General features: G+C 47.1%; 54 protein-coding genes (1 of these 54 cut by a window edge). 28 read left to right on the top strand and 26 right to left on the bottom strand.

Annotation, left to right across the window (positions count from 1 at the left end; translation table 11 throughout):
* Positions 1–498, bottom strand: partial view of a TerC/Alx family metal homeostasis membrane protein gene (locus ACHKAR_RS10925; RefSeq protein WP_159582605.1) — the start only. The gene continues 507 nt to the left of window position 1, outside the view; 498 of the gene's 1,005 nt are visible here — the first part of the coding sequence; its start codon is at positions 496–498; its stop codon lies beyond the left edge, outside the window.
* 376 nt (positions 499–874) lie between these two features.
* Here ACHKAR_RS10925 and corA point away from each other — a divergent pair, with 376 nt between their 5' ends.
* On the top strand, positions 875–1,990 hold the full coding sequence (gene corA, locus ACHKAR_RS10920) for a magnesium/cobalt transporter CorA (protein WP_395417453.1): 1,116 nt from the start codon (positions 875–877) through the stop codon (positions 1,988–1,990).
* Here corA and ACHKAR_RS10915 read toward each other — a convergent pair.
* The 3 genes from ACHKAR_RS10915 to gpmI are packed head-to-tail and all read right to left on the bottom strand — an operon-like array spanning position 1,987 to position 5,829.
* Entirely contained in the window at positions 1,987–3,759 is a 1,773-nt protein-coding gene (locus ACHKAR_RS10915) for an ABC transporter ATP-binding protein (RefSeq protein ID WP_395417452.1), read from the bottom strand. The genes corA and ACHKAR_RS10915 overlap by 4 nt on opposite strands.
* Positions 3,756–4,307: a hypothetical protein gene (locus tag ACHKAR_RS10910; RefSeq protein ID WP_159582602.1), complete on the bottom strand. Its 552-nt coding sequence runs from the start codon at positions 4,305–4,307 to the stop codon at positions 3,756–3,758. Before ACHKAR_RS10910 ends, ACHKAR_RS10915 begins: the two co-directional genes overlap by 4 nt.
* Before the next feature lies 1 nt (position 4,308).
* A complete protein-coding gene (gene gpmI / locus ACHKAR_RS10905) occupies positions 4,309–5,829 on the bottom strand; it encodes a 2,3-bisphosphoglycerate-independent phosphoglycerate mutase (RefSeq protein ID WP_395417451.1) in 1,521 nt (506 codons plus the stop codon).
* Positions 5,830–5,927: 98 nt separating this feature from the next.
* Here gpmI and ACHKAR_RS10900 point away from each other — a divergent pair, with 98 nt between their 5' ends.
* From ACHKAR_RS10900 to ACHKAR_RS10865, 8 genes are read left to right on the top strand one after another with little or no spacing between them, the layout of a single operon-like run.
* Positions 5,928–6,314: a DUF4783 domain-containing protein gene (locus ACHKAR_RS10900; RefSeq protein ID WP_159582600.1), complete on the top strand. Its 387-nt coding sequence runs from the start codon at positions 5,928–5,930 to the stop codon at positions 6,312–6,314.
* 51 nt (positions 6,315–6,365) lie between these two features.
* Positions 6,366–7,226 (top strand): carboxylating nicotinate-nucleotide diphosphorylase, encoded by an 861-nt coding sequence (gene nadC / locus ACHKAR_RS10895; protein WP_395417450.1) that lies wholly within the window; start codon positions 6,366–6,368, stop codon positions 7,224–7,226.
* 2 nt (positions 7,227–7,228) lie between these two features.
* Entirely contained in the window at positions 7,229–7,702 is a 474-nt protein-coding gene (locus ACHKAR_RS10890; RefSeq protein WP_159582598.1) for a YcxB family protein, read from the top strand.
* A gap of 2 nt (positions 7,703–7,704) precedes the next feature.
* Entirely contained in the window at positions 7,705–8,178 is a 474-nt protein-coding gene (locus ACHKAR_RS10885; protein ID WP_395417449.1) for a regulatory protein RecX, read from the top strand.
* Positions 8,179–8,234: 56 nt separating this feature from the next.
* A complete protein-coding gene (locus tag ACHKAR_RS10880) occupies positions 8,235–8,672 on the top strand; it encodes a YHS domain-containing (seleno)protein (protein WP_395417448.1) in 438 nt (145 codons plus the stop codon).
* A gap of 14 nt (positions 8,673–8,686) precedes the next feature.
* Positions 8,687–9,196 carry a DinB family protein gene (locus ACHKAR_RS10875; RefSeq protein WP_395417447.1) on the top strand — a complete coding sequence of 170 codons (510 nt, stop codon included), beginning with the start codon at positions 8,687–8,689 and terminating at the stop codon, positions 9,194–9,196.
* Positions 9,196–10,245 (top strand): ATP-grasp domain-containing protein, encoded by a 1,050-nt coding sequence (locus ACHKAR_RS10870; protein WP_395417446.1) that lies wholly within the window; start codon positions 9,196–9,198, stop codon positions 10,243–10,245. The genes ACHKAR_RS10875 and ACHKAR_RS10870 overlap by 1 nt, the downstream gene beginning before the upstream one ends.
* Positions 10,242–10,859, top strand: a complete 618-nt coding sequence (locus ACHKAR_RS10865) for a LysE family transporter (RefSeq protein ID WP_395417445.1) — start codon at positions 10,242–10,244, stop codon at positions 10,857–10,859. Before ACHKAR_RS10870 ends, ACHKAR_RS10865 begins: the two co-directional genes overlap by 4 nt.
* Here the strand turns inward: ACHKAR_RS10865 and ACHKAR_RS10860 are convergent.
* Positions 10,840–12,039 (bottom strand): lipoprotein N-acyltransferase Lnb domain-containing protein, encoded by a 1,200-nt coding sequence (locus tag ACHKAR_RS10860; protein ID WP_395417444.1) that lies wholly within the window; start codon positions 12,037–12,039, stop codon positions 10,840–10,842. The genes ACHKAR_RS10865 and ACHKAR_RS10860 overlap by 20 nt on opposite strands.
* Before the next feature lie 29 nt (positions 12,040–12,068).
* Here ACHKAR_RS10860 and ACHKAR_RS10855 point away from each other — a divergent pair, with 29 nt between their 5' ends.
* Positions 12,069–13,091 (top strand): SPASM domain-containing protein, encoded by a 1,023-nt coding sequence (locus tag ACHKAR_RS10855; protein WP_395417443.1) that lies wholly within the window; start codon positions 12,069–12,071, stop codon positions 13,089–13,091.
* Here ACHKAR_RS10855 and ACHKAR_RS10850 read toward each other — a convergent pair.
* The 10 genes from ACHKAR_RS10850 to ACHKAR_RS10805 form a co-directional block, all read right to left on the bottom strand.
* Complete coding sequence (locus tag ACHKAR_RS10850) at positions 13,088–13,885, bottom strand: inositol monophosphatase family protein (RefSeq protein ID WP_159582590.1); 798 nt, start codon at positions 13,883–13,885, stop codon at positions 13,088–13,090. The two genes, ACHKAR_RS10855 and ACHKAR_RS10850, sit on opposite strands and share 4 nt — an antisense overlap.
* Positions 13,882–14,565: a 16S rRNA (cytidine(1402)-2'-O)-methyltransferase gene (gene rsmI / locus ACHKAR_RS10845; RefSeq protein WP_159582589.1), complete on the bottom strand. Its 684-nt coding sequence runs from the start codon at positions 14,563–14,565 to the stop codon at positions 13,882–13,884. The genes ACHKAR_RS10850 and rsmI overlap by 4 nt, the downstream gene beginning before the upstream one ends.
* A gap of 2 nt (positions 14,566–14,567) precedes the next feature.
* Entirely contained in the window at positions 14,568–14,801 is a 234-nt protein-coding gene (locus ACHKAR_RS10840) for a 4a-hydroxytetrahydrobiopterin dehydratase (RefSeq protein WP_395417442.1), read from the bottom strand.
* Between the two features lie 14 nt (positions 14,802–14,815).
* Entirely contained in the window at positions 14,816–15,076 is a 261-nt protein-coding gene (locus ACHKAR_RS10835) for a DUF493 domain-containing protein (protein ID WP_395417441.1), read from the bottom strand.
* A 49-nt stretch (positions 15,077–15,125) separates the two neighbouring features.
* Positions 15,126–17,276, bottom strand: coding sequence for a peptidylprolyl isomerase (locus tag ACHKAR_RS10830; RefSeq protein WP_395417440.1), 2,151 nt, complete (start codon positions 17,274–17,276; stop codon positions 15,126–15,128).
* A gap of 81 nt (positions 17,277–17,357) precedes the next feature.
* Positions 17,358–18,644, bottom strand: a complete 1,287-nt coding sequence (locus ACHKAR_RS10825; protein WP_159582585.1) for a hemolysin family protein — start codon at positions 18,642–18,644, stop codon at positions 17,358–17,360.
* 184 nt (positions 18,645–18,828) lie between these two features.
* A complete protein-coding gene (gene lptC, locus ACHKAR_RS10820; RefSeq protein ID WP_159582584.1) occupies positions 18,829–19,428 on the bottom strand; it encodes an LPS export ABC transporter periplasmic protein LptC in 600 nt (199 codons plus the stop codon).
* A complete protein-coding gene (locus ACHKAR_RS10815; protein ID WP_159582583.1) occupies positions 19,406–20,716 on the bottom strand; it encodes a tetratricopeptide repeat protein in 1,311 nt (436 codons plus the stop codon). Before ACHKAR_RS10815 ends, lptC begins: the two co-directional genes overlap by 23 nt.
* Positions 20,717–20,727: 11 nt before the next feature.
* The gene (locus ACHKAR_RS10810) at positions 20,728–21,987 is read right to left on the bottom strand and encodes a hypothetical protein (protein WP_159582582.1); all 1,260 of its coding nucleotides are present in this window, start codon (positions 21,985–21,987) and stop codon (positions 20,728–20,730) included.
* Positions 21,984–22,709 carry a type III pantothenate kinase gene (locus ACHKAR_RS10805; RefSeq protein ID WP_395417439.1) on the bottom strand — a complete coding sequence of 242 codons (726 nt, stop codon included), beginning with the start codon at positions 22,707–22,709 and terminating at the stop codon, positions 21,984–21,986. Before ACHKAR_RS10805 ends, ACHKAR_RS10810 begins: the two co-directional genes overlap by 4 nt.
* A gap of 39 nt (positions 22,710–22,748) precedes the next feature.
* Between ACHKAR_RS10805 and ACHKAR_RS10800 the strand changes: the two genes are divergently transcribed.
* From ACHKAR_RS10800 to ACHKAR_RS10790, 3 genes are all read left to right on the top strand, one after another.
* A complete protein-coding gene (locus ACHKAR_RS10800) occupies positions 22,749–23,795 on the top strand; it encodes an anhydro-N-acetylmuramic acid kinase (protein WP_395417438.1) in 1,047 nt (348 codons plus the stop codon).
* A 62-nt stretch (positions 23,796–23,857) separates the two neighbouring features.
* The gene (locus ACHKAR_RS10795; RefSeq protein WP_159582579.1) at positions 23,858–25,090 is read left to right on the top strand and encodes a Glu/Leu/Phe/Val dehydrogenase dimerization domain-containing protein; all 1,233 of its coding nucleotides are present in this window, start codon (positions 23,858–23,860) and stop codon (positions 25,088–25,090) included.
* Positions 25,091–25,156: 66 nt separating this feature from the next.
* Complete coding sequence (locus ACHKAR_RS10790) at positions 25,157–26,650, top strand: sodium:proton antiporter (protein WP_395417437.1); 1,494 nt, start codon at positions 25,157–25,159, stop codon at positions 26,648–26,650.
* Positions 26,651–26,668: 18 nt separating this feature from the next.
* Here ACHKAR_RS10790 and ACHKAR_RS10785 read toward each other — a convergent pair whose 3' ends face one another.
* The 4 genes from ACHKAR_RS10785 to pdhA form a co-directional block, all read right to left on the bottom strand.
* A complete protein-coding gene (locus tag ACHKAR_RS10785; RefSeq protein ID WP_395417436.1) occupies positions 26,669–27,979 on the bottom strand; it encodes an aspartate kinase in 1,311 nt (436 codons plus the stop codon).
* A 15-nt stretch (positions 27,980–27,994) separates the two neighbouring features.
* Positions 27,995–28,474 carry a 6,7-dimethyl-8-ribityllumazine synthase gene (ribH, locus tag ACHKAR_RS10780; protein WP_395417435.1) on the bottom strand — a complete coding sequence of 160 codons (480 nt, stop codon included), beginning with the start codon at positions 28,472–28,474 and terminating at the stop codon, positions 27,995–27,997.
* Positions 28,475–28,541: 67 nt separating this feature from the next.
* Positions 28,542–29,243 (bottom strand): tetratricopeptide repeat protein, encoded by a 702-nt coding sequence (locus tag ACHKAR_RS10775; RefSeq protein ID WP_159582575.1) that lies wholly within the window; start codon positions 29,241–29,243, stop codon positions 28,542–28,544.
* Between the two features lie 54 nt (positions 29,244–29,297).
* Positions 29,298–30,311: a pyruvate dehydrogenase (acetyl-transferring) E1 component subunit alpha gene (gene pdhA, locus ACHKAR_RS10770; protein WP_159582574.1), complete on the bottom strand. Its 1,014-nt coding sequence runs from the start codon at positions 30,309–30,311 to the stop codon at positions 29,298–29,300.
* 93 nt (positions 30,312–30,404) lie between these two features.
* On the opposite strand from pdhA, the gene recF reads away from it, so the two are divergent.
* Both recF and ACHKAR_RS10760 read left to right on the top strand, forming a co-directional pair.
* Positions 30,405–31,505 (top strand): DNA replication/repair protein RecF, encoded by a 1,101-nt coding sequence (gene recF / locus ACHKAR_RS10765; RefSeq protein WP_395417434.1) that lies wholly within the window; start codon positions 30,405–30,407, stop codon positions 31,503–31,505.
* Positions 31,502–31,789 (top strand): DUF721 domain-containing protein, encoded by a 288-nt coding sequence (locus ACHKAR_RS10760; protein ID WP_395417433.1) that lies wholly within the window; start codon positions 31,502–31,504, stop codon positions 31,787–31,789. Before recF ends, ACHKAR_RS10760 begins: the two co-directional genes overlap by 4 nt.
* Here the strand turns inward: ACHKAR_RS10760 and ACHKAR_RS10755 are convergent.
* Together ACHKAR_RS10755 and ACHKAR_RS10750 are read right to left on the bottom strand one after the other, a co-directional pair.
* Complete coding sequence (locus ACHKAR_RS10755; RefSeq protein WP_395417432.1) at positions 31,786–32,574, bottom strand: DUF6048 family protein; 789 nt, start codon at positions 32,572–32,574, stop codon at positions 31,786–31,788. The genes ACHKAR_RS10760 and ACHKAR_RS10755 overlap by 4 nt on opposite strands.
* The gene (locus ACHKAR_RS10750; RefSeq protein WP_395417431.1) at positions 32,574–33,026 is read right to left on the bottom strand and encodes a hypothetical protein; all 453 of its coding nucleotides are present in this window, start codon (positions 33,024–33,026) and stop codon (positions 32,574–32,576) included. The genes ACHKAR_RS10755 and ACHKAR_RS10750 overlap by 1 nt, the downstream gene beginning before the upstream one ends.
* Before the next feature lie 97 nt (positions 33,027–33,123).
* Between ACHKAR_RS10750 and rimO the strand changes: the two genes are divergently transcribed.
* From rimO to ACHKAR_RS10710, 8 genes are all read left to right on the top strand, one after another.
* A complete protein-coding gene (gene rimO / locus ACHKAR_RS10745; protein ID WP_395417469.1) occupies positions 33,124–34,437 on the top strand; it encodes a 30S ribosomal protein S12 methylthiotransferase RimO in 1,314 nt (437 codons plus the stop codon).
* Between the two features lie 3 nt (positions 34,438–34,440).
* Positions 34,441–36,000 carry a bacillithiol biosynthesis cysteine-adding enzyme BshC gene (gene bshC / locus ACHKAR_RS10740; protein WP_395417430.1) on the top strand — a complete coding sequence of 520 codons (1,560 nt, stop codon included), beginning with the start codon at positions 34,441–34,443 and terminating at the stop codon, positions 35,998–36,000.
* Positions 36,001–36,579, top strand: a complete 579-nt coding sequence (locus ACHKAR_RS10735; protein WP_395417429.1) for a 5-formyltetrahydrofolate cyclo-ligase — start codon at positions 36,001–36,003, stop codon at positions 36,577–36,579. It begins immediately after the preceding gene.
* The gene (locus tag ACHKAR_RS10730; RefSeq protein WP_395417428.1) at positions 36,572–37,546 is read left to right on the top strand and encodes a YpdA family putative bacillithiol disulfide reductase; all 975 of its coding nucleotides are present in this window, start codon (positions 36,572–36,574) and stop codon (positions 37,544–37,546) included. The genes ACHKAR_RS10735 and ACHKAR_RS10730 overlap by 8 nt, the downstream gene beginning before the upstream one ends.
* Before the next feature lie 152 nt (positions 37,547–37,698).
* Positions 37,699–40,074 (top strand): TonB-dependent receptor, encoded by a 2,376-nt coding sequence (locus tag ACHKAR_RS10725; protein ID WP_395417427.1) that lies wholly within the window; start codon positions 37,699–37,701, stop codon positions 40,072–40,074.
* A gap of 5 nt (positions 40,075–40,079) precedes the next feature.
* On the top strand, positions 40,080–41,006 hold the full coding sequence (locus tag ACHKAR_RS10720) for a DUF4249 family protein (RefSeq protein ID WP_395417426.1): 927 nt from the start codon (positions 40,080–40,082) through the stop codon (positions 41,004–41,006).
* The gene (locus ACHKAR_RS10715) at positions 41,006–42,247 is read left to right on the top strand and encodes an MFS transporter (RefSeq protein ID WP_395417425.1); all 1,242 of its coding nucleotides are present in this window, start codon (positions 41,006–41,008) and stop codon (positions 42,245–42,247) included. The genes ACHKAR_RS10720 and ACHKAR_RS10715 overlap by 1 nt, the downstream gene beginning before the upstream one ends.
* Positions 42,248–42,306: 59 nt before the next feature.
* Complete coding sequence (locus tag ACHKAR_RS10710; protein WP_395417424.1) at positions 42,307–42,843, top strand: Uma2 family endonuclease; 537 nt, start codon at positions 42,307–42,309, stop codon at positions 42,841–42,843.
* On the opposite strand, the gene mnmD is transcribed toward ACHKAR_RS10710, so the two are convergent.
* Positions 42,840–43,514, bottom strand: a complete 675-nt coding sequence (gene mnmD, locus ACHKAR_RS10705; RefSeq protein ID WP_395417423.1) for a tRNA (5-methylaminomethyl-2-thiouridine)(34)-methyltransferase MnmD — start codon at positions 43,512–43,514, stop codon at positions 42,840–42,842. The two genes, ACHKAR_RS10710 and mnmD, sit on opposite strands and share 4 nt — an antisense overlap.
* 95 nt (positions 43,515–43,609) lie before the next feature.
* On the opposite strand from mnmD, the gene ACHKAR_RS10700 reads away from it, so the two are divergent.
* From ACHKAR_RS10700 to ACHKAR_RS10680, 5 genes are read left to right on the top strand one after another with little or no spacing between them, the layout of a single operon-like run.
* Positions 43,610–44,170 (top strand): hypothetical protein, encoded by a 561-nt coding sequence (locus ACHKAR_RS10700; protein ID WP_395417422.1) that lies wholly within the window; start codon positions 43,610–43,612, stop codon positions 44,168–44,170.
* Positions 44,171–44,189: 19 nt separating this feature from the next.
* Positions 44,190–47,495, top strand: coding sequence for a SusC/RagA family TonB-linked outer membrane protein (locus ACHKAR_RS10695; protein WP_395417421.1), 3,306 nt, complete (start codon positions 44,190–44,192; stop codon positions 47,493–47,495).
* A complete protein-coding gene (locus ACHKAR_RS10690) occupies positions 47,495–48,991 on the top strand; it encodes a RagB/SusD family nutrient uptake outer membrane protein (RefSeq protein WP_395417420.1) in 1,497 nt (498 codons plus the stop codon). The genes ACHKAR_RS10695 and ACHKAR_RS10690 overlap by 1 nt, the downstream gene beginning before the upstream one ends.
* Positions 48,988–49,860 (top strand): substrate import-associated zinc metallohydrolase lipoprotein, encoded by an 873-nt coding sequence (locus ACHKAR_RS10685; protein ID WP_395417419.1) that lies wholly within the window; start codon positions 48,988–48,990, stop codon positions 49,858–49,860. Before ACHKAR_RS10690 ends, ACHKAR_RS10685 begins: the two co-directional genes overlap by 4 nt.
* A 4-nt stretch (positions 49,861–49,864) precedes the next feature.
* Entirely contained in the window at positions 49,865–51,238 is a 1,374-nt protein-coding gene (locus ACHKAR_RS10680; RefSeq protein WP_395417418.1) for a DUF4302 domain-containing protein, read from the top strand.
* 56 nt (positions 51,239–51,294) lie between these two features.
* Here the strand turns inward: ACHKAR_RS10680 and ACHKAR_RS10675 are convergent, their stop codons facing one another.
* Genes ACHKAR_RS10675 through ACHKAR_RS10660 form a run of 4 tightly spaced genes read right to left on the bottom strand, consistent with a single transcriptional unit; the run spans position 51,295 to position 57,598 of the window.
* Positions 51,295–54,435, bottom strand: coding sequence for an efflux RND transporter permease subunit (locus ACHKAR_RS10675; protein ID WP_395417417.1), 3,141 nt, complete (start codon positions 54,433–54,435; stop codon positions 51,295–51,297).
* Between the two features lie 51 nt (positions 54,436–54,486).
* Entirely contained in the window at positions 54,487–55,584 is a 1,098-nt protein-coding gene (locus ACHKAR_RS10670; protein WP_395417416.1) for an efflux RND transporter periplasmic adaptor subunit, read from the bottom strand.
* Between the two features lie 28 nt (positions 55,585–55,612).
* On the bottom strand, positions 55,613–56,944 hold the full coding sequence (locus ACHKAR_RS10665; RefSeq protein WP_395417415.1) for a TolC family protein: 1,332 nt from the start codon (positions 56,942–56,944) through the stop codon (positions 55,613–55,615).
* 30 nt (positions 56,945–56,974) lie between these two features.
* Positions 56,975–57,598 (bottom strand): TetR/AcrR family transcriptional regulator, encoded by a 624-nt coding sequence (locus ACHKAR_RS10660; RefSeq protein ID WP_395417414.1) that lies wholly within the window; start codon positions 57,596–57,598, stop codon positions 56,975–56,977.
* Between the last annotated feature and the right edge of the window lie 73 nt (positions 57,599–57,671).

The raw sequence follows: 57,671 nt of genomic DNA, 5'->3' as shown, positions 1-57,671 counted from the left end.
AGGTTCTATTTCCATATCCCCTTCTTCGCTGAAGATCTTCACCCCTGAGTAGATCAGGAATGCTCCAAAGATGTAAAGTATCCAGTGGAACTGTGCGATGAGGAATGCCCCCACGAATATGAAAATCGCCCGAAATACAATGGCTCCCAGTATCCCCCAAAAAAGGATATTGTGATAATATTCTTCCTTTACATTGAAATACCGGAGAATGAGCAATATCACGAAGATATTGTCAATAGAAAGGGCTTTTTCGGTAACGTACGCCGAGAAAAACTCAAACGAGGCTGTAGGGCCTTCACCGTAGAAGTAGATCACCATGCCATAACACACCGAAACGGCCACCCAGAATAAACTCTGTAGCAGGGCTTCACGTTGTGTTACTTTTTGATGTGCCTTGTGGAAAAATCCCAAATCCACCAAGAGGAACAAGATGATTATGACGCCAAACACTCCAAAGAGCAGGCCTTCATTTTCACCAGAAAATAAGGTTAACAGCATAAGTCACGATATAATATTTTAGGGCGCCCCAAAGCTGGATTTTGGTTTCACAAAGTAAGTAAATATTGCGCAATAAGGCACAATCTCGTTAACAAAGTATCGTTGTCCTCGTTTTTTAGTTAACTTATATAAAATACTCGTTCAATGAAGCCTCTGTAGGTATGATAATAGACATTGTCCTTTGTATACTTCTATATTGTGTATTGCTGGTTTTCATTTTTTGGAAAAACAATCACAACAAAAACAACGATTCGGATGGAGACGATGAGGGTGGCCTGCCAGTAAGTCTCCCGCCTGATATAGATTTGCCTCCGGGAATCTGTCTGCCTGATGACCTACCTAAAAAAAGTATTCCTGAGACCGAAGAAGTTTTTGCATGAACAACCCTTTCAACGACCTGAAGAAATTAAACCCTATCAAATACAGCCCTATCTCTTTCAGCCGAAAAAGACCCAAAACAGGACTGGCTCCAGGTAGTCTCATTTACACAGGAAAGGTACACACCGATCATGTGAATATCCACGTGATCGACTACACCGATGAGCGGATTGATGAAGTAGACATAGAGGACGTCAACGACCTCCAGCAGTACAACAAGCCCAACTCCGTCACCTGGATCAACATACAGGGCCTGCACGATGTAGACATTATTTCCAAAATTGGAGAAATGATGGGACTGCACCCATTAACCCTCGAAGACATCCTGGACACTAACCAGCGACCCAAAGTGGAGGAGTTTGACGAACACCTTTACATCTCTCTGAAAATGATCAACCACCTGGATAACCTCAATAAGATTGACATTGAGCAGGTGAGTCTGGTCATCCACGAAAATTTTGTAATCTGCTTCCAGGAAAAACCCGGTGATGTATTCAATGACATCCGAAGCAGGCTTAAAAACGGAAAGGGCCGCGCCAGAAAGCGTGGAGCTGATTACCTGGCCTATATGCTGTTGGACATCATCATTGACTACTACTATGAAACCCTGGATCAGGTTTGGGCCAGAATAGAGGTATTGGAAAATTTCGTGGTGCGTAGACCTCAGCGCATTCAACTAAAGGATATTCAGCTGCTCAGAAAAGACCTCATCCAACTCCGCAGGTTTATGTATCCGGTGCGCGATGTGGTGCATGCATTATCCAGCAGGAGCTCTTCCTACTTCTCAGACAACACGTTGATGTTCATCCGTGATACTTATGACCATGCCGTGCAGGTGGTAGAAAACCTGGACACCTATCGTGAAATCCTCACCAGTGTAATGGACCTTTATCTTTCTCAGCTCAGCATCAAAATGAACGAGGTAATGAAGGTACTGACCATCATTGCCACCATTTTTATTCCGCTCACCTTCATCGCAGGGATATACGGGATGAACTTTGAGCACATGCCAGAGCTGGGCTGGGCCATCAGCTACCCTGTGGGCTTCTATAGCCTGATAGGTGTGGTCACGCTTGTGATGATCGTCTACATGAAGAGCAGGCGCTGGCTCTAGTTTTGAAGGAGTTGAAGGTCTATAAAATTCTTGTAGGCTCCCTTTTCGGTGAGCAGCTCCGCATGTGTACCTGATTCGATGACCTGCCCATTTTCTAAAACATAGATCTTATCTACTTCACGAATGGTGGCCAGTCGGTGCGCAATGATGATGGTGGTTCGGTCCTTCATCAGGGTATCAAGGGCCTGCTGCACCAGATGCTCAGACTCAGAGTCCAACGAACTGGTTGCCTCATCCAATACAAGGATCGAAGGGTTTTTCAGTACGGCCCGGGCTATGGCAATCCGCTGGCGCTGCCCACCAGACAGCTTGACACCACGCTCTCCTACCAGGGTATCAAAACCCTCCGGAAAAGACTGGGTAAACTCCAGGGCATTCGCCTGACGAGCAGCCTCGGTGATTTCCTGATGGGTGGCCTCAGGTTTACCATATCGGATATTCTCCCCTATGGTGCCCCCAAAAAGAATCACCTCCTGAGGTACGATCCCTATGTGTGCCCGCAGAGCAGTTAAATCTATTTCGTTGATATTTTTACCTGCTATAGAAATGGCTCCCGCAGAAACCCCGTAAAAACGCATGAGTAGCTGCACCATGGTGGACTTACCCGCTCCGCTGTGCCCTACCAGGGCAATTTTCTCCCCTGCTTTGATCTTCAGGTTGATTCCCTTGAGCACCGGTAGCTCATGGCGAGTAGGGTAGCTGAAAGCCACTTCGCTAAATTGGATATCTCCATGCAAATCCACTTCGCTTTTCGGCTGGGATAAGTCCTGCTCCGGATCTTCATTTTGTATTTCCAAAATACGCTCTGAAGCACCCACGGCCTTCTGCACCTGGCCAAACAAATCCCCAATCCCGGCAATGGAAGCACCTATGAATGTGGTGTAGAGCACAAAAGAAAGCAAATCACCCACTGACATATCGCCGGATTGTACCAAGGTGGCACCATACCACATCACCGCCACGATGCCCCCGAAGATCATAAATATGATAAAGGAGATAAACGCAGCTCTGTACCTGGCTACCCGCAAGGCAGTTTTTACTACCCCACCCATAGATTTTCGGTATCTCAGTATTTCAAAAAGCTCTGAAGTAAATGATTTCACCGAACTGATACTTTGGATGGTTTCATCCACGATCACATTGGCTTCTGCCAGCTGATCCTGTGTTTTTTTAGAAAGTTTTCGGATGAATTTTCCAAATACAAAAGCCAGCACCACGATGACTGGGAAAGTAGCCAGCATAAAAATACTGAGCGCTGGAGTGGTGTAAAAAATCAGTCCGATTCCGGCAATCAAAATAATGGTCTGCCTGATGAGTTCGGCCAGGGTGACCGAGAAAGTATTTTGTAACAATGACACATCATTGGAAATCCTACTCACCAACTCTCCTGCCCGGTTCTGATCAAAAAAAGCCATGGGAAGGGTCATCATCCGCTGATACAAGTCCGTGCGAATGTTGGCCATGGCATTTTCCGTCACGATGGCAAACAGGAAAACCCGGAAAAAGGAAACAATGCTTTGAAAGAGCAATACCCCCAACAACAGCAAAGCTGCGGTACCAATATTCTGAATAAACCACTCCTGCTTCCCGGACGCAATATCAATGAGCTTCCCGGCCACAAATGGAAATACCATGAAAAGACTACTGGAAATCACCAGCAGCACCAGCCCCGTAATAAATGGCACCTTGAAGGGCCACATGTAGCTAAATATTCCGCTTAGGTTTTTCAGGCCCTCGCGGTTTAGCTTTTTCCTCTCTTCCTTGCTCATTCGGTTATTTTTCCTGAGATGGTATACTGGATAGTGTCTTTGAGAATCATTTTTTGAAACCCTCTGATCTGATAGGCGCTCAGTTGTCCGTTTTCAAATGTAAGCTCGAGGTTTCTCCTGTGCTGATAGATGGATTTGTCTTCATAGTAGTTGCTCACAATCCGCTCTACCTGCCCGTTGGCCTTGAACACCTCAAAGACTTTCACCGGGGCATCTATGTCGTCCTCCAGCTTGTATTGAATATAGTCAGCATTCGCAGCTGTACCATAGGCACCCACGTAATATGATTTATTCAAATTGAAATCTCTGATGATCACAAACTCCGACTCCCACTCGGCACTGCCAGGCTGTAGTTCCAGAGTTTCCTTCTGATCATCCATGGCTACTTCCTTGCTGAGTAACACCTTTTTTTCAGAAAGCAGCGCCACCTGCCGATCCAATAGGGAGTCCAGATCAAAATAAACCTTTAGTGTCACCGTAGACTGGCGATTTTCACCACAGCCCAATGCCAGGATGAATACTAGTACCGGAAGGAGGAAGTTTCTCATATCAAAGTAATTCCTCACCGGTCATTTCAGCAGGTTTTGGCACACCCATCAACTTCAGAATGGTGGGTGCCAGATCTCCCAGCTTGCCCGGCTTCAAGGTGCCTTTGAAGTCATTGTCTACCAAAATAAAAGGCACCAGATTGGTAGTATGTGCCGTGTTGGGTGATCCGTCCGGGTTGATCATCATGTCCGAATTGCCATGATCCGCGATAATGATACTGGAATACCCGTGCTCAAGCGCCACGTCCACTACTTCACTGGCACAGGCGTCCACCGTTTCGCAGGCTTTCACAGCCGCCTCAAAAACGCCCGTGTGTCCTACCATATCAGGGTTGGCAAAGTTCAAACAAACGAAATCTACCTCCTCCTTCTTCAGCTCAACAATGATTTTATCCTTGATGTCATTGGCGCTCATTTCAGGCTGCAGATCGTACGTGGCCACCTTAGGGGATGGACAGAGCAGTCTGGTCTCGCCTACAAATTCCTTTTCCCGTCCTCCAGAAAAGAAGAAGGTCACGTGCGGGTATTTTTCTGTTTCAGCAATTCGAATCTGCTTTTTTCCATGCGCTTCCAGCACTTCGCCCAGCGTCTGCTTCAGGTTGTCTTTATCAAAAACCACCTTGACACCTTTGAAAGTATCGTCATAGTTTGTCATGGTGAGGTAGTAGAGGTCCAGCGTTTTCATGCCATGATCCGGCAGGTCATTCTGAGTCAATACCTCGGTAATCTCACGTCCTCTGTCAGTTCGGAAATTAAAGCACATGACCACATCGCCATCCGCTATGTGTCCAACAGGCGCACCGTTTTCTGTATGAATAATCGGCTTGATAAACTCATCCGTCACTCCCGCATCATATGACGCCTGAATGGCCGACAGTACATCTTCCGTCTCCACTTCCCCTTTGGCATTCACCATGGCATCATACGCCAGCTTCACCCGTTCCCATCTCTTGTCACGGTCCATGGCAAAATAACGTCCAGTGATGGAAGCGATCTTTCCAGTAGTTTTGGCCATATGCTCTTGCACCTCTTGCATGAAGCCTTTTCCACTTTTGGGGTCACAGTCCCGGCCATCCGTAAAGGCATGTACCAATACGTCCTTGCAACCATTGGCATCCGCTGCCGTCAGGAGCCCTTTGAGGTGGTTGATGTGCGAGTGCACTCCACCGTCAGACACCAACCCTATAAAATGTATTTTCTTTCCTTCTTTCTTAGCATAATCAAAAGCCGCCACCAACTCTTTCTCTTTGGCCAGTGTACCTTCTTCGGCAGCTTTATTGATTTTCACCAGGTCCTGATAGACCACCCTACCAGCACCAATGTTCATATGTCCCACTTCGGAGTTACCCATTTGCCCCTCTGGCAAACCTACAGCCAGGCCTGAAGCCTCCAGCGTGCTGTTTGCGTATTTTCCATATAGACTATCCATAAAAGGAGTCTTGGCTTTGTCAACAGCCGAAACACTCTTATCTGTAGCGATTCCCCAGCCGTCTAGTATAATCAGGATTACTTTTTTATTCATGGCACAAATATAATATCCACAAGCCAAGGGAATCTACCAATTTGGCCTAATCCTGACGGATTAATTAATTGTGGCATAATTTTCGATAACTTTAGGGTATGATAAAAATAGGCTTCTTACTGAGCTCGCTTCTATTTACATTCTTCACCCCCACTCAGGAAGACATTCTGGCGAATATTGCTGTGGCAATGAAAGCTGGTAGTTCGAAAGAGTTGATCAAATTTTGTAATACCAACATTGAGATCAAAGTGGATGGCAAAGCCTCAAACTATAGCATTGCCCAGGCTGAAGTGGTATTGAAGGACTTTTTTCTCAAAAACCCACCGAAAGGGTTTCAGTACATTCATCAAGGATCCTCACCCGAGGGACTGAAGTACACCATCGGCACCTACTCGCTTGAGGAAGGCAGTTATCGTGTGGTGATGGTAGTGAAAAATGTAAAAAATCAGTTCAAAATAGACACCATCAACTTTAGCCGCGAATAATTGGCTTTGAATAGTCGCAGAAAGGGCCAGCTTTCCTAATTTTGCGGTCTTATGTCAGCACCCTATCTCACTGAGCAAAATATTCGGTATTTCATCAAGACGGCTTTGTCTGAAGACATTGGTGATGGGGATCATAGTTCTCTAGGGAGCATCCCTAAAAATCAGGTGAGCCATGCCCGCCTCCTGATCAAGGATCACGGGATCATTGCCGGCCTCACCCTGGCTGAGCGCATCTTTCATTATGTAGACAAGTCCATCAAGATCGATTTCAAGAAAAAAGATGGGGATTTTGTAAGCAATGGGGACATTGGGTTTACTGTGGAGGGCAAGGCGCAGGCCATACTCAGTGCGGAACGGTTGGTACTCAACTGCCTGCAGCGCATGAGTGGCATAGCCACCTACACCCACCGAATGAACCTGCTCATCAGAGGATCACGAGCACGCCTGCTGGACACCCGAAAAACCACTCCCAATTTTCGCCTGCCGGAAAAATGGGCAGTATTAATAGGTGGAGGTGTCAACCATCGGTTTGGTCTGTACGATATGGTGATGCTGAAAGATAACCACATAGACTATGCTGGGGGTGTAAAGGAAGCCATCACGGAAACAGTGGCCTACCTGAAAGCCAACAACCTCGACCTCAAAATAGAAGTGGAGGTACGCAACCTCGAGGAGCTGGAGCAGGTGCTGGAGGTGGGGCACGTTCACCGAGTGCTTCTGGACAACATGCTGCCATCAGCCATTCGTGAGGCTATCCGCATGATCAGAGGCCGGATGGAAACAGAAGCCTCAGGAGGTATTAATGAAAAAAACATTGGAGATATTGCCGAAACCGGGGTGGATTTCATCTCAGTGGGTGCGTTGACTCATTCCTATAAAAGTCTTGACATCAGCTTAAAAGCGATAAAATAATTATGATTGTAAGAACCAAAAAATATCAACTTGCCACAGGCACTTATATAAAAACGGCCCTAGTTTCAGTATTGAAAGAGCAATGGTGGGTAGGGCTCATTTACCTGGCCATCTGTGCAGGCTACCTCTGGATTCCAAACTGGTGGTGGATCATCGGTGCGACCATCGGCCTTGTACTTTATCTGCTTTTCTGGTTGATCCAGTTTGCTGGTGTCACGCAACTGGAGCAGGGCAAGTTCATGTTTCAAAAGCTGTCGTATGAAATCACCAGCCAGCAAATTCTTCTCAAAATCAACCCCAAGCAGGGCATGCCCATGAAATGGGAGCAAATCAAAAGGGTGAAGAAGGGCAAAGATCATTTCGTGTTGTTTGTGAGCAAGGCACAACTCCTCTATTTCCCTTTCAAGATTTTCAACAACGAAAATGAAATCAAGTTCATTGAGACTGTTCTGAAAAGAAAAGGTTTTATCAAATAGGCATGGACCGCAAGGCTTTACTCAAGCAGGCCAAAGCCAAAGCCGCCAAATTCTGCTCCTCCAAAGAGCGTGCGCCCTTTCAGGTATATGAAAAACTCATGGCCTGGGAGCTACGTGAGGACGAAGCGCAGGAGGTTTTGGCAGAACTCACAGAGGAACGTTTCGTAGATGAGCGGCGATTTTGCAAAGCCTTTTGCCATGACAAGTTTGAGTTTAACCATTGGGGGAAAAACCGCATTCAGCAAGAGCTGTATCGCTTCCGCTTGTCTCAGGAGGTGATCACCGAAGGGATGAACTACATAGACCCCGACAGGTACCAAAAGACTCTGGAGGATCTGGCCAGAAAAAAGTGGAACAGTCTGATGGATGAGCTTTGGCCAAAAAAACAAAAAACCATGGCCTATCTGATCGGAAAGGGCTATGAAATAGATCTGGTCATGGAGACGGTTAATCAATTGTCGGTTAGCCAACAATAGGACGTTACACTTTCATTATATTTAATCCTTCCACAGCATGCGGCGTTCTAGTCACTATGATCAAATTTTTTAGCCTCATTACTTTGGTTTTCCTCATGCAGGAGGGCCATCTCAACCTTGACAAACAAGGAGTAGCCATGGAGGGATATGATCCTGTGAGTTATTTTAATGGCAAACCCACAGCCGGTCAAAGTGGATATTCCTATCTGTTTCAGGGAGCCCGGTATTACTTTTCATCCTCAGAAAATCTGGAAATTTTTAAATTAACATCAGAAAAATACGTGCCCCAATATGGCGGCTGGTGTGCGTATGCCATGGGTGAGACCGGAGACAAAGTGAAAATAGACCCAGAAACATTCAGAATCACGGACGGTAAACTCTATCTCTTTTACAACTTCCGGGGTAACAATACCTTGATCCCATGGAAACAAAACGAATTGCCGCTGATGGAAAAAGCCAACAAAAATTGGAACACCAAATACGTTTCTGATTAATTTAGACTTAACATATGCCTATTAATCAATCTGCTATCAACCTGCTGGATCAGGTCAAATACATTGTTCTCCAGATGACCAGCGACCAGTATGTACTACCGATCTCTACCCTGAGCAATGCCACCATTGGTCAGCATGTGCGTCACTTGCTTGAGTTTTTTCTATGCCTTCAGGATGCACAGCTAACCCGCTCCCTAGACTACGATGACCGCAAGCACGATCAGTACCTGCAAACGGATGTGAAGTTGGCACTGGGTGTGACCAATGCACTTCAGAACACTCTTCAACAACAAGACAAGGATTTTCCTATAGCAATGAGGGCCAACTACGACATTGAGGTCGAAAATTCCATTGACATCTCTACCTCATTTTTTCGCGAACTGGCTTACAATATTGAACATGCCATACACCACATGGCGTTGATTAAAATCGGCCTGAGAGAAGCCTTTCCGGAGGTGGATATACCTGAGCATTTTGGCGTGGCCAGTTCTACGGTGCGCTATCAAAAATCTCAAAACACCTGATGCATCGCACGGTCTCTCGATTAAAATCACTCTGGTATAAAGTCACTCATTGGGAATTTTGGCCATTCGCTGTACTCTATTTCCCAGTGAACTTTTACTACCCCTGGCTGGCCTTCAAATGCCGGTCGCTCTTCTTTTTTACAGCCGCCAACCCGAGCATCGATTTTGGGGGAATGCTTGGTGAAAGTAAGTCGGCCATTTTTGACCTCATTCCCGAGAAGTACCTTCCTGCCTATCGGCTCATTGCACCCGGAGATGAGAGCATGGCCAAGGCCTTTGCACATCAAATTGGCTATCCGCTCATTGCCAAACCGGACATAGGGGAGCGTGGCAAACTCGTGGAAAAAATCAATGATGAGCAGGCCCTGGAAAAATACCTGGCCAAATGCCCGGTACCTTTCCTGATGCAAGCATTTGTGTCATTTCCATTAGAGTTGGGGGTATTCTTCGTGAAATACCCCAATACCACAGAGGGGCGCATCACATCGATTGTAGAAAAGGACTTCATGTCAGTGGTGGGAGATGGCCACCATACCGTCAGGCAACTGCTGGACAGTAACCCACGGGCTTTGTTACAGATTGACACAAATCATCCACGCTTTCAGTTGTTGCTGGAGGAGATTCCCGAAAGGGGGAAAGAAGTCACCGTGGAAGGCATCGGCAATCACTGCCGGGGCACCACTTTTTTGAATGCCAATAACCGTATCACGGGTCAACTCAACCGCACTTTTAACACCATTGCCAAAGGCATCAAAGACTTCCATTTTGGGCGATTTGACCTGAGGTGTACCTCGTGGAGTGATCTGGAAGAAGGTAAAAACTTAATGATTCTGGAACTGAACGGCGCAGGCGCAGAACCCGGACACATCTATCAGCCCGGTTACTCCCTATGGAAGGGCTATCGGGCTATATTTTGGCATTTGTCTACCTTGGCAGAAATAAGCCGTGCCAATCGCAAGAAGGGAATCCCCTATTGGACATTTGCGCAAGGCTGGAAAAAAATGAAAACGATCAGAGCGTATAACAGGAAAATAGAAAGCGCATTGTGAGCACTCAGGTCTTCATCATCGCCTTTGTGGTGAGCTATCTCGGGTCCATTCCCCCCGGCACCATCAACATCACCAGCATGCAGCTTTCGGTGCAAAACCACCAGCGTGCGGCTTTCTTTTTTGCTTTAGCCGCGTCCATCACAGAGTTTGCATATGCCGGGGTGACTGTTCGCCTTCAGCTTTTTCTGAGTGAAAAACCCTTCTTTACAGAATACTTCCAGATTATCACAGCACTGGCGATGCTGGCCCTGGGTGTTGCCAATCTCCTCACCAAAACGAATAGTCAATCGCTGCTCTCCAAAACCACAACGCCGAAAGGCCGCAATGGCTTTAAACTCGGGGTTATCCTCGGGGTACTGAATCCGCTAACGATCCCCTTTTGGCTGGCGGTTACCGCCTACCTCCAGAATCATCGACTCATCTCCTTGTCTGGTGTGAACTTCTGGCTGTACCTCAGCGGCATCTCCATCGGTACTTTTGCCCTTCTGCTCACGGTCAACCGGCTAGGTGCCCGATTTACCAACATTGCCGACAATCAGCTCCTGGTACACCGGCTACCAGGCATCATCTTCATCCTGTTAGGATTGTACAACTTTATCGATTGGCTTTTCTGAGCTGCTTCTGAAGGTCTGAATGAATGTAAAATCCTCTGAGCATCATGGTCAGAATCAATGGAATGAGCGCCATATGAAGTGGCTGAGGCAATGCTGACCAGATCACCAGCAAAATCAGATATCCAGCTGAAACCACCAGAAAGTATTTGCTCAAAAATGGCTGAAGTTTCCTGACTCCCAATAAATAGGCAAAAGGAATATGAAGAGGAATGGCCCAAAGTAGGTTGAGATTGTCTTTGGAAAGATGCTCGGTTCCCCACCACAAAAACACCAGCCACCAGCCAATCAAACCTGCCAACGTGAAAACCACCGGATCTAACCATTTCGTGCGCTTCTCCTTCTTAAAATCTCTGTTGGTAATGAAGCCAACTACAAAAAACACAAGCACGAAGAAATTGAAAGGTGTGAAAAACTTGCTCTCCTGCTGCTGCTCCGGAGTGGGTACATACACATTCACCGTTTCGCCGATGAGTGGCACCTCCAAAGAATCCCTCCTGAGGGTAGCGGTAGACAAAGAGGCTTCTATATAATCGGGCAAAAACATATATTCTCGGGGAGTGGCTTCCTTATCAATCTGCATCCCCAGACCAATATCGATGATCCAGTCTCCCCACGGCTGGTCTCCCAGGTAGTCATCCATCAGGTCCCGAATGGTCTTTCCATCTTCCACATAGTCCGCATTGAAAGTGATTTGCTTCGGAAAAACCGCCACCAGCACATCATACATCTTCGTGGCACAGTTGTCGTATACATAGTTGTAATAGTAATCCCTGTTTTCCGGTTTGTAGTTGTTGGTAAGGAAATCCACCATGGCCTGTTTCTCAGCCAGAGTGAGGTTCAGTCGTTGCTCTATGATGTACCGGTTTTCCCTTGCGTAGTGGTTTTTGAAAGGAGTATACCTGGAAAGGCCCAGCTTGTAGAGCATTCTGCCTCGGGCAAAATTCCAATAGAAATTCTCCTGATCGAAATCGAAAACACCATAGTTGAATACCCAGTCGATGTTGCGCTCAGGATCAGAAAAGTGAATGGCACTGTGCCCAAAAGCCGAATACAGTTCTTCCTGGTATGGGCCCAGGGTCATGATGCTGATTTCTGCCTGGTCGGATACTTCTACCTCCCGGCCCTCACTTTTAAAAAAGAACAAAACTAGAATGGAAAAAACCAGGAGTCTCCAATACATATCCGGGGAATGATTCATAAGTTTAAACTATGTATATCAACATCAATGATAGCTTACAATTGGCCTCAAAGCTAACCCTTAAACGGCTAATTAATGCTTTTCATGTGTATACCTCTTTCCGTAAGTCACGGAAAACAGGCACCCCTGACATCAAGGGATTGCCGATCAGCCTCTCTATAGAGCCCACCACGGCGTGCAACCTCCGATGCCCCGAGTGCCCGAGTGGGCTGCGCTCTTTTACACGCCCTACCGGCAAACTTGATCAACAACTCTTCAAAACCATTTTGGACGAAATCGGCGACACACTGGCTTACCTTATCTTCTATTTTCAGGGCGAGCCCTATCTCCATCCTCAGCTTCTGAACATGGTGAAATACGCCACAGACAAAAAAATTTACACCGCCACTTCCACCAACGCTCACTTCCTCACCGACGAGATCGCCAAACAAACCGTGGAATCAGGTCTGGACCGGATGATTATTTCCATAGATGGAGCTACTCAGGAAACCTACGAGGCATACCGCAAAACCGGGGAACTAAATAAGGTACTGGAGGGAACTGAGAACATTCTGAAATGGAAAAAAGCGCTGAAATCCCGTACCCCTTTTGTCGTCTGGCAATTTCTCGTCGTCCGCCCCAATGAACATGAAATTCCGGAAATCAAAAAAATGGGGAAAGCCTATGGCGTGGATCAGGTTGTCTTCAAGACCGCCCAGATCTATGACTATGCCCAGGGGAATGAATTGATCCCTACACAGGACAAATACTCACGATATGCCCCCTTGCCAGATGGTACCTATCGGCTCAAAAACAAACTCCTCAAAGAATGCTGGAAAATGTGGCACTCCTGTGTGATCACATGGGATGGTAAAGTGGTCCCCTGCTGCTTTGATAAGGATGCGCACCATGTATTGGGCAATACCTCTCATCAACCTTTTAAGGATATCTGGCATTCAGATGGCTATGCCTCTTTCAGAAAAACGCTGCTGACTTCAAGGGATGAAATAGAAATTTGCAAGAACTGCACGGAAGGCGGAAAGGTCTGGGCTTAGTCGTTCCAGTGTTTTTGGATCACCCGCAGTAGCTCCCCGTGCACTGGGCCAGCAGCGACCATTTCTCGACCAAATAAGAATTCATTGCCCCCCTGAAAATCAGTAACCGTGCCTCCTGCTTCCTGCACAATGATCACTCCGGCTGCTACATCCCAGGGATTAAGATTGTGTTCAAAAAATGCTTCATACCGCCCGCAGGCCACATAGGCCATGTCCACAGCCGCACTCCCTACCCTTCGGAGACCGTGCGCATTTTTCATGAGCTCGTTCAAGATAGCCAGATAAGCATCCAGCTTTTCAAAATTATGTACTGGAAAGCCCGTGGCAAATAAACTGTCGTCGATGGCGCTGGCCTCTGTGACCGAAATTTTTTGATCATTCAGAAAACAACCACCCTCTTTCCAGGCCACAAAGCACTCATCCCTGTTGATCTCATAAATCACTCCGAGGACCACTTCATGGTCTGCCATCAGTCCTATACTAATGGCGTAGGTTGGCAACCCATGCACGAAATTCGTGGTACCATCCAGGGGATCTATGATCCAGGTATATGCTCTTCTATCCTGAGCGATGGTATTCTCCTCAGTGATGTATCCAGCCTCCGGCAAAATCTCTTTCAGACCCGTAACAAGCTTCCTTTCGGTCTCCTTATCCACATAAGACACCAGATCACTTTTACCCTTCAGCTCCACATGCTCTATGGAGAACGCCGAAGCTTCCTGCCGGATGAATGCGCCCGTATCTCTGGTCAGGCGGGCAACAAGCTGAGCAATATTTTCCAGGTCAATGGTCATTTGGACTTTCCTTCTAATATAAGCACAAACTCCCCTTTGATGGTCTTTGCCTCGAAATAACCGATCACCTCTTCAAGGGTACCGTTGACGGTTTCCTCAAACTTCTTGGTCAGTTCCCTGGATACCGATACTTTCCGATCTGCTCCCATGAATTCAGCAAATTGGCCAAGTGTTTTTATCAATCGATGTGGTGATTCATAGAAGATCATGGAGCGTGGTTCTTCCTTCAGGTATTCCAGGCGGGTTTGTCTACCCTTCTTATGAGGAAGAAACCCCTCAAAAACGAATTTATCAGATGGCAATCCCGACTTGACAAGGGCCGGAACGAAAGCCGTGGCACCTGGCAGGCACTCTACCTTGATTCCCTCATCGGCCGCCGCACGGGCCAGCATGAATCCGGGATCGGAAATTCCAGGGGTACCCGCGTCGGTAATCAACGCAAGAGTTTCTCCAGCCTTTATTCTGGAAATGATTGTTTCTGTTCGCTTGTGCTCATTGAAAGAGTGAAAACTCTCTGTGGGAGTGGTGATACCATAGTGCTTCAGCAGCACCCCGGAAGTACGGGTATCTTCGGCCAGGATTTTATCCACACTCTTTAAAACTTCCACTGCCCTGAAGGTGATGTCCCCGAGGTTTCCGATAGGGGTAGGAACCAGGTATAACCGTGTGGATGACTCCATGTTCAGGCCAGCAAATCGTCAATAGCTTTAGCCAGAGTACGGTCCTTCTCAGTCACCGTATTTCCGGCATCATGGGTGGTGAGCTCAAAAGAAACTTTGTTGTACACATTGGACCAGTTGGGGTGGTGATTCATCTTCTCAGCCACAATAGCCACCTTGGACATGAACCCAAATGCCGACACAAAATCCTTAAACTCGATGGTTCTCGTAAGCTTGTTATCTTGTTCTTTCCACATCTCCTTTTTTGATTTTATAGTGCAAAACAGCCTTCAACCTGATTGGCGGCTATATATACATCCAGTACGGCCTGGCTTGTTTCCAGTTTCGTTTTGGCGGTGATGCTGATGTAATTTTTGCCAGAGCTCTCCTTAAAGGAAACCTCTCCAGGAGGTATCAAATCTAATATCTCGCTCTTCTTGTCCACGGGTACTATAAACTTAAAAGTGTAATACCCTGGGAAATTATGCTGAAGTTCTACTTTCTCTCTGAAAGACTCTACGTCCCAACTCATACCTAAAAGATAAAAAAAAGCCAGTGAATTTCACTGGCTTTAGAAGTCTTTAAAAGAATTTGTATCGATTATCCTCAATCTCCGCGAACTCCTTGATGGCATTGTCAAGTGATTGTGAAACAAACACCGGAGTGAATGAAAGCGGGAAATTGGCAATTACTGTCTTTCTTCCTTGTCTCTCCGTGGCCACCTGAGTTTTGTAAGAAACATACTCATCCAAAGGCTCAGGGGTGCTTTTGGCTGTAGCACTCACTACCAATACTCCATTGGAGGTTTCGAATGGTGCAGTCTTCTCACCCTCATCCAGAGAGAATGCTACGCCCACTGCCTCAGGAGCAAAGCCCACACTTGGGAATGAGTTGCTGTTGAGTGTCAGGTCTGCTGAGCCTGTTCTGGCTTTGTCGCCATATTCAGCTTTCATCCCTTCAAAGTCTGCTGCTGAAAGACCCGCAATTTTATCCTTGATGTATTTGGCCTTTTTCTCATTAAGAACTTTTGTTCTGATTTCATTTTCTACCTGAGCCAAGGTGGCGGTACCTTTTGGCTGTCTGGCGGTCATCACTGCCACCACATACTGGTCATCAAATTCCTTCACATCAGAAACTTTGTTCACAGAAGCCTCATTGTACAACCAAAGCACGATGTTTCGCGCGTCTGTGAGTACTCCCACTCTTGAATCGTTTTTACCAATGGCACTTGCGGAGCGAACACTCAGACCGGCCTCTTTTGCATTTTCTGCTAAAGAAGCTGCATCAGAGCTATTGGCTGACAGTAGGTCCGCCTGTCGGTAAATTTCATTGAGCGTAGCATCACTTTCGAACAGCTCCTTTTCGATGGTAGCCACTTTGTATACCGTCTTGGTTTTAGGCTCGTCTATCTGAATGATGTGATAACCAAAAGAAGTTTCAACCGGATTTGGCAACAGGCCTGTTCCTCTATGAGCAAACACAGCGTCTTTGAACGGTTGCACAAAGTTGCCGTTTTCACCAAACCATCCCAGGTCACCGCCATTGTTGGCGTTGCTCTTATCAGCACTGTTGATGGCAGCCAGCTCCGCAAAGTCAGCTCCCTTTTTCAGTTGACTGATGATGTCATTGGCTTTCCCTCTGGCCTCAGCTTTTGCTGATTCAGAGTTTCCGTCCATCTCTATAAGTATATGTCTCGCTTTCACGAAAGCCTCATCACCTTCTGTAATGTCTGAAAGTTTGCTGATGGCATATTTGTCACCTACCAGCGTTGGCTCGGTTACAGTGCCCACTTCAGCACCTACTAGCCCTACTGGTAGCAAGCCCGGATCGCTGATCGACCTGAACGGACTCAGACCATCAGAATTCATATTGGCAAACGTAGAATCGTTTTGGCTGTTGATCAGACCTTCTCTCAACCTGGTGATTTCTTCCTTTACAAACGCCGAGTCATCAGCTGATGGCTGAATGGGGAATACCACATAATTAAGACTTCTTGACTCTTCGCGCTGGTACTGCTCAGAATTGGCAGACAGGTAGCTTTTCATTTCAGACTCTGAAACGGTAAACAAGCTATCGGCCACACTGAAGAAAGGCACATAGAAGTAATCCACAGACATGTTGGTGCCTTGCGCTTCATACTTACTCTTAGCCTCGGCGGTTGTCACATAGTTGGTGAGCGCCAAAAGGTTTTCATATTTCTTTACCAAACGGTTTGGCTTAAGTCTGTCTTCGAAAGAGAGCCAGGATGCACGCTGCTGAGCAGGTGCGCTGTTGAGCTGCTGTAGGAAGGACACCACGTTCTCCCGGCTAAACTCGCCTGTGTTGGGATCAGAAAAGAACTGCTTGATCTGAGGGTCGATGTTATTTCCCTGAACCATATCCACCACCTCAGAGTTGGTGACGGTGATTCCCAGTTCATCGTACTGTCCTTTGTATGCATAGTCCAAAATCAGCGCATTCCATGCCTGCACGCGGATCGTTTCGATCTCATCCGATGAGGGCTCCCGCTGATTGTTGATTGCAAAAATGTATGAGAGTTCACTAACCTTGGCCTGGAATTGCTCATAAGAAATGTCTTTACCGGCTATTTCTGCAATGGTAGTGTCATTTCCTCCAAGCAAAACGGAGTTGGATTGGAACAGGTCCGTCAGGATGAATGCGAACATAGAGAAAGCCACAAAGCCTACAACGACCTTGCCCATTCTCTTTCTTAAAGTATTAATCAGCGCCATATTTTTCTGTGCGTGTTTTTTTTAAAGACGGCAAAAATAACCACATGTACACTAATTAAAAAATGAATCTAAACCTTTGATTTACAAGGATTCTTCCTTGTCCAGAAGTGTAAGTTTCACTTTGTCAATGCGGTTTTCCTCCATCGTGAAAACTGTGAAATGAAATGGTGGTATTAAAATAGTCTCATTGACTGTGGGGATGTCTTCATGGAATGCCAGGATAAGTCCCCCCAGTGTATCATACTCGCCTACAGGCAGCCCCCATTCGTATTTGTCATTGAGGTAATCTACTTCATGGCGGGCACTTAGAATGAAATTATAATCATCAATTTTTTCCTCAACCAGGTACTCGTCATCATGCTCATCGCGGATTTCTCCAAAAATCTCCTCAATCACATCTTCCATAGTCACTATACCGGAGGTGCCTCCGTATTCGTCCACCACCAGTGCAATGCTCTTTCGCTCCGTGATGAACTGAATGAGTAGCTCATTGGCCAGCATGGTCTCTGGCACGATAATGATGGGGGTAAGTATGTCCTTGATCTTTTCGGGCTTCTTAAACATCTCCACGGAGTGGCAATAGCCAATCACATCATCTATGGACTCCTTATAGACCAAAATCTTGGAATGACCTGTATCAATGAAAGCGCTTCTGAGTTCCTCAATTTTGTCACTCACATCCACGGCCTGAATTTCAGTACGTGGTATCATGCACTCACGTACCCGAATGGTTTTAAACTCTATGGCGTTGTTGAAAATTTTGGCGTCTATCTCGGCATCTTCTTCCTTCTCTATGTTCAGGATGTTTTTCTTCACATAATTATTGAGGTCTGTCAGGCCAAATACCGGCTTGTCCTCAGAATATTCAAACCTCAGGATCTTGGTAATAATGAACCTGGAAATGAAAACGATCAGTAAAACCACCGGATACAGGGCGTAATAAATCAGGGCCATGGGCAGTGCAAACACCGTCAGCATGGTATCCGGATTCAGCATAAACAGGCTTTTCGGAAGGAATTCAGCTGTGATCAGGACAATGAGCGTGGAAATGAGTGACTGCAGGATTAGCACTACTATGTCTTCGGTGAGTGCTTCAGGCAGCACTGTGTACAGCCAGGGCTCAATAAATTTGGCCATCAGAATACCATAGAGGACAATGCTCAGGTTGTTGCCGACCAGCATGGTGGCCAAAAAGGAGGACCTTCTGGTGACAAACTCTGAGAGTACCCGACCAGTGAAGCTTCCTTTCTTGCTCATTACCTCTATGTGCAGCTTGTCCGCTGAAATAAAAGCAATCTCAATACCGGAAAAAAAGGCAGAGAACAAAAGGCATGTTAAAATTCCTAAATAAAGGGAAGGGTCTTCCATTGGTGGTAAAAATACTATTTCTCTTGTTCGCGCCTACTTTTTCTGTAACCGAATAAAAATAACAATCCTAAACTAAGCATAAAAATACCATATGCATGGCCAATTCCTAAAACCATGGTTTCATAGATGCCCATCACGAAAAAAGCCACGGCCAATGAAAACAGAATATAGTCCAGTAGTTTCATTATTCTTCTAGGAGGAGTGTTCCCTGAGGTTTCAAAATCTTATAAGAGGTAAAGTCCTGATCCGCTGTGAGTCCTTCCCCGGTATGAACTTCATCGTCAGATTGAATGGTCACGAATCTGTCGGTGTAAAACTGCTCATCCTTGGGACTCCAGTACAACTCTTCGGTATTCAGCTCATCGCCCTCCTCAATGTTTTTCACTACCACATTACCCTCTGCTCTGTAGAGGTTGTCTTTTGCTGTATAGTAGACATAATCCGCCCGGAAAGTAGAGACCACCTGACCATCATCATCCAGGTACTCAAGGTAGAGCGCCTCGGGCCATTCTCTGTCTCCACCCTCATAGTTGAGTTGCTTGGCAGCCTTAAGTCTTAAAATCACCTTAGCTGAATCGCTCATTTTGGTATTGATGCTGTCCATGATCACCAGTGGGCCATCATACAGTGGCTCATCGATGAGCTCCTTCCGGTTCTGACAAGCGCCCAAAGCCACCAATATCCCTATCAGCGCAATACCCCAAACAAAAAAACGGTCATGGGTTACCACCATGACCGTTTGATCGTATTTTTTAAGTGAATTAATTCGCTGGTCTTCTTTCAATTTGAACTGATTCGTTTATCCAACAATCTACCGTGATCGACTGTCCTTCTTCTTTTCCTTCGCTGAAAATTTCCTCTATAGAAGGAAACTGTGCTTTAGCACTGGTCATTTTCTCACTGTCTCCGGCCTTCTGGTACATCTCATAAGCCGCAATAAAAATCGCTCTGTCTTTTACTTTGCTCTCTCCGGCCTTGCAGTCGTTGAAGCTATTCATATAGAGGTCACCAATGAAAGCATAAGCATCTTTATTGGATGGGTCAAAGGCAAGTGCCTTACGCGCATTGGATCTCGCAGCAGCTTTACCTCCCTGTGAGGCCACTGTTCTTGCCAGGCTCAGGTAAACTTCAGATTTTTTAGTATTATCATCTGTCAGTTCCACAGCCTTTTCATAGTATTTTTTAGCACGGTCCAGATCTCCTTCAGAAGCTGCCTTCACCCCAATGAACTTGGCGATCCCAAAGTTGGGTTCAACTTCATTCACCGCTATGGCTACTTCCATGGCCAAAGGACTGTCTGTACACTTCTGCTGTAGCATCAGACCAAAAATCTTTTTCGCAAGATTGATGTCTTTAGTCTGTTTGAATTTCGGTCCAAGTTTTTCCTGAATGAAATCACAGTCCACATCCACTGTGGCTGTCAGGAGCTTATCCACATAGTCTGCCTGCTTTTCCAGACTGCTGGCTTTGCCGCCTTCTGCTATTTTCACTTCTATGATGTCTTTGATCTTGGTATACTTCTCAAAAACCTCCTCATCGGTGATGGTCCCGCCAGACAATTTGTATCTCCTGATCACATCCATATAGGCCGTGAGGTTGTTGATCAGTACATCATTGCCATTCAGCTCAAAGGCTTTATTAAAAAGGTCGTAAAGTTCTTTGTACTTTGGCTGATCGTCTCTGTAGTATTTGTAAGCCACATAGGCCTTTCGGTTCAGCACATCAGCCTCACTATTGAAATACTTGATTCGCAAGTCGTACATTTCGAGGGCTTTTCCCTGATATTCCAGGGTCTTGGCTTTGTCATCTGTATTGTCAGCAAGCCCTTCATATATTTTGGCCCCGTTGATATAAATGGAAGCATTCAGATCCGGGGTATTCTTCAGTAGCCACGAGTGAGGGCCCAAGGCTGCCTTCCAGTTTTCAGCTCTCACGAAATCTGTGTAGAGCGCATTCTTTTCTTTTGCCTTATCCACTGAGTCGCCCCAGTTCCAGCCTGGTTGAGCGATTGCCATAGTGGCCAACCCAACGATAAATGCTAAACTTAAAAGGTGCTTAGTAATAGAATTCATAAGCTGTTTTTTTAATCGTATCTTCTTTTTACAAACCAGCGGTCATTAATCGTTGCTCCGATCACCACCTGAAAATAATTCTCTTTTATGAGATTGCTATCCGTTGTCCCTCTGGTGCCAAACTTAAAGGCGGCATCCAAACTGGAAAAACCACTCACAGGAAAAGAGGCACCAAAATTAATACCAAAATCATTAATTTCTCTATTATTTACCAGATAAGGTAGCTGCTTCATGTTCATTCCCATGCGATATGTCGTCCGCTTCAGGTAGCTGTTTACACTCTGATAGTCGGGTGTCCATGATACCCCTACAGCCACATTTTGGGTGTTTCTCAGGCTCACGGCCGTTGTTTTTTCATTTGCCGATTTCCAGTTTTGTGTTTTCACATCTACCCCTACCTGAAAAGTATTTAGCAATTCATAAGAAACTCCCAGCCCAAAAGTTTTTGGCAAAGTGAATTCTGTTTTGATGTTTTCTTTTATGATTTGAGTCTGAACCGTGGTGCCGGTGAGTCTCAACCGTTGAAATATCTGGTTTTCTGTGCCCTCCAATGTATTGGAGAGGTCGTAGGTAGCTCCAAAATTGAGAAATTTCTTTTCCTGCAAAATCCACCGGTAAGAAAGGCCAAGTGAAAAGTTGAAATCTGAATAGGCAGTGGACTCCAGGTAGGCAATGGCGTAGTTAGAGCTGAAGTCTTCGCTGAAGATCTGAACTCGTGACTGTCGATCTATTGTGCCAAAAACATAGGATGCCTTCACACCCAGGGCCAGGGATTTGTAGATTCTAAAACCATTGGCCCAAATGAGCTGAGAGAGCCCACCATCTCCCTGAAACTGGGTAATGCCCAAAACACCAGTATCTATGCTATCCTGACTATAAGTATGGTATTTCACAGAGCTCAATGGAAGCAGAGCAAAGCTGGTGGTCCATCGGTTTCTGATCACCGGGAAACTCATGGCCATAAATCGCAGGCTGGCACCACTGTCCTTGTCTTTTCCCACCGTACTTTCATGATTTCTGAAATCCCCGATCAGGCCAACCTGAAAAGAGCTGAAGGTATTGTGAGTGAGCAATGCCGGGTTTTGTAAATTGATGTGCCAGGGTGTAGGCGAACCTATCCCTACCTCGCCCATGCCATAATTATTCGGCATCCCCTGAAAAAGCACCTCTCCCAATCCATTGTTGGAATACGGTGAAGCGATAAATTGTGCCGACGCACCAGCACCTATCAGGAGGGCAAAAACAATGATCCCTGTTTTGTGGAAATTCATTTATTATAGTTCAGTATGGTATTCAAGCCTGTCAGGACCAAATCAAAGTCTGCAAAGATGGGTGCTTTTAGCTTGGATTCAAAGTAGTTAGCATCTCCGCCGGTGAGGATAACGGCCAAATCCTCATATTCTTTCAGGAAAGCTTCAATAAAGCCATCCATTTCATGCACCACTCCGTCAAAAGCTCCCGTGACTAAACACTCCCGAGTGGTTTTTCCCTGAGTTTTTAAAGGAATTTCTTCCCATTCTGCACTCACATCTGGCAGCCGTTTGGTGAAATGTGACATGGCTTTCATCCTCATCTTCAGGCCCGGGGCGATGGCCCCGCCTCGGTATACCCCCGTCTTGTCTACCAAATCATAGGTAATGCAAGTGCCTGCATCAATCACCAGACAGCTTTTCTTGTAAAGATGAAATGCCCCAACTGAAGCTGCTATGCGATCTACTCCGAGTGTTTCGGGAGTTTGGTAATCCAAAGAGATAGGCAGAGGTGTATCTCTGGACAGTATCAGGTGATCCTTCAAAGCGCTTATCCGGCTATGGGCAGAGGGGTCATCCCCTACTGAGCTAAAGATCCAGCGATAGCTGGCTTTGTTATAGTGCTGAAAAACCTCCTCCAGATGATCCGCAGCAAAACGCGAAACCAGCCGCTCCCCTTCGAAAATCGCTGTTTTAATTTTCGAATTTCCAATGTCTACCACTACATTACCTTCGTTTTCCAAAATCCCTGGCTCAAATCAAAAACCCAAAAGTAACTACCCTTGACGGAATATTATGCAATCGGAGTAATGTCGGGTTCGTCTCTGGACGGACTGGATGTATGTTTATGCAGGTTCCTCAGTGAACAGGGCTGGTCATTTGAAATCATTAAGAGTGAAACCATCGGCATTTCTCCGGAAATTACCACACAACTAAAACAGGCAGATCAGTTGACAGGACGGGATCTGGCCCTGCTGGATATCCAATATGGTCGGTGGATTGGAAATGTAATCAACGACTTCCTGAAAGGCCTTTCTCTGCCCATATCTGTGATCGGGGTACATGGACATACTGTATTTCATCTGCCGGGGCAGCAACTTTCGATGCAGATAGGAAATGCTGAGGCCATATGTGTTATCACTCAAGCCCCAACTGCCGGTGGTTTCAGGGGAATGGACGTCTTAATGGGTGGGCAAGGAGCTCCTTTGGTTCCCTTCGGAGAAAATCAACTCCTGCCTGATTATCAGGCCTTCGTAAACCTGGGGGGAATCGCCAATGTCTCTGTGCACACCCACCAAATCAGGGCATGGGATGTAGCCCCCTGCAATCAAATCCTCAATCACTTCGCCAAACAGCTGGGTCATGTGTTTGACAATGGAGGTCACCTGGCCTCCTCAGGACAAATGGATATGCCATATCTAGCATACCTCAGAAGCCTTGAATACTTTCATCTGCCACCGCCAAAGTCGCTAAGTAACCAATGGTCGGCTCAGGTACTTTCAAATGCCCCTGAAAACCCTGCAGATGGGCTGTACACCTATTCTCACTTTCTGGCCGAGCAGCTGGCCAATGACCTGAGTCAGGTTCAGGGCAAAGTGATGCTAACGGGTGGTGGAGCCTACAATGACTTTTTGATTCAACTCCTCAAGGAAAAAGTGTCCCCTGATTTGGAGATTCTCCTGCCCGCTCCCCAGCTCATAGACTTCAAAGAGGCCCTCATTTTTGCCTTTCTGGGACTAATGAGGACCCTTCGCCTACCCAACGTCCTCTCTTCAGTAACTGGCGCTCAGAAAGATACTGTTTCCGGCACCTTACATCTGCCCGGATAGGTACCACGGGTCATTTATTTGTTTAAATTTGGCACCCGATTAAAAACCCCAAAACCCCAAAAATGAAAGATCTACTTAAGAAGTTTGAAAACAAGAAACCCGAAATCGTTTTCGAATGGTCAGACCCCGAAACTGAAGCCGAAGGCTGGGCGGTCATTAATTCCCTCAGAGGTGGAGCCGCTGGTGGTGGCACGCGTATGCGGGTAGGCCTGGATAAGCGCGAAGTGGAGTCGCTGGCTAAAACCATGGAAATTAAGTTTACGGTTTCAGGCCCGCAGATAGGTGGTGCCAAATCGGGCATCAACTTTGACCCCAATGACCCCAGAAAAAATGAAGTCCTGAAAAGGTGGTATAAAGCAGTATACCCACTTCTTAAAAATTACTATGGCACTGGTGGTGACCTTAATGTGGATGAAATCCATGAGGTTATCCCCATCACCGAAGGCTTTGGCCTGTGGCATCCGCAGGAGGGGGTGGTAAACGGCCACTTTAACCCGCCTAAGCCTCAGAAAATTCATATGATCGGCCGCCTGAGACAGGGGGTTTCCAAAATTCTGGAAGATCAAAACTACATTCCTACTTCAGACAAAAAATACACCGTTTCAGATATGATCACCGGGTTTGGAGTAGCTGAATCCGTGCGTCATTACTATCAACTCTGGGGCGGAGACATCACCCAAAAGAAAGCAATCATACAAGGCTGGGGCAACGTAGGCGCCACTGCTGCGTTGTATCTATCTTATTATGGTGCCAAAATTGTGGGCATCATAGACAGAGATGGCGGTATCATCAATGAGAACGGCCTTGGTTTGGAAGAAATCAAGAAGTTATTCTACGACCGCCAGGGTAATAAACTAATTGCTGAGGATCAGCTTTCTTTTGCTGAGTGCAATGAAAAAATCTGGAACATAGGCGGGGAAATTTTCATCCCGGCGGCTGCGTCCAGACTTGTCACTCAGGATCAGGTGGAAGGACTCATTTCACACGGTTTGGAGGTGGTAGCATGCGGAGCAAATGTGCCGTTTAAAGACGATGCCATCTTTTATGGACCCATTGCAGAATATGTAGACGAGCGAGCAGCATTAATTACGGATTTTATATCCAACTGTGGTATGGCCAGAACCTTTGCCTACCTGATGGATCCAAAGAACGATAAAAAAATAACTGATGATGAAATCTTTACTGACATCTCCAAAACAATTGCCACTGCTTTGGATAAAGTTTATCAGCAAAATCCGGGCAAAACAGGTCTTGGGAGAGCAGCATTTGAAATCGCACTGTCCCAACTTATTTAAACCCACGCTTGCTTTTCAGTTGGCAAATGATAATTTTAGGGACGAAGAAAAGACCCAAACGCCTCAATGAATAAATATCTAAAACTTTTCCTATTTGCTTTTGCCATTTCGGGAAGCATAATTGGATATGAGGCGTCAGCATCCGATCTTTCCCAGGATCATCAAGAAGTAAGCAGTGAAGCCACTGACGAGACGGTCAGTGGCGACCATGCGGAAGAAGCTCATCACGGACCGGCAGGCTGGAGTGTGATTCCTTTCGTGGTATTGTTGCTGATGATTGCTACCGGACCCCTGTTTTACGAGCACTTCTGGCATAAAAACTATCCCAAAGTAGCAGTGGCATTAGCTGTGCTAGTGGTGTCGTATTACCTTTTTGGTCTGGGTAACCACCATAGCCCTGTGCATGCGCTGTTTGAGTATGTACAGTTCATTGCGCTGCTCACCGGGCTTTTTGTGGCATCTGGTGGCATCATGATCATTGTGGATAAGAAGGCTGCTCCCCTTACCAATGTTGCGCTGCTGGCCTTTGGAGCCATCATTGCCAACATCATCGGTACTACGGGTGCTTCCATGCTTTTGATCCGTCCTTTCATTCGGCTGAACAAAAACAGAATCAAGTCCTATCACATCATCTTTTTCATCTTTGTCATCAGCAATATTGGTGGTTCACTTACTCCAATTGGTGACCCTCCGCTTTTCCTTGGTTTTTTGAAAGGGATTCCTTTTTTCTGGACGCTCTCTCATAACCTCTTACCTTGGATTTTTGCGGTTATCCTCTTGCTGATTGTATTCTATTTTATGGATAAGGGAAACAAAGCTGATTATTCCTTTGGGGAAGAAATAGCGACACCAACAGGAAAGATTGGCCTTCGGGGATCCCGAAATTTCATCTGGCTGGCGGTTGTTGTGGGGGCAGTTTTTCTGGATCCGAATGTGTTTCCCTGGGTGCCGGGCATTCATTACGAAGGTCAGAAGTTTTCTTACATTCGCGAGATCATCATGCTGGCCGCCGCTTACCTCTCTTACCGATTTGCGGACAAGCAAGCACTTAGCGGTAATGATTTCAGCTTTGAACCCATTCGTGAGGTTGCCTTTATCTTTGTGGGGATTTTCGGCACGATGATGCCTGCTCTGGAGTTGGTGGGCAATTTTGCTAAATCGCCGGAGGGCGCAGCGCTCATTACGCATAACACGCTGTATTGGGGCACCGGTTTACTTTCCGGATTTTTGGATAATGCCCCTACTTATGTCAACTTCCTGACGGCTGGTATGGCGGCTGATGGGGCCAGTATCAACAAAGTGTCTGAGGTCATCGGCTATTCACAGGGTGCGTATGCCAACTCCATCCTGGAGCTCAAGGCGATTTCCATCGCGGCGGTGTTTTTTGGAGCCATGACCTATATCGGCAATGGCCCCAATTTTATGGTAAAATCCATCGCAGAGCAGGTGGGTATCAAAATGCCTTCGTTTTTCGGATACATTCTCCGTTTTTCGATCCCGTTCCTGGTACCTCTGCTGGTAATCGTATGGTTGGTATTCTTTTACTTCGAATGGATCTAACTAAACAACACCGAAGCCTTAAAACAAGGCTTCGTGAAGTTTGATTAGTGCTTCTTTCTTATACTCCTCAGCTACCAGCAGTGAAATATTATTTCGGCTTCCTCCGTATGAGATCATTCTGAGTGGCACTTCATCCAATGCATTGAAAATGGCACTGCCTACCCCTTTGCGTTCAGCAATGAGGTCACCTACAATGCAGATGATCGTCTGATTCTTATCAATCTCTACGGTACCATATTTAGAAATCTCCGCTTTGATCTCTTTGAGAAATTCCGAATTATCAATGGTGAGAGACACGGCTATCTCCGAAGTAGTGATCATGTCTATCGGTGTCTTGTACTTTTCGAAAACCTCGAAGACTTTCTTCAGGAAACCGTAAGCCATCACCATTCGGCTCGATTTGATTTTGATGGCCGTGATGTGGTCCTTGGCGGCAATGGCCTTCACAGCCTCTGGCTCCTGCTCCGCCGAGATCAGCGTGCCATGAGCAGCCGGATCCATGGTGTTTTTAATTCGCACTGGCACCTCGTGCATCTGAGCAGGGACAATACAATGTGGATGCAGCACTTTGGCACCAAAATAAGCCAACTCACTGGCCTCCTCGAAACTTAATCGGGCAATGGGATGAGTGGTCTTGATGATCCGGGGATCATTATTGTGCATCCCGTCGATATCCGTCCAGATCTGGACCTCTTCTGCACCCAAAATGGCACCGATAATGGTTGCAGAATAATCACTACCACCTCTTCTCAGGTTGTCTATTCCACCGGCTGCACTCCGGGCGATATAGCCCTGTGTGATGATGATGTTTTCCTTTTGGCCTGCCAGTAGGTGATCCAACTTGACCTTGGTGGTTTTCAGATCCGGTTCGGCTTCCTTGTCCAGGGTCATAAAATCCTGCGCCATGATCATCTCACAACGCTTACCTGTCATTTTGAGGTAGTCGGTGAAAAACCTTGTGGAAAGTATCTCTCCCTGGGCCACTAACATCTTCGCTACCTGGTCAGAATATTTTTGATGGGCCAGTTGCTCAATGTTGTCAAAAATCTCGTCTACAAAAGCAGTATTTTGGGAAGCAAAGTCTTCCTTTGGAAACAACTTCCTTACAAAATCATAATACTTCTGTCTCAGATCCTGAGCCACGGCGATGGCTTCTTCGCGTTGATCATTGGCACAGAACTCGCCTATGGAAACCAGAATATTGGTAGTACCGGACACCGCAGACAACACCACCATTTTCTTACCAGAAATCCCTGTGATGATCTCCGCAACCTCTTGCATTCTCTCCGGGGAGCCTACTGAGGTCCCGCCAAACTTTAAAACTTTCATCCCTAAAACCTTGATTTATTTAACACTCAACATTTTCACCGCTGTGGCAGCGGCTTCATCTCCTTTATTGCCATGTCGGCCTCCGGCACGGTCCATGGCTTGTTTTTGGGTTTCTGTGGTCAGTACACCGAAGATCACGGGCTTGTCATATTTGAGGCCCACTTCGGTGATACCATTGGCACATGCCTGACAGATAAAATCAAAGTGTCGGGTTTCACCTTGAATGACACAGCCAAGGGTGATCACTGCATCAATATCGTTTCTTTTGGCCATCCACTGAGCTCCCAGACTGAGCTCGAAGCTGCCAGGCACGTTCATACGTTCTATGTGCTCACGGGTAGCGCCCAGTGCTATGAGGGTTTCGAATGCTCCGGAATAGAGGGCCTCGGTGACCTCTTCATTCCACTCCGAAACCACTATACCAAACTTCGCTCCGGAGATATCCCTCATCCCTGAAGTTTTATTGTCGCTGAGATTTTTTAAAGCTGTAGCCATAAAGCAAAAAAAGGGATAAAGCTAGCTGCCTTATCCCTTAGATTTCATGTTTTGAAATTCTAAAATATTAATTGGCAGCCAGTCCCTGTAATCTGGCCTTCTGTTTCTTCGCTTCCTGCACCAATGATGAATTAGGAAACTCATCTACAATCTTGCCATAAGACTTAGCCGCAGCGGCAAAGTCGCCATTGTTTTCCTGTGCGATAGCTGCTTTCTGCAGGTATATCGGAGAATACTGCTCGTTTGATTTATAATTGGCGGCCTTCTGATAAGCGGAGGATGCAGACGAATAATCTTCCAACTCCATATGAGCATCACCCATCAGTGAATACGCTCTGGCCTGTACCAGGTAGTCGCCACTGCTGAAATCCGAAAGATATCGGAGCGCAGAAGAGTAATCTCCCATTTTCAAATAGGTAGCGCCGGCATAAAAGCTGGAAAGATTCGCAGCATCGGTGCCCGAATAGTCTTCGATGATGTCAAGGAAACCGTAGTTGATCCCATCCCCATTGAGCGCTTTGCCCAGGCTATCCGCTTCGAAATAATAAACCGCCTGGAACATTTCTTCCTGAGCTTCCAGATTTTGGTTGGTGATATAGAACCTGTAAATAAGAAATACAGCCACTAAAGCGGCCAACACTCCTCCTACACCAAAAACAAGGGTTTTATTCCTCTTGCTGTTAAAAAATTCTTCAGCCTTGCTCGCCAGTACATCAGGATCTTCCAGGAATTCAATCCCCTCTTCCTTCTTGGTTTTAGTTTTAGCCATTAGTCAATTCGAAATTTTAAGGACGCAAAGATATACTTTTTTATACTTTTTGTATTAATCCATTATAAATGGATAATTATCTTCAGCATACACATCGGTATAAGCCTCAGATGGATCCGGAAATTCGGAGTTTTCTGCAAAATCCACGCATTCCTGCACCCTTTCTTTGATGTTGTTATCGATCTCTTTCAGGTCAGCTTCAGTAGCATATTTCCTTTTGAGGATGACGTCCCGCACTTGCTCGATCGGGTCTTTCTTCTTGTATTCCTCCAGTTCTTCCTTGGTTCGGTACTTGGCAGGATCAGACATGGAGTGTCCTTTATATCGGTAGGTTCTAAACTCGAGGAGCGTTGGGCCATTTCCTTTTCTGGCCCGCTCTGCAGCCTCTGCTACCGCGTGGTGCACAGCTTCTACAGACATAGCGTCCACCGCACTGGATGGCATATCGTAGGCTTCGCCCAGTTTATAGAGTTCGGTTACGTTGGAGGTTCTTTGTACTGAAGTCCCCATGGCGTAGCCATTGTTTTCTATCACAAAAATCACGGGAAGCTTCATGGTCATGGCGATGTTAAGCGCCTCGTGAAACGCTCCCTGACGCACAGCTCCATCTCCCATGAAGGTCATGCAGAGGTTATCTGTACCATTGTATTTTTCAGCAAAAGCGATACCTGCCCCTAGCGGAACCTGAGCACCTACAATACCGTGTCCTCCAAAAAAGCCATTCTCTTTGTCAAACATGTGCATTGAACCGCCCTTCCCTTTGGAAATACCGGTAGCTTTTCCATAAAGCTCAGCCATGATCGTACGGGGGTCACTTCCCAATGCAATGGGGTGAGCATGGTCTCTGTAAGCGGTGATGTATTTGTCCCCTTTTTGCAAAGCAGACACTGCTCCGGCCATACAGGCCTCCTGACCAATGTATAAATGACAGAACCCACGGATTTTTTGCTGCCCGTATAACTGGCCCGACTTCTCTTCGAATCTTCGCATAAACTGCATAGACTCAAACCACTCCATGTATTGTTCCTTACTGAATTCTTCCTTTTTTGACTTTGATTTGGCTGCCATGTCCCTTAAGGTTTGTCTATATGATTAGTTTTGTGCCTTCCGTACCCTTCAAGCTGTGCGAAATTAACCGAAAAAGGCCTTGCTGCAAAATGTATGAAGCTCAATAGCCTCAAACTCTCTCAATTTAAGAATTACCAGGAGGTGAAAATCAGCTTTTCCGCAGGAATTAACTGTATTTTGGGTAAAAATGGGATGGGAAAAACCAATCTGCTGGATGCCATACACTACCTCTCTATGACCCGCAGTGCGCTCAATGGCATTGACCAGCAGAATATTTCGCATGGAGAAAAATACTTTGCCATCAATAGTGAGTTCACCTTACAGGACAAACCGCTGGTGATCAACTGCTACTTTGAGCAAGGAAAGAAAAAGGTCTTCAAAGTAGATGGCAAGGAAATGGAAAAACTCAGCGAGCACATCGGGAATGTGCCAAGTGTACTCATTTTGCCAGACGACACAGAGATCATCAAAGAAGGAAGTGAGGTACGAAGAAAATTTTTTGACAGTGTGATCTCCCAGCACGATCGGGCATACCTGGAGCTGCTCATGAACATGCAGCGATTGCTCAAGCAGCGAAATAGTTTTCTGAAAAGCAATGATGGCAATCTCAAAATCAACCACAACCTCATCAATGTCTACGACGAAGCGCTTCTGCCCATCTTTAGATCAATAGTGGAAAAACGAACTGCTTTCATCGAGCATTTTTCTCCGTTTTTTTCAGAGAATTACGCACTGATCTTCGAAGGTGAAGAAATCCCTGACATCACCTACAAGTCTGAGGTGACTGAGGATCATTTTGAGGAGAGTTATAAAAAGGGCTTGCAGAAAGACATAATCCTGCAACGAACCAATAAAGGTGCCCATAAGGATGATTATGCATTCAAATTGAATGAGCGTCCCATCAAAAAATTTGGCTCTCAGGGTCAGCAAAAGTCATTTATCATTGCCCTGAAACTGGCAGAATACGATTACCTGAAAGCTCAAAAAGGATTTGAGCCCCTGCTCCTCCTGGATGATATTTTTGACAAACTGGACGATGACAGGATAGAGCGTTTGATTACCTTGCTCACTGATTCGGAACGTTTTTCACAAATCTTCATGACGGATGCGCGAGCGGAGCGCTCGCGGGCGTTTTTCAAGGATCATGATGACCGAATTTCATTTTACGACATTTCCAACGGAGCTATTCGATGACCAAAGACAACTCTCATACATTTACCAGTGCCTTCAGGAAATTCCTCACCCATGAGAAACTGGATGTGCGCTATCGGGAGAAACTACTTGTAGAATCCTGGGAAACCATCATGGGTAAGCCCATTGCTTCCCGAACTACCAGCTTGTTTTTAAAGGAGCGGATTTTGTTTGTGAAGTTTTCTTCAGCGCCCCTCAAGCAGGAAATGGTGAACAATAAGGAGCGGGTAAAAAGCCTGATCGAAAAGGATTTTGGTGATCTGGTGGACGATATTCGTTTTCTCTAATCTTCCAGCGCCGCCTCGTCAGGATACTTCTCTCTCAGAGGAATGGCCCAGCCCACATAAAAATTAAACTGTACGCCGGTGTTGTCTTCATACAAACCAAAGCCCGGCACATCATAGGGTGCCATGGTGCCAATATTATCGACCTGCCTCAGCACCTTATACCGGATGGTGTAGCCCAAATAGAGGTTGCTCCAGACATTGGCATTGAGGCCTACGGTCAGTTCCATCCATCGGGCTTTCAGGTCCGGGTTGGCATCTTCCACCTGTAGGTCTCCAAAGAATCCACCAGTTTTAAAATAAGAAAGTTGGTCGCTAAACTGCGCCTGGCCATATCTGAGACCAAAGGTGAGTGAATTGCCTTTGGCATCGTTTTTCAAAAAATTGACCTCCGGACCAAAACTCAAATATGATCCTTCATTTTTGTAGCGGTAGCGCTCTCCTCTGCTGGTCTTCTGGGTGCCATACTCTGCCGCGAAGAAAAATTGATCAAAATCGATGAGTGCCTGATAACCCGAGCCACTTCTATTGGCACCAAAAAGAGAGATCCCTACGGGAACGGCATCCACACTCAGCTTGAGCATGGAAGGCCTCAAATCGCGAGGCTCTTTAGGAAGCTGATTGTTGGTCTTCTGGGTTTTACCCGAAGGCTGCGGGCGCTGACCCCCTGCCGGACCCTGTGCGAACAGAGAGGTAACAGAAAACAAAGTGCACCCAAGGATCACAGCGACCAATTTCAATGTGGGCGCCAAGCGCCATCTACCATTCCTTCTGTGTCTCTCTACCATCACAAATAAATTTCCAGATTGGTGACTACCACTTTGTCTAACACATTATTGACCATGTCCACAGAATCGAAATTGGGACTGTAGGCAGTATCGAGTCTGAAGGAATAAACAGGATCGCACTCATCATAGTATATCCTCAAATGGGGTTTGTATTCCATCGTCAGCTCATAATCGATGGAGTCCGTTTCAAACAGGTAGGTCACTCGGGTATCCGCCGGGTTCAAGAAAAGGCCGATGGCCACCACAGTATCCTCCATGCTAGAGATATAATAACCAGAAACCGGCTCGTAAATTTTGCTGAAAGCCACTTCTTTCACCGTTTTGACCGTGGTATCGGCCCTGTAAAACCTGACTATAGCATAATCAGTACTTGTCTCCAGCGTACAGTCCTTGATCTCATGGCAACTGATCACCAGCCAAACACCCAACATTAGTACAATTCCTGACCTCATATTTTCTTGAAACGCGTAAAGTTATAATAACCAATAGGTAATGAACTTATTATGGGGGCCATTTTGTATTAGCTTTGCAGTTTTATTTGGAAGAGACGTGAAGACTAAAGGACTAAAGAAAGATAAGGTAAACATTGTCACATTGGGATGCTCCAAAAATCTGGTGGATTCAGAGGTGATGCTTACTCAGCTGAAAGGCAACAGTATCAATGCCTCCCATGAGTCGGTGAAGGATGACGCCAACATCGTGATCATCAACACCTGTGGGTTCATAGATAATGCCAAACAGGAATCCATAGACACCATCCTGCGCTATGTAGATGCCAAAGAAGAAGGGATGGTGGAGAAGGTCTATGTGACGGGCTGTCTTTCTCAGCGTTACAGGGATGACCTTCAAAACGAAATTCCCGAGGTAGATGCCTGGTTTGGCACCATGGAGCTACCACTTCTCCTGAAAAAATTCAATGCTGACTATAAGCACGAGCTCATTGGTGAGCGAATCACCACCACAGACCGACACTATGCTTACCTCAAAATTTCTGAGGGGTGTGATCGCCCCTGCAGCTTTTGCGCCATTCCCATCATGCGGGGCAAGCACGTTTCCAAACCCATCGAGCAGATTATCAAGGAAGCTGAGTCGCTGGTGAAAAATGGCACCAAAGAGATCCTCCTCATTGCGCAGGACTCTACTTATTATGGCCTGGACATTTACAAAAAAAGAAACCTGGCCGAGCTACTGGACAAACTCGCTGATGTGGAAGGTCTGGAGTGGATCCGCCTTCACTATGCGTTCCCTACCGGATTTCCGGAAGATGTACTGGACGTAATGGCCAGACGAAGCAACATCTGCAAATACCTGGATATCCCACTGCAACACGGCAGCACCGAAATGCTCAAAATCATGCGACGCGGTACCACCCGTGAGAAAACTGAGCAGCTCCTCAAGACCATTAGGGAAAAAGTACCGGGTATTGCCATCCGGACGACATTAATAGCAGGTCACCCTGGAGAAACCGAAGCAGAATTTGAGGATATGCTGGATTTTGTTGAAAAATCACGATTTGAGCGCCTGGGGATATTCCCTTATTCGCACGAGGACAACACCCATGCATACTCCATGGAAGACAACGTGCCAGAAAATGTAAAACTTGAACGCGCCGAGCGCGTTATGGAGTTACAAGAATCTATTTCTGAGGAGATCAATAGTCAAAAAGTGGGCAAAACGCTCCGGGTACTTATCGACAGAAAAGAAGGTGGCCAGTTTATCGGCCGCACCGAGCATGACTCCCCGGAAGTAGACAATGAAGTGCTGATCGATGCCAGCGAGCATTATCTGAGAATTGGTGATTTTGCCAACATTCTCATCGAAAAAGCTACCGCATTTGATCTCTACGGAAAACCGGTAAACTAACGCATGAAATTAGAGCAAGTCAATCTGGAAGAAACGGAGTGTTTTTCCTCAATCTTTATTGATTACATTCAGCAAAAAGAGGCCCTGAAGCCTTTTTACGACACCTTCCCCACTGTCCCAAACTTCCAATCACTGATAGAAAAGAGGCAACTGCCCATGAGTCATCGCACCACTTTGGTGTCGCTTTTGGCAGAGCAGTATGGACCTCTTCCGCACTCAGAGGCAGTGGAGTTCAACATTCACAGCCTCACCAACCAGAAAACATTTACCGTCACCACAGGCCATCAGCTGAATATCTTCACGGGTCCGCTGTACTTCATTTACAAGATTGTGACGGTAATCAATGCCTGCAAGCAACTAAAAGCAGCCTATCCGGATTATCATTTTGTGCCCGTGTACTGGATGGCCACTGAAGATCACGACCTGGCGGAAATCAATCATTTCAACCTCTTTGGCAAAAAATACGAATGGGACACCCCACAAACGGGCCCGGTGGGTAAAATGAAGCCCCATTCTCTCAATGAACTTATCGACTCCTTGCCTGAGGCCGTTCCGCTCTTCGAAAAGGCCTATCTGGATCACGACCGACTGGCCGATGCTGTACGGTTTTATGTCAATGAACTCTTTGGGGATCAGGGGTTGATCGTGGTGGATGCAGATCACAAAAATTTGAAACACCTTTTTGCGCCTGTGATCAAAAAGGAATTGTTTGAGAACACCTCCAATGAACTGGTGAATGCCACCTCACAAAGGCTGGATGCTGCCGGGTATAAAAACCAGGCCTTTTCCCGTGAAATCAACTTCTTCTACATGGAAAACGGACTCCGGGAACGAATCGTGCGTGAAGGTGAGCAGTTCAAAGTCCTGAATACAGACAAAGTCTTTTCTGAATCGGAAATGATCGAATTGATTGAAAAGCACCCTGAGCATTTCAGTCCTAATGTAATCATGCGTCCCTTGTATCAGGAGGTGATTTTACCCAACCTGGCCTATGTGGGAGGCCCCGCGGAAATCGCCTATTGGCTACAACTCAAAGACTTTTTCGACCATCACGAGGTGTTTTTCCCGGCACTGATGCCGCGTGTGTTCGGTCTCATTGTGAATAAGGCCAACGAGAAAAAAGTACAGAAACTGAAGCTCTCCGGTAAACAGCTGTTTCAGTCGGCTCACAAACTCAAAGAAATGTATCTCCAAAAACATGGGGAAAACGGCTATGAACTGAATGATGAGCGCAAGGTGATGAACATGGTGTTCAACAGAATAAAATCCAAAGCCGAAGAAATAGATGGTTCACTCACCGGCTTCATCGGGGCGGAAGGGGCCAAAACATTCAAAACCCTGGAAAACATAGCCAAACGGCTGAAAAAGGCCGAAGAGCAAAATAACGAAACGGCTATGTCTCAGATAGACAACATCAAGGAGAAGCTCTTCCCCGGCAACGGGCTACAGGAGCGCCATGATAATTTTCTTAATTTTTATCTGAACAATCCCGGATTCATTCCCGAGCTGTTGGAGAAGTTTGATGCGTTCTCCTACCGCTTTCATATACTCCACGATGTATAAATGGCCAATGAGAAAGCACAAATAAGAAGAGGCGTACTGCATAACAGACGCTTGCTGGTTTCGGAGGTTTTTTCCAAAAGAAACATGGAGGTGATCATGGCCGCCTCAGAGCTTATCTCTCAAAAAGGCGCTCGCTGTGTTCATAGCTTTCTGCCCATCACCCGTAATAAAGAGGTCAACACCTGGCCGCTTATTGCACTGCTCTCCAGAGCAAAAACCGAGGTAGTGGTCTCCGCTACAGATTTTGCACGGCAAACAATGAGTCATTTTGTCTATACCCGAGACCTGTTGTTTGAAGACGATCCATTTGGCATTCCCACACCCATAGGTGGTACACCCGCCCACCTGGATAAGATAGAGCTGGTACTGATTCCATTGCTGGCCGCCGACAAGCAGGGCAACAGAATCGGGTACGGAAAAGGGTATTATGACCGCCTGTTAACAGAAATGGCACCCGATGTGTTAAAGGTTGGACTTACTTTGGGGCCACTGTTTGATCGCTTCGATTTTGCGGAAGCACACGACATTCGCCTGGATTACTGCATCACCCCCCAACAAACTTTGAAATGCCATGAGTGAAAACACGGATGTATTGATCATAGGGGCCGGGCCTATTGGGTTGGCCTGCGGGATAGCGGCGCAAGACGCTGGATTGAGTCACACCATTATAGATAAAGGGTGCCTGGTCAACTCTATCTATAACTATCCACACAACATGACCTTCTTTTCTACCTCAGATCGGTTGGAAATCGGTCGTGTGCCCTTCATCTCTCACAACCCTAAGCCCACACGTCCTGAAGCCCTGGAGTATTACCGAAGAGTGGCCACTTCGCGTCAGCTCAACACCCGGCTCTATGAAAATGTCCTGGAAGTGAAAAAGGACCATGAAACTTTCGTTGTGAACACCTCCAAACAGAGCTACTCGGCCAGAGCCATCATCATCGCCACAGGATTTTACGACTTACCCTATTTGCTCAACATTCCCGGCGAGGAGCTCCCCAAAGTAAAACACTATTATGACGAGCCACACCCCTACTTCGACATGCGGGTCGCGGTGGTTGGAGCCGCCAATTCGTCGGTAGACGTAGCATTGGAAACTTTTCGAAAAGGGGCCAAAGAAGTGGTCATGGTGGTGCGTGAAAAAGAAATCAACCCCCGCGTAAAATACTGGGTGCGCCCCGACATTGAGAACCGAATTAATGAAGGGTCCATCAAAGCCTATTTTGAGTCTCAAATCACAAGAATAGAGGAGAAATCCATCGATGTGCGAACTCCGGAAGGAGACATCACCCTGCCCAATGATTTTGTTCTGGCCATGACCGGATATCAGCCTGACTTTACTTTCCTGAAAAAGGTGGGGATCAACATTGGCTCAGATGAATATATGACTCCCGAGTACGATGAGCACACCATGGAAACCAACGTGGAAAACGTCTATCTGGCTGGTGTGATCTGTGGTGGGCTGAAAACCAATGCATGGTTTATAGAAAACTCCCGGGTGCATGCAGACATGATCGTGAATGACCTGCGCACCAAGATTCGCTGAGCCCAAATTAAAGCTCACTCTATGCCCATCCTGGGGCTTCCCGCTGGCCTTCATGGAGATTTCACGATCCTTTTCGGGAAATTTTCATCCCCTTTTTTGAACAAGTTTCCAAACAAACCGTTTCTAACCAAGGTCAAAAAACTCAATCTGCCTTGAAAAAACTAATACTCACCCTCCTGAGCGGCGTCCTACTTTTCTCTGCCTCAGGTCAGGAAAAATTCACCATCAGTGGCTATGTAAAGGATCAGTCGGATGGGGAAACACTCATCGGTGCCACCGTACTCATACGCGAGCTCAGCAGTGGCAATATCACAAACGTCTATGGATTCTATTCCATTACCATCCCTCCGGGAGAGTACTCCGTGGAGTACCGGTATGTTGGCTACCAGCCAATTCAAAAAACCGTTTCTTTAAATCAGAATGTCCGATTAGACGTGGAGCTACTTTCCACAGAACAAAAATTAGAGGAAGTAGTGGTCACCGCTAAGCCAGAGGACGAAAATGTGTCCGGCATGGAGATGAGCACCGCAGAGCTCGACATCACCACCATCCAGAAAATACCCGCCTTTCTGGGTGAGGTAGATGTGGTAAAAAGCTTGCAGCTCCTCCCGGGAGTCACTACGGTAGGCGAAGGAGCGTCCGGCTTCAATGTGCGGGGCGGAAGTGTAGGTCAGAATCTTATCCTTCTGGATGAGGCGCCGGTTTACAATTCCTCACACATGTTTGGTTTCTTTTCGGTGTTCAACCCGGATGCCGTGAAGGATGTAAAACTCTATAAAGGTGGAATCCCTGCAGAGTACGGTGGCCGGCTTTCGTCCATTCTGGATGTGCGGATGAAAGAAGGAAACATCAAAAAATATGAAGTGAATGGTGGAGTTGGTACCATCTTCAGCCGCTTTGCGGTAGAGGGCCCCATAGCCGAAAACAAATCTTCCTTTATCCTGGCAGGTCGCAGGTCTTACATCGATGTACTGGCGCAACCTTTTTTAAAAAATAATGACCTGGACGGTGTAGGGCTTCGCTTTTATGACCTGACGGGAAAAACCAATTACTACATCTCTGACAAGGACAGAATTTACCTTTCGGGTTATCTGGGTCGGGATGTTTTCAAATTTGATGCTAACCAGGGCTTTGACTGGGGGAACAAAACGGCCAGCTTACGCTGGAATCACCTGTTCAATGATCGGATTTTCTCCAACACCACGCTCTTTCTGAGCGACTATGACTATTCCTTTCAAGTGGGTGAAACCAAAGATGACCTTTTCAGCTGGAAGTCAAGAATCCTTACCTACAACTTTAAGGAGCAGTTTTCTTATTTCATCAACACCTCCAACGAGCTCTCCTTTGGGGCAGAAGCCATCCTTTATCGCTTCAAACCAGCAGAAGTACTGGGGGTAAGTGATGGTGAAGAGAGTGATATCAGCCTTGACGAGCGCAAAAGTATTGAAACAGCGATATACCTGGGAAATACCCAAAAGGTAAATGATCGCCTGTCCCTGCAGTATGGTGTTCGTCTTTCAGGATTTCAATACCTGGGAGCCGGGTCCATTTATTACTATGAGGATGCCGAAGTGAAAGGAGAAAGAAGACCCGTTTCGAGTATTGAACAAGCCGACAACTGGGAGACGATTCAGTTCTATTCTAACCTGGAGCCTCGCTTCTCATTCAAATACAGCGTGAATCCTTCCACCTCCATCAAGGGTAGCTACAACAGGATGAGTCAGTACATTCATCTGGTCTCCAACACCACTGCTTCGCTGCCTACCGATGTATGGACGCCAAGTACCAACAACATCAAGCCACAGCTGGCGGATCAGGTGGCTCTGGGAGTCTTCAAAAATTTCCTCAACAATCAACTGGAAACGTCTGTGGAGGTCTACTACAAAGAGTCACAAAATCAGGTGGACTACATAGATGGAGCAGAAATATTGATCAATAGGTTCCTCGAAGGAGATCTTCTGTCAGGAGATGGCCGGGCATATGGTGCGGAATTCTTTGTGAAGAAAAACTCCGGCAAAATCAATGGGTGGGTCAGCTATACACTGGCTCGAACAGAGCTCAAAGTAGAAGGAATCAACGAAGGGGACTGGTACCCTACCCGGTTTGATCAGACGCATAACGTCAAAGTAACGGCCAACTATGACTGGAGTGAAAAATGGTCAGTATCAGCTAATTTCACCTATATCACGGGTACTCCATATACGCTCCCTTCTTACCGATACGAAAATCAGGGCTATACCATCCCTGGTGTGTTGGGCAGAAACAATGGCCGTATTCCTGACTATCACCGGCTGGACCTCTCGGCCACCTGGTATATGCGAACCCTCAAGTCTGATGGTTCGCCCAAAAAACTACAGGATCACTGGGTATTCACAGTCTACAACGTGTACGCCCGGAGAAACCCCTTCTCCATCTACTTTGCCCAGACAGACGACCTGAGCGTGGCGGGGCAGGCCATCACACAGGCCAATCAGGTCTCCATCTTAGGCACATTCGTTCCGGCGGTTTCTTACAATTTTAAATTTTAATCAGGATGAAAAAGCTTTTATTTATACTCATTGTAGCGCTTGGCATATCCTCTTGTGATGACGAAGTGGATATTCCTCTGAAAGACACCACTCCCTTCCTGAATGTAGATGCGTGGCTCACCAACACGGGCGATACGCAGCAAATCGTATTGAACTACACCCGGCCGTATTTTGATAATGGGGCACCGGAACCTGCACTGGCAGCAGAGGTGATGGTGGTAGACATTGAAACGCTGGCATCTTTTGTTTTCTCTGACGAGGATGATGACGGTATCTATGTATGGGTACCCGCACCGGGCGAAGTTTTCGGTGAGGTGGGGCATTCCTACGGCCTTCAGATCTCAGTAGATGGCCAGGTGTACCAGTCATTCTCCACCCTGAATGCTGCACCTTCTGTGGACAGCATCACCTTCGAATACAACAAAAAAGATGCGTTTATAGAAGAGGATTATTACTACGCTGAATTCTGGGCCAGAGATTTTGAAGGTCCGGGCAATACCTACTGGGTAAAGTCTTTTGTGAACGACACCTATTTGGGCAAACCCGAGCAGATCAATATCGCCTATGACGCAGGCTTCTCAGCAGGCGGAGAGGTAGACAGCCTTATTTTCATACAGCCCATCCGTACGGCCATTACGCCCTTCCCTACGGAAACTCCGGCTGTGTCGCCATTCAAGCGGGGTGACAAACTGCGGGTAGAACTACACGCCATTCCTATAGACGCATGGTTTTTCCTCTACAGAGTACAGGACGAAACCGTCCGACAGCCTGGCTTTGCACAGCTGTTTGCCAACCCTCTGGCCAACTCCCCAACCAACATCGTTCCCACGAGCGATGACGTTTCTGTGGTTGGTTTCTTCTCTGTGGCAGGCGTTTCTTCCCTGGAAGTGGTCATGTCTGATGAAAACATCGTAGATCGGGTGCCTGACTGATGAAATCTGTAATTACCCTCTATAAGAACGCATTTGGGGGGCTGTCTCCAGCCGCATGGATGCTCGCGTTGGTGATTCTCATCAATAGAAGCGGAACCATGGTGATCCCGTTTCTGAGCGTTTACCTCACCAGTTCTCTGGGCTTCTCTCTGGTAGAAACCGGCTGGATCATGAGTATGTTTGGCCTGGGTGCCATCGGTGGGTCTTTTCTCGGTGGCTGGCTCACGGATAAAATCGGACCCTTCAAAGTACAGCTCATCAGCCTGCTGGGTGGTGGATTGATGTTTTTGGCGCTTTCGCAGGTCACAAGCTTTTATCCACTTGCGGGCTTTATCTTTTTTGTCAGCCTCGTCTCTGAAATGCTCCGACCTGCCAATCAGATTGCCGTGTCTTATTACGCCAAGCCTAAGAACGTGACCCGAGCCTTTAGTCTGAACCGGATGGCCATCAACCTGGGTTTTTCCTTTGGGCCTGCCCTGGGTGGGCTCCTGGCTGCCGTCTCTTATCAGTGGCTTTTCATTGCTGATGCGATCACCTGCGCAGGTGCCGGTCTGATCTTCTTTCTTTATTTCTATGGGAAACAGGGGAAAGAAAAAGAACCCCTGCCAGATACCAACACCGCATTGATTCCAGACAAGAGTGTCTGGAGTGATGGACTCTTTCTTGGATTCATCCTTCTGGTGATTTGTTTTTCCACCATGTTTTTTCAGTTATTCAGCACCTGGCCGATCTATCACCGTCAGGTATATCAGCTTCCAGAGCAGGAAATAGGCCTTTTACTTGGGTTGAATGGACTCATTGTCTTTCTTTTCGAGATGGTATTGGTTTATAAAATTGGGGATCGCTTCCCCATCCGACGGCTTATTGCCTTTGGTTGCTTCCTGATGGCCCTGGCATTTTTGGCGCTCTTCGGCATGGAATCCAAAGCGGCACTTTATCTGGCTTGTATCTTTATCAGCTTTGCGGAGATCTTTGCCATGCCCTTCATGGCTACCTACACCGTACAAAGAAGTGGAAAGCGCAACAGAGGAGCCTACATGGGCCTATATTCCGTGGCCTTTGCCAGTGCTTTTGTCCTCGCTCCGCTCATTGGCACTAACCTGGTCGATGCCCTCGGGTTTCAAAACTGGTGGCTGATCGCCGGTGTTTTTGCTCTGGCTACGGGGTTCCTTTTTTATTGGATCCTTTCGGAGAAAAGAGGGGTCAACCATTTGGAAGTCAGGAAAAACGCTGCCGCCTGACCCTCTATTAAGAAACATTAATATCCATTAATTTGTATCTTTAAGTAAAGTCTCAATAAATGCGGAATACGTTAGAGCGTCCACCAAAAACAGTCATGGAGGTTTATCAAAGCCTCCCTGAGGGGACTTTGGCCGAATTAATTAACAATGCCCTCTATATGTCCCCTTCGCCTACCTCCGGACATCAAGTAGTCCTGAATGACATTAACTATGAATTAATGTCGCACTTTAGAGAAACCAAAACCGGAATGGTGCTGATCGCTCCATTGGATGTCTATCTCGATGAAAAAAATAATGCCGTCCAACCAGACATTACAGTCATTCTTAACCATAACCTTTCCATCGTCAACGAATCAGGACACATTCATGGGGTTCCTGATATGTTGATCGAAGTACTCTCTCCTGGCAATAGGGATCATGACCTGATTCGAAAAAAAGACCTTTATGAAAGCTTCGGGGTAAAAGAGTATTGGGTCGTGGATCCTGAAAACAAACACACTTTGGGGTATTCCTTTAATAAGTCCAACTATGAACTCATTGGAGATACTATCGGTTCTATCGACTCTCCCTTATTGAAGCTTAAGTTTACTTTCTAGTTTCTCACCCCTCTCACCATTTCCTTCTTTCCCATCGCTCCCTTGAGGGTTTGCACCTCAAAACCGGCCGCTGCCAGGTTGCGCTTAAACTGACCCTGGGCACAGTAGGTAGTGAGAATACCTCCTGGCTGCAACAGATCAAAGCATTTCTTTAGATTGGCCAGCTCCCACACCTCTGCCTGCTTGGAAGGAGCAAATGCATCAAAAAAAATCATGTCAAAATCGCTGGCTGCAGAGAAACCCTCAAGGGTAGTTTCATGCTTGACCAATGAAAAATGGCTTGTGATTGACTGAGGACTTTCCCATGGCGATTCATGCAATCTATGAAGCAGTTGCTGTTCCTCCGGAGTTTGTCCAAAATTTAACTGCTCAAATATTTCCCTGACCACAGGGAAAGGCTCCACCGAGTGAAACTCCAATGCCACTTTATTTTCTTCTGCCAAAGCAGCAGCCAAAAAAGCATTCAGGCCCGTTCCAAAACCCACTTCAAAGATGCGTATCCGCCCTTTTTTGGTCTGCTCCGCATAGTAGCGAAGGCACTGTTCGATGAACACATAAGCCGACTCTGACCGGGCGCCATGGAAAGAATGATAGGTTTCATTGAGGTCTTCCCTGAGCAAACTGTGTGAGCCATCTTCTGTCGTTATCAGCTTTAGTTTGTGATTAGTCATTGCCAGTGATTATTTTTAGATTCAGTAAGGGAATTCAAATTTTGCATTGCTTTCATAAAGTGACCGAACCTAAGTTTAAACATAAAGACCAATCTATGAAAAATCATCTACCACTATTCGCCCTCATCGCCTTGTTATTGGTGGTCTCCTGTAAAGATAAGGAAGAGCCTGCTCCTCCTCATGAAGTAGGAGTATGGGCACTTGATAGTTATCTCTTTATCAATTTTCCTTCGGAGTTTGAGGGCTATGAGGGCCTTGCCTATGACATAGATGAGCTGAGCTTTGGCAATGGCGTGGTATATGATGACTATACCCTGGTGCTGGAGAAGGATGGCACCTATAGTTTAGAAATAGGGGTCACCGGGCCAGACATCAACGATGCAGGCACATGGGAGATAGATGATGATGAGCTCAAGTTGGAATCAACAGAAGACAACGACAATCAGGACTGGACCATAGAAAAAAACGAAGAAGACGACCTTTGGCTCAGCTTCGAAACTCAGAGTGCGTTTATCCCGGATATCTACTTTGATACGGTCACTCAAAAATACATCGACTATCTGAACACCTTGACCGACCAGCAGCTGGATTCGGTAAGCAATGCCATCAGCAGGGTGGTGTCATTTGATTTGGTATACGTTTTCGAGAGAGACTAATACTGAACCACCCAAATGAATGAGGTTTCTTTTTATTCTTTCTGTTCTTTTTAGTGCTGTTTCAGTTCAGGTAAGCGCTCAGTCTATTGCCCTATCGGGGAAAATTCTGGATCAATCTGGCGAAGGCCTCATTGGTGCTACCGTGCAGGTCAAAGGGGAAACTACGGGCACAGTCACCGACCTTGATGGCGCTTTCCGGCTCAGTGTAGCGCAAGGGCAAACCATCGTGATCAGTATGATCGGTATGGAAAGCGAAGAATACCTGGTCAAAAGTAGCCGTCCAATCACCATCCAGCTGAAAGAGGCCACTGCTGTATTGGGCGAGGTGGTCATCACAGGATTTCAGGAGGTAGACCGTAAACTTTTCACCGGAGCCTCTGAGAGTCTGCAAATGGATGACATCAAAGTCAATGGGCTCACGGATGTGAGCCGGGCTTTGGAAGGGCAGGTGGCTGGGGTGAATGTGGACAATGTCTCGGGGACCTTTGGCACCAGCCCAAAAATCAGGATTCGGGGCAATGCCTCCATCAATGGAAACAATCAGCCTCTTTTCGTCATCGACGGGGTGATCCTGGAAGACCTGGCCAATGTCAATACGGATGACTTTATCTCCGGTAATGCCAATACCCTCATCAGCTCCTCTATTGCCAACCTCAACCCGAACGACATAGAATCCTTCCAAATCCTGAAAGACGCCTCAGCTACCGCCATCTACGGTGCCCGTGCTGCCAATGGGGTCATTGTGATCACCACCAAAAGGGGGAAAAGCGGGAAGCTGAGGGTCAACTACTCCGGTAATTACTCCTTCAAGTTAAGACCCACCTACAACCAGTTTAACCTGATGAACTCGGCACAGGAAATGTCTGTATACCGTGAGCTGTATGAAAAAGGGCTGGTGGATATCACCACCTCGGTGAGAGCGCAGAACTATGGCGCCATGGGCAAGATGTTTACCCAGATCGCCAATCATGAACTTGAGTGGGGCCCCGGAGGCACCCTGAATGAAGAGTTCCTGAATACTTACGAAAATGCCAATACGGACTGGTTTGAAGTACTTTTCCGCGAAGCAGCCCTGCAGCAACAGCACTCCGTGAGTTTCACTGCGGGTAGCGAAAAATCCAACAGTTATTACTCCATTAGTTTCCTCAATGACCAGGGTCAGACCATCGCCGACAATGTGCAACGGGTGACCGCCTCCTCCCGAAACACTTATTTCCTTTCTGACATCTTCACTTTCGGACTCAAGCTATCTGCCAGCTATCGGGATCAGCGGGTGCCAGGTACCCGAAACCGTGAATTTGACCCGATCACTGGACGCTTCAGTAGAAACTTTGACATCAATCCGTTCAGCTATGCGCTGAATACCGCCCGATCCATTCGTCCGTATGACGATGACGGGAATCTGGAATATTTCAGAAGAAACTATGCCCCCTTCAATATACTGGAGGAACTGGAGCTCAACTATATTGACATTACAGTATCAGACTTTTCAGCACAAACGGATTTTGAAGTCAACCCAAGTAAAAACCTGTCTTTCAAAGGGGTGCTGCAAGCACGGTACGCCAATACCGTACGTGACCATACGGTTCATGAAAACTCCAACCAGGCAGAAGCCTACAGAGCCAATGGCACCCAGTTTATCCAGGATGCCAATAACCTCCTCTACCGCGACCCGGACAACCCGGGCCTCAATCCTGTAGTGGTGCTCCCCCAGGGTGGTTTCAATTACCTCGATCAAAGTGAGCTGTTAAACTTTTATGCTCGAATCAGCGCCGATTGGAACCGAACTTTTGCAGAAGCTCATGAGATCAATGTGCTTGCAGGGCAGGAAATTCGGTTTTCGAACCGAACCGAATCCAGCACCACCGGCATGGGCGTGATCTATGAGAGTGGTGGCATAGTCATCACAGACCCTAATATTATTGAGTTTTTCAACCTGCAGAATATAGATTATTACAGACTTTCCTCATCAAAAGACAGGTTTCTGGGGCTTTTCGTCAACGGAGGATATGCCTACAAATCAAGGTATATTGCCAACTTCACCGTGCGCTATGACGGCTCCAACCAGCTGGGCGAAAGTAAGGCCGCACGCTATCTACCTACCTGGAATGTGAGTGGCGCCTGGAACGTCACCAACGAGTCTTTTTTCAACATCCCTTTCATTGACAACCTCAAGCTAAGAGGTACCTATGGCATCTCCGGTAACCTGCCCCCGAATGCCAGCGCACTGCTCAACCTGCAGGCCGACGTGACCGTGCGACCCACTGATGTGGAGCCATACCTCTACATTCAGGACCTCACCAACACTGAACTCACCTGGGAAAAACTCAAAGAACTCAATGTGGGCATGGACATTGCCGTTTTGAAAAACCGGGTCAGCGGTTCTTTTAACTACTACAGAAGAAACGCCTACGACCTTATCGGTACAGTGCAAACCAGTGGTATTGGTGGCCAGGGGCTAAAGACCGGAAACTTTGCCGACATGGATGCGGATGGCTTTGAAGCTTCCATTTCTACCGAAAACCTCCAAGGCCGTGACTTCACCTGGCGCACCAACTTCAACGTGGGCTATACCATAGACAAGATCACGCGGCTGGATTTTGGACCCAGGATTGCTGATGCCATTGGTCAGAATGGTGCCGCCGTTTTGGGAGGCCCACGAAGAGGGCTCTTTTCGACCCGGTTTGCCGGACTGAATGAACAGGGGGTGCCTACCTTTTACGATGAAAACAATGAAATTGTATACCAATACGACCTCCAGGATCGTGGGAGCCTGACCTCCACACTCCAATACGAAGGACCCGTAGAGCCTCGCGGGGCGGGAGGTCTGACCAACACCTTAGGGTACAAAGGCTTCTCACTGATGGTATTGTTGTCCTATAAATTTGATTATAAAATTCGCCTGAATGATGCCTTCTTTGCCACCTATACGGACTTTGATGCCCTGCCGGCGGAGTTGATCAATCGCTGGGCGGTGCCCGGAGATGAGGAGCTGACGGACTATCCGGTGATCCTGGACCGGGGCGTAGCCCAAAGCAATGGTAATGTGGTGCTGGCTTATCAGCTATATAATAAAAGTACCGCGCGTGTAGCGAATGGAGACTACCTGCGCCTAAGGACGGTGCGCCTCTCCTACGCCATCCCTCCGGCGCTTATCGGGCGCATGGGACTATCCAGTGCGTCGCTGAGCCTTGAGGGGCAAAACATTGCGCTTTTGTACTCAGATAAAAAACTCAAAGGTCAGGACCCTGAGTTTTTCAGCAGTGGCGGGGTTTCACTACCACAGCCCAAAACCATCACTTTTTCACTTAACGTAGGATTTTGATGAAAAAGCAAAGACGATACCGACTCGAAAAAATGCTGATGGGAGGGCTCCTCATTGGGGGACTCCTTGGCTGCGATGACTTTCTGGACGAAGTACCCGACAATCGCGTCAACCTCAATTCTCTGGACAAAAGTGCCCAGCTCCTGACCAATGCCTATTCCGTGGCCAGTCCGGCATTCACCGAATGGATGACCGATAATGTGGGCTTTACCACAGGCGTCACCATCAGGCAGAGCCAGGAACAGGCCTACCAGTGGGAAGACATCACCAGTGGGCCTACGGAGCAGGACACACCAGATTTCTTTTGGTATGAAACCTACAATGCCATCGCCCATGCCAATGAAGTACTGGCCGTGCTGGATGGTTTTGAGGTAACCTCAGAGGAAGAAGAAATACGAAAAGACGCTATAGAGGCTGAAGCCAAGCTTACAAGAGCGTATGGCCACTTTATGTTGGTCAACTTATTTGGAGAGCATTATACCGTGGAATCTTCCGGTGATGGTGTGCCTTATGTAAAAACGCCTGAAACGGTCTTTATAGAAACCTATGAGCGTGAGTCCGTAAAAAAAGTATACAATGAAGTAGAGGATGACCTGCTGGATGGATTGGAAAAAGTTAATGACAGTTATTTTGGCAATTCGGGGAAATACCATTTCAATACCAATGCGGCACTGGCCTTCGCCTCTCGTTTCTACCTGTATAAAGGAGATGTGACCCGCTGCATTCAGTACAGTACGGAGCTTTTGGGTGCCAATCCCGGCAGCTTTATCCGTGATCTCACCTCTGAAGAGTTTCAGAATGCCAAGTCTTCCATTACGGGGTATCCACAGCTCTACACTTCTCCAGATCTCCCCGGAAATTTTTTACTCATGCGCAAAATCTCGTTGGTCCAGCGACCCGATTTCGCTCATGGGCCTCTTTCGGATTTTTATTCGGACCTCTTTGCGGCTTCCCCTTTTCCGGGCACAACCGACGAGCGTGAAAACCCCGCCTTTGTGAAAGGTGACAATGCACTGTTACCGGTGAGGTTTCAAAATCTTTTTGAGCGCAGCAGTCTCAACTCCAATGTGGGCCTGCCCTACCACATCGCCATTTCCTTTAGCGGAGAGGAAGTCCTATTGAACCGGGCAGAGGCGTATACCATTCAAAATGACCTCAACGGAGCATTGGCAGATCTCAACGTGTTTGTGGCCCGGCGATACAGCGGTGGCAACACCACCCTCACTTTTGAGAACCTGCGGGCATTCTTTGGGGCCAATAATGATCCCACATTTACAGATCAGTTGATATTACTTAACTATATCCTTTTCGAACGACGAAAGGAGTTTATCATTCAAGGTCTTCGCTGGTTTGACATCAAACGATACGGTATCTCCGTGACTCATGAGTTGTCCGATGGCTCCACCATCTCGCTCAGCGGTGATGACCTAAGAAGAGTTTTACAAATCCCACAATCTGCCATTGAGGTGGGTGGGCTTGAACCCAACGAAAGATGAGGAAAGGGCGGAACATATCGAAGCGATGGCTACTGATTGCGCTGGTCGCAAGCCTGTCTGGATGCTATCCCGACGAAAGCCTGAACATCCCGGAGAAGGACAATGATGTAACCCTCACCGAGCTGGATGAATACATAGAAGAGCACTTTACAGAAGAGTATGATATGGCCATCCGCTACCGGTATGTGGATCGGTATGTGGCCACAGGGGAGCGGGTCACTCCTCCCAGACTGGAAGTGGTTCGCCCCATGCTGGATTTTATTGAAAAATACTGGATCGACCCCTACCTGGAAGTCACCAATGGTGAGGTCTTTTTCCGTGGCCATGTGCCGCCGGAAATTATTTTCCTGGGTGGATTTATCTATAATCCGGATGGCACTGTCACACTGGGGTCTGCCGACGCAGGGTCCAGAATCACCTTCACCAATGTGAACGCCATAGACCCTGAAGACCTGGACTGGCGCGAGCTGCAACTCCAAACAGTCTATCACGAGTTTGCTCATACGGTACATCAGCGCTACAAGCTTCCTGCCTCTTTTGAGACCATCACCACGGCTGGTTATACCAGTGCGGGTTCCTGGTATAATCTCACCGATGATGAAGCGCTGATCAGGGGCTTTGTGTCACCCTACGCCACCAGCTCACCCAATGAAGACTTTGCAGAAACGGTGGCATTTTACCTGTTCGACCCGGAATTTGATGCGCACTTCATTACACTGGAAGAAGATTGTGGCACGGCTGAGTGCGAAGCCCAAAACACGGGCAAGGAATTTATTGCTGAAAAACTAGCTGCCATCACTGGTCACTACAAAAAAGTAACGGGAATAGATTTGACTGAACTGAGGAACGTCATTCAGTCCAAACTTTAAACCAATGAGGAAGATTCTACTGAGCCTATTGATCGTGAGTCTGTTCACCGCCTGCCAGGAGGATAAAAAAGGACTGCCCTCTGTGGAAGACCGGGTGTCTACGGCCATCGAAAACCTCCGCGACGATCTCACAGACCCTTCCGAGGGGTGGAAAGTCCTGTATCAGCCCACTTCTGCTTCTGGTGCTTTTTTCATGATCATGAAGTTTAAAACCGATGGCACAGTCACCATCTCCACCGACCTGGCCGCCAACGCCGGGGAATTTCACGAACAGACCATTCCCTACCGGATAGATGCCGGGCAGGGATTGGAGCTTATTTTCGAAACCTATGGCGCGCTCCATTATCTTTTCGAACTGGATCAGGCCAGCTTTGGTGCGGAGTTTGAGTTTGTCTATGAGGAAAAAGACGATGGTGATCTTTACTTCCGTAGTAAATCAGACCTGAATGATCCCAGCTCCATTGTTTTCACTCCAGCCAATGCCACAGACGCGTCAGCCTTTTCGCGAGAGATCGCTGCAAATTTTGATCTGTATGCAGGGCAGTCTCCAAGACTTTTCGGTGGAGCTAACCCTACTCAGCAGCTTTATCTCAGTGACCTGGACATCTCCGTATTCTGGTCGGTAGATCTGGCCAAACGAACGGTGCTCTTCGATCTGGCCGGATCGGGAAGTACCCTGGAGGAAGTTTTGTCCGGAACCCATGTAAGCCTGAATCAATCCAGCGGATATACTTTCATGGGTGGAAAAATCATTTTCAACCAACCTATACAGATCAAGGTGGGGGGCAAAGGCTTTGAGCTCAGTGAACTGACCCTTGGAGACTTTTCTGAAACCGGAGCGCCATTGTGTGAAACCTCCGCTGAGTCCACACCCGTTTACAGCCTCCCCGGAGGTGGAAGCCTCACCAAAAACCTCTTCAACAGCAGTGGGTTGGGCTTTGAGCCACAAGCTGGCAGCCTATACAGTGTGAACATTCCCTTCATTTTTGACGACAGTCTACGCTCGTTGGCAGAAGAAGGCAGTATCAGCCAGAAGCTCCCCAACGCACTCGCCTTTATCATGACTTATGGGTTTGAGTCGGACAGCATCCCCGCAAATTCCGTGGGCTTTTTGGTGGAAGATGATCAAGAGAACAGCGCTTTCTACCTCCGCTCATTCACTCCTACTGCCGTGGGTAACCGGCTGCAAATAGATTGGCTGGATAACTACTATTACTCCTCTGCTCCCACTCCAGAAGAAGAAGCTGCCCTGACAGAAATTTTGGATGAAGTGTTCGATGGCGGCTCGGTATATGCCTATGACCTCCCCATTCGCGGACTCACCGTGTACCAGTTTTACAACCCCTGCAATGGCTATGAGTTTGTGCTGGTGAGGTAATAAAAAAGCGCCTCTGAGTGAACAAAGGCGCTTTCAATATCGAATAATTTGTTTGATCAGCTGGTTGCTTCTCCTTTCTTTTTGCGGTAAGCGATCTTGGTGATCATGACATACAGTACCGGCACCACAAAGATGGCAAGCGAACTGGCCGCAATCATCCCTCCAGCTACAGTCCAGCCAATAGTCTTACGTGCTTCCGCTCCTGCTCCAGATGAAAAGGCCAGTGGCATTACCCCAAGGATAAAGGCCAATGAGGTCATAATAATTGGTCTTAGCCTCAGGCGTACCGCCTCCAGTGTGGACTCCACGATATCCATTCCCTGATCCACGCGTTCCTTGGCAAACTCCACAATCAGAATGGCATTTTTAGCCGCCAGACCTATCAGCGTAATCAAGCCAATCTGTGCGTAGATGTTATTGGTAAGTCCCGGCAGGAGCATGAGGGTGAGAATAGAACCAAAGGCTCCAATAGGTACCGCAAACAATACCGAAAAAGGAACGGACCAGCTTTCATAAAGGGCTGTCAGAAACAAAAAGACAAATAAGATGGAGATGGCGAAAATGATCCCCGTGCTGCTCCCTGCTTTGATTTCCTCACGGCTCATCCCGCTAAACTCATAGCTATAGCCTGCAGGCAATACCTGATCTGCCACTTCACGCAATGCCTCAATGGCCTGGCCACTGCTGTATCCATCACTGGCTGCGCCGAGGATCTCCGCTGACCGATAGATATTGTAGTGTGAAATAACCGCCGGTGTTTCGATCATTTTGGTGGTAATCAGCGCACTCAGGGGCACCATGTCTCCCACACTATTTCGTACGTGATATCGCCCGATATCGCTTATGTCACTTCGATACACCGTATCCGCTTGAGTAACTACCCGAAAGTTTCGTCCATAAATATTGAAGTCATTCACATAGCTACTGGCCAGCAAGGTGGAGATGGTGCTGTAAGCCTCTGACACTGACACCCCCAGTTTCTTGGCTTTTTCCTTGTCCAGGTCTACCTGATAACTCGGTGTGCGGGCGGAGAAGAAAGAATATGCCATCCCTATTTCAGGGCGCTGATTCGCAGCACCAATAAATTGATTCATTACTCCCTCAAACGCTTTGATGTCATCACCACTGGTGGTCTGCAGCAGCTCAAAGGTAAACCCTGAACTCCGGCCCAATCCCGGTATCGCCGGTGGCGCAATGACCAGAATCCTTGCTTCTTTGATATCGGCCGTCATCTGACGGATCTGATTCATAATTTGCGGAACACCCTCGGTCTCAGGGTCACGATCATCCCAGTGTTTTAGGTTTACAAAAAGAGTCCCTGAGTTCGATTTATTCGAAAAGGTCAGAATGTTCAGCCCCGCCAGTCCGCCGACCACATCTACAGCCGGGATGCTCATGACCCTGCGCTGAAGCTCCAGATGAAGCTCAATGTTTCGAGTGGTTGACGTACCCTCTGGCATTTCATAGGCCACATACATGCGTTTCTCATCTTCCGTGGGTACAAATCCCGTAGGTTTGGTTTGGAACATATAGGTAAGCCCTACAAAAAGACAAATCATCATCACCAATACGTATGGCGTTTTTCTGATCCAGGTACTTACACTTTTGGTGTATGATCCAGACACCCTATCAAACCAGCGGTTGAACGCCATAAAAAAGCGATCAAGGAGATTGCGTTTTTCTCCCGTGTTGGAAGGTTTGAGGAGCATCATGCTCAGTGCCGGAGTAAGGGACAAAGCCACAAACGCTGAAATCACAACAGAAATGGCAATGGTAATGGCAAACTGCTGATAAAGCTTGCCCACGATACCAGGCACAAAGCCAACAGGCACAAACACCGCCGCCAGGATCAAAGCAATGGCGATAACCGGACCGGAGATCTCCTTCATGGCCTTTTTAGTGGCTTCTTTGGCAGACATCTTATAGGCATCAATGTTGTGCTGGATGGCCTCCACCACCACGATGGCATCATCTACCACGATACCTATGGCCAATACAAAGGCGAATAGCGTCAGGGTGTTGATGGTAAATCCAAAGGGTACAAAAAAGATGAATGTACCGATCAAAGAAACCGGGATCGCTAAAATTGGAATCAGGGTAGCCCTCCAGTTTTGGAGGAATAAAAACACCACAAATACCACGAGAGCCAGTGCTTCCAGCAGTGTATGGGTCACCTCACTGATCGAAACCTCAACCACAGAAGTGGTTTCCAGGGGAATCAAAAAATCCACATCTTTTGGAAATGATGCCCTTAATTCGGTCAGGGCCTTTTCCACTCCTTTGCCTGTTTCCAGGGCATTGGCTCCCGGCTCCAAATAAAGAAGCATAAAGGCAGCCTCATGTCCCATCACAAATGGGTGGTTTCCATAATTGAACTTAGCCAACTCCACCCGGGCAATGTCAGACAAATAGACCATGCTCCCCGTCTGCGGATTGGTACGTACTACGATGTTCTCAAAATCCTCCACCGTATTGATCCGGCTATTGCTGATCACATTGTACTCAAATGCTTGTGTTTTTGGCTGTGGTGTCCCGCCAATTGTCCCGGCGGACATCTGCAGGTTCTGCTCAGCCAGCGCTGCGTTAACTTCAGCCGGAGTGATCTTCAGGCTCGCCAACTTATCCGGATTCAGCCAAATACGCATTCCAAAATCATCCCCCACAGAGACGATATCGCCCACGCCCTTTACACGGAGCATGGCATCTTTCAGATAGATGTTTGCATAGTTGCCAAGATAGGTGGCATCATGGGTCCCTTCAGGAGAGTAGAGTGCCAGGGCCATGAAAATACTCGGATTTCTCTTTCTCACAGTCAGCCCAAGCCGCTTCACAATTTCTGGCAAAGAAGGCTCCGCTACACTCACCCGGTTTTGTACATCCAGCGTAGCAATGTCAATATCAGTACCCACGTCAAAAGTGACTGTGACACTACTGGCTCCACTAGCGGTACTGTTGCTGGACATGTAGGTCATACCTGGCGTACCATTCACCTGGGTTTCTATGGCTGTGGTGGTGGTTTGCTCCACCGTCTCGGCATCAGCCCCAATGTAATTTCCACTGATGGACACTGTAGGCGGTGTAATGTCCGGGTATTGTGAAACCGGCAGGGTGGTCATGGCTATCAGGCCCACCAGTACGATCACTACGGAAATCACGATGGCCGTTACAGGTCTTTTTATAAAAACGTCTGCAATCATCTTGTATTGATTAGAAAATTTAAGATTTTATGAAAGGGTAAACCGACAGGACTACTGGATACTGATGGTCGAGCCCTCTCTCAATTTTTGAACGCCTTCTACTACAATGGTTTGTCCGGATATCAAGCCACTCTCGATGATCACATCCATTCCGATCTGTCTTCCTTTGGCAACCTTTTGCTGAGATACCTTATCATCCTGTACCACGTAGACCAGAAACTCACCCAGCAGTTCGGTAAGGGACTTAAAAGGTACGGTGATAGCATTTTCGGCGTAACTAGCCACTCTCAATGTAGCGGACATCCCGGGTCGCAAAACGTGCTCCGGATTGGGAAATTCGATTCTCATCTTAATCGTTCCTGTCTGAGGATCCACCGCCCGATCTATAAAGCTCAAAGTACCAAAGTGAGGATAAGTTTCACCTCCCAATACCAGCTGAAAAATAGAATCGGTCTCCGCGGCAGAGGAATTGAGCAGCTGAGAGAACCTCAGGATTTCACGCTGGTCCACCGCAATGTCCACACCAATCGGATCATTGGAGGAAACGGTGTTCAGTAACGTCTGACCCGGAGAAACAGAAGCCCCTAACCGTACCTGCGAAATCCCGATGGTCCCATCAAATGGCGCTACGATCGTTGAATAACGCACATTCGTTTGTGAGCTGGAAACCATTGCCCTGGCTGCCTCCACCTGTTTTACCGCCGCTTCGTAGGTTGCTTCGGCATAGTCCACTTGCTGCTTGGCTATGGCGTCCTTCTTATCCAGCTCGCGGTAGCGTTCTACATCCTTTTCGGCTTTTGCCAAATTGGCCTCCTGTACAGACAAGTTGGCCAATGCCTGCTGGTAGTTGGCTTGCGTTTGTTGCTGATCGATGGTGTAGAGTTTCTGTCCCTTTTTCACCTGATCCCCCTCTTTGAAGTAGATCCCCGTGATGTATCCACTCACCTGAGCTCTCAATTCCACTTCCTGCAGAGCTTTCACGTTGGCAGGAATTTCATCATAATAACTTACCGCCCTGGCCTGCACAGTGGTAACACTAACAGTTGCTGCCGGAGGTGCCTGCATACCTGATGGCTGTGGTTCTCCACATGCCGCCAGCAAAGTGATTCCAGCTATCAGTGAGCATGATTGTATATTTCTAGATAACATAAAATTCAAATTTTGAAATGGTTGGTTTTTAATAGTTGATAGTGCCCAAGGCCCGATTTACATCAATTTTACTGGCCAGTACCTGATACAAAGCATTGAAATAATTGATTCTGGTGGTTCGTAAATCCGTTTCTGCAATGGTCACATCCAGATAGGTTTTCACCCCACTCTGATACTGAAGCTGAATAATGTCATAAACCTCCTGAGCCAGATCCACATTCTGTTTTTGAGCCAGGTAGCTGTACAAATTGCTTTTGTAAGCGGCCAGTGCCCGGTCATACTCTGTATCGAGCTTGTTTTTCAAATCGGCGATCCCAACATCCAGCCTGTCACTCGTCCATTTTTGCTCCTGAATTTTGGATAGTCGCTTGCCCCCCTGAAAGAGTGGCAACGACAAAGTAGCCCCCACATACGAGTAAGGATAACTAGTGTTATACAACTCACCGAAATTATCATTTTGATAGTTGAGGTTATAAGCTCCAAATGCACTCAGGGACGGTAGGAAAGCCCACTGGTTGTATTTCACATTGGCCTCCTGCAGCTCACGCTGGGTTTGCAACAGGCGAAAATCGATGTGATTCACGGGGTTCATCTGCTCGGATGTGTCCAGCAAAATCTCATTCTCCATCATGTCCACATCGTAAGCTATCGGCAATTCCTCCTCCAGAGGATAACCTATCAGGGTTTTCAGATTTTGCTGCTTATATCCCAGCAGCTCCTGGTTTGCTTTGTAGGCCGCCTGGGCATTGCCGAGGGCTATGGTGGCGCGTTGGTAATCCGTTTTATCGGCAACACCCGTCTCATATCGGCTCCTGGCATCCTTCAGACTGCTTTCCAGCCTGATGACAGATTCTTCACTCACCTCTATTTGCTTCTGAGTGGCCAATAAATCATAAAATGCTTTGCTGACATTCACCACCATTTGGATTTTGGCCTGCTGTGTTCCCTGCTCGGCCTGGAGGCGTACAGTGGAAGCCGTGTTGCTTGCCAGGAGCACATCCCGATTGAAAAGGCTCTGTGTGGCAGTGAGCTGCGCAGACGAGGTATTATTGACTCCAAAACGGATTACCTCGCCCCCAATCACACTGGACTGGAGATCGATAAATCGCTGATAGTTGTAGTTAAAACTGATTTGTGGATACCAGTCTGCCAGTTTGCCTTTCACCGCCTGATTCACAATCTCCTGATTGATCTCAGCCTGCTGCACTCCCGGCTGGTGTTTGAGTGCATAGGCCACCACTTCGTCCAGCGTGGCTGATTCTATTTTGTTCGTTTCATCCTGTGCACCACTAATGAGTGGATACACCATGCTCCCCACCAACCAAAAGGTTGTGCGGAGCCAGCTTAAATTAACTTTCATAAATAGTCCTGAGTAGTTCTTCTGTTAACCCTATTTGGATTGCGTTTGGGGAATTCGCTCTCCGAAAAGGGTCATGTAAATAGTTTGTTTGCGTTCATTCAAAAACTCGCGGTAAGTCGTATCTGTCATCCCATAAATGGTTTTCAGCACCGGCTTGGCGAGAATGGGATAATTACAAAGTGCGGCCAGGTTTACCATGAAGTCCTGGGGGGAGATAGGCACCATCCGCCCTGCAGCTATCTCTTCCTCCAGTTGTTCCTGAATCAAATCGGTAGATTTTATACTGTCACGCGAACAAAAGGCCCTTACCTTATCAGGGTACCGAGCTGTTTCACTAATAATGAAGTTGTCCAGATACGGATAGGTTAGCCCATGATCAACCATCGTCTCTATGTAGTTGGCGATTTTCTCACGGAATGGAAGATCCGCTGTTAGAATCTTTCTCACCTTTTCCTTCTTCTCCACAAGGGCCTCATCCAAAAGGGTGTCCATCATTTGTTCCCGTGATCTGAAATAATAATGGATCAGGGCTCGGTTTACACCGGCCTCATCCGCGATTTCCTGAGTGGTGGCATTCAAATAACCCTTTTGGAAAAACAAAACCTTCGCTTTGTCTTTGATCAACTTTTCAGTTTGCACATCTGCACTTCCCATTCACTTTTTTGTTTAACAAATTTGTTAACGACAGTGAAAAGAAAACAGTTTCAAATTATTTGAAGATTATTGA

Origin of the sequence: Marinoscillum luteum, assembly GCF_044005705.1 — a bacterium.
Lineage (GTDB): Bacteria > Bacteroidota > Bacteroidia > Cytophagales > Cyclobacteriaceae > Marinoscillum > Marinoscillum luteum.
This window is presented reverse-complemented; position numbering and strand designations above follow the sequence as displayed.

Bases quoted from the DNA above. Each gene is read 5' to 3' on its own strand.
- corA (WP_395417453.1), top strand. From the start codon at position 875: ATGAACAACCCTTTCAACGACCTGAAGAAATTAAACCCTATCAAATAC.
- ACHKAR_RS10915 (WP_395417452.1), bottom strand. From the start codon at position 3,759: ATGAGCAAGGAAGAGAGGAAAAAGCTAAACCGCGAGGGCCTGAAAAAC.
- ACHKAR_RS10910 (WP_159582602.1), bottom strand. From the start codon at position 4,307: ATGAGAAACTTCCTCCTTCCGGTACTAGTATTCATCCTGGCATTGGGC.
- gpmI (WP_395417451.1), bottom strand. From the start codon at position 5,829: ATGAATAAAAAAGTAATCCTGATTATACTAGACGGCTGGGGAATCGCT.
- ACHKAR_RS10900 (WP_159582600.1), top strand. From the start codon at position 5,928: ATGATAAAAATAGGCTTCTTACTGAGCTCGCTTCTATTTACATTCTTC.
- nadC (WP_395417450.1), top strand. From the start codon at position 6,366: ATGTCAGCACCCTATCTCACTGAGCAAAATATTCGGTATTTCATCAAG.
- ACHKAR_RS10890 (WP_159582598.1), top strand. From the start codon at position 7,229: ATGATTGTAAGAACCAAAAAATATCAACTTGCCACAGGCACTTATATA.
- ACHKAR_RS10885 (WP_395417449.1), top strand. From the start codon at position 7,705: ATGGACCGCAAGGCTTTACTCAAGCAGGCCAAAGCCAAAGCCGCCAAA.
- ACHKAR_RS10880 (WP_395417448.1), top strand. From the start codon at position 8,235: ATGATCAAATTTTTTAGCCTCATTACTTTGGTTTTCCTCATGCAGGAG.
- ACHKAR_RS10875 (WP_395417447.1), top strand. From the start codon at position 8,687: ATGCCTATTAATCAATCTGCTATCAACCTGCTGGATCAGGTCAAATAC.
- ACHKAR_RS10870 (WP_395417446.1), top strand. From the start codon at position 9,196: ATGCATCGCACGGTCTCTCGATTAAAATCACTCTGGTATAAAGTCACT.
- ACHKAR_RS10860 (WP_395417444.1), bottom strand. From the start codon at position 12,039: ATGTATTGGAGACTCCTGGTTTTTTCCATTCTAGTTTTGTTCTTTTTT.
- ACHKAR_RS10855 (WP_395417443.1), top strand. From the start codon at position 12,069: ATGTATATCAACATCAATGATAGCTTACAATTGGCCTCAAAGCTAACC.
- ACHKAR_RS10850 (WP_159582590.1), bottom strand. From the start codon at position 13,885: ATGACCATTGACCTGGAAAATATTGCTCAGCTTGTTGCCCGCCTGACC.
- rsmI (WP_159582589.1), bottom strand. From the start codon at position 14,565: ATGGAGTCATCCACACGGTTATACCTGGTTCCTACCCCTATCGGAAAC.
- ACHKAR_RS10840 (WP_395417442.1), bottom strand. From the start codon at position 14,801: ATGTGGAAAGAACAAGATAACAAGCTTACGAGAACCATCGAGTTTAAG.
- ACHKAR_RS10835 (WP_395417441.1), bottom strand. From the start codon at position 15,076: ATGAGTTGGGACGTAGAGTCTTTCAGAGAGAAAGTAGAACTTCAGCAT.
- ACHKAR_RS10830 (WP_395417440.1), bottom strand. From the start codon at position 17,276: ATGGCGCTGATTAATACTTTAAGAAAGAGAATGGGCAAGGTCGTTGTA.
- ACHKAR_RS10825 (WP_159582585.1), bottom strand. From the start codon at position 18,644: ATGGAAGACCCTTCCCTTTATTTAGGAATTTTAACATGCCTTTTGTTC.
- ACHKAR_RS10815 (WP_159582583.1), bottom strand. From the start codon at position 20,716: ATGAATTCTATTACTAAGCACCTTTTAAGTTTAGCATTTATCGTTGGG.
- ACHKAR_RS10810 (WP_159582582.1), bottom strand. From the start codon at position 21,987: ATGAATTTCCACAAAACAGGGATCATTGTTTTTGCCCTCCTGATAGGT.
- ACHKAR_RS10795 (WP_159582579.1), top strand. From the start codon at position 23,858: ATGAAAGATCTACTTAAGAAGTTTGAAAACAAGAAACCCGAAATCGTT.
- ACHKAR_RS10790 (WP_395417437.1), top strand. From the start codon at position 25,157: ATGAATAAATATCTAAAACTTTTCCTATTTGCTTTTGCCATTTCGGGA.
- ACHKAR_RS10785 (WP_395417436.1), bottom strand. From the start codon at position 27,979: ATGAAAGTTTTAAAGTTTGGCGGGACCTCAGTAGGCTCCCCGGAGAGA.
- ribH (WP_395417435.1), bottom strand. From the start codon at position 28,474: ATGGCTACAGCTTTAAAAAATCTCAGCGACAATAAAACTTCAGGGATG.
- ACHKAR_RS10775 (WP_159582575.1), bottom strand. From the start codon at position 29,243: ATGGCTAAAACTAAAACCAAGAAGGAAGAGGGGATTGAATTCCTGGAA.
- pdhA (WP_159582574.1), bottom strand. From the start codon at position 30,311: ATGGCAGCCAAATCAAAGTCAAAAAAGGAAGAATTCAGTAAGGAACAA.
- recF (WP_395417434.1), top strand. From the start codon at position 30,405: ATGAAGCTCAATAGCCTCAAACTCTCTCAATTTAAGAATTACCAGGAG.
- ACHKAR_RS10760 (WP_395417433.1), top strand. From the start codon at position 31,502: ATGACCAAAGACAACTCTCATACATTTACCAGTGCCTTCAGGAAATTC.
- ACHKAR_RS10755 (WP_395417432.1), bottom strand. From the start codon at position 32,574: ATGGTAGAGAGACACAGAAGGAATGGTAGATGGCGCTTGGCGCCCACA.
- ACHKAR_RS10750 (WP_395417431.1), bottom strand. From the start codon at position 33,026: ATGAGGTCAGGAATTGTACTAATGTTGGGTGTTTGGCTGGTGATCAGT.
- bshC (WP_395417430.1), top strand. From the start codon at position 34,441: ATGAAATTAGAGCAAGTCAATCTGGAAGAAACGGAGTGTTTTTCCTCA.
- ACHKAR_RS10735 (WP_395417429.1), top strand. From the start codon at position 36,001: ATGGCCAATGAGAAAGCACAAATAAGAAGAGGCGTACTGCATAACAGA.
- ACHKAR_RS10730 (WP_395417428.1), top strand. From the start codon at position 36,572: ATGAGTGAAAACACGGATGTATTGATCATAGGGGCCGGGCCTATTGGG.
- ACHKAR_RS10720 (WP_395417426.1), top strand. From the start codon at position 40,080: ATGAAAAAGCTTTTATTTATACTCATTGTAGCGCTTGGCATATCCTCT.
- ACHKAR_RS10715 (WP_395417425.1), top strand. From the start codon at position 41,006: ATGAAATCTGTAATTACCCTCTATAAGAACGCATTTGGGGGGCTGTCT.
- ACHKAR_RS10710 (WP_395417424.1), top strand. From the start codon at position 42,307: ATGCGGAATACGTTAGAGCGTCCACCAAAAACAGTCATGGAGGTTTAT.
- mnmD (WP_395417423.1), bottom strand. From the start codon at position 43,514: ATGACTAATCACAAACTAAAGCTGATAACGACAGAAGATGGCTCACAC.
- ACHKAR_RS10700 (WP_395417422.1), top strand. From the start codon at position 43,610: ATGAAAAATCATCTACCACTATTCGCCCTCATCGCCTTGTTATTGGTG.
- ACHKAR_RS10695 (WP_395417421.1), top strand. From the start codon at position 44,190: ATGAGGTTTCTTTTTATTCTTTCTGTTCTTTTTAGTGCTGTTTCAGTT.
- ACHKAR_RS10690 (WP_395417420.1), top strand. From the start codon at position 47,495: ATGAAAAAGCAAAGACGATACCGACTCGAAAAAATGCTGATGGGAGGG.
- ACHKAR_RS10685 (WP_395417419.1), top strand. From the start codon at position 48,988: ATGAGGAAAGGGCGGAACATATCGAAGCGATGGCTACTGATTGCGCTG.
- ACHKAR_RS10680 (WP_395417418.1), top strand. From the start codon at position 49,865: ATGAGGAAGATTCTACTGAGCCTATTGATCGTGAGTCTGTTCACCGCC.
- ACHKAR_RS10675 (WP_395417417.1), bottom strand. From the start codon at position 54,435: ATGATTGCAGACGTTTTTATAAAAAGACCTGTAACGGCCATCGTGATT.
- ACHKAR_RS10670 (WP_395417416.1), bottom strand. From the start codon at position 55,584: ATGTTATCTAGAAATATACAATCATGCTCACTGATAGCTGGAATCACT.
- ACHKAR_RS10665 (WP_395417415.1), bottom strand. From the start codon at position 56,944: ATGAAAGTTAATTTAAGCTGGCTCCGCACAACCTTTTGGTTGGTGGGG.
- ACHKAR_RS10660 (WP_395417414.1), bottom strand. From the start codon at position 57,598: ATGGGAAGTGCAGATGTGCAAACTGAAAAGTTGATCAAAGACAAAGCG.